Origin of the sequence: Bartonella kosoyi (assembly GCF_003606325.2) — a bacterium.
GTDB lineage: Bacteria > Pseudomonadota > Alphaproteobacteria > Rhizobiales > Rhizobiaceae > Bartonella > Bartonella kosoyi.
Genome location: NZ_CP031843.2, coordinates 173,014 through 230,684, shown reverse-complemented (window position 1 = coordinate 230,684; position 57,671 = coordinate 173,014). Strand labels below are relative to the sequence as shown.

Below are 57,671 nucleotides of genomic sequence, written 5' to 3'. Positions count from 1 at the left end.
GATCCTTTGGCTTTGAGAGCTTTGTGTGTTCTCCTTTTTGTGTGTGCCTTTAGTTTTTCTTTTGGTTCACGTGGGGGACGTTTGGCTGATGCTTTTGATTTTCGTCCTGTTGTTGATGAAAAATTCATGCGGATTGATGCTTGGGTAACACCACCTGCCTATACCGGTGTGGCACCGATTTATTTGACAAAAGATGAAAAGACACAACTGGAAATTCCTGAAGGGAGTGATGTGGTTGTACGTGTTGTTAATGGGGCTGGTGTTACAGTCAAAGCAAAAACTGTAGAAGATGGGCAGAAAGTTTCGTTTTCAGAGAAAACGGAACAAACAGCTTTAAATGAGCCAATTGTTCATTTTGAAACCCATTTAGAGCATTCAATGGATTTGTTTATCTCATCACGCCGTCAAAAACAGCAGTGGCATTTACAGGTGATTAAAGACGCTTTTCCAACAATTGATTGGCTGGAAAAACCAGGGCGGATTTTAACAGGGTCGTTAGAGCTACGGTATGAATTGGATGATGATTATGGTGTGACAAAGGCTTTTGTTAAAATAGAGTCTCTCTTTCAGAATAAAAATGCTTCTTCTCTTTACAAAGCACCGGAAATAAAGCTTCTTCTTCCACGGGGTGGAAAGGGTAAAATGCGGACAGTACACGATGTCTCAGCGCATCCATGGGCGGGTTCACAAGTCAAAATTACTTTAGTGGCAGAAGATGGTGCAGGGCAGAAAGGGCATAGCAAAACTTTTGTTATGACATTACCGCAGCGTGTTTTCTCAAATCCTGTTGCGCGTGCGGTCAGTGAATTGCGTCGTTTAATTGCTCTTGATACTTCTGCGAGAGAGCATGTATTGGATATGCTTTCTGCTTTGCTGGTGCGTCCAGAAAAGGGGCTTCAAAATACAGCGCATTTTCTCGTTTTACAAAGTGCGTGGACAAGGCTTTCTTTGGCACAAACAGAAGAAGATTTGCGCGATGTTGTGGATTATTTATGGCAGATTGCTTTAGGGATTGAAGGCAATCAGCTTGAATCTGCGCAAAAAAATTTAAAACAAGCACAAGCTGCTTTACGCGATGCACTGCGATATGGTGCTCCAGCGGCAGAAATTGAACGGCTTATGGCAGATTTACGTCAAGCTATGGATGCGTATATTCAAGCTTTGGCCGAAAAAGCACCAGATGGTCAAGTTTCTAAAAATTCTAAAAGCTCAAAAAGTCCTAACCTTTCTGAAAATACATTACAAGAAAAGCTGAATCTCATTGAGGAAATGGCTAAAACAGGCTCTTCTTTAGCCGCTGAACAGCTCTTGGCAGAAATTGAACAGACGCTTGACCACTTGCATGTGCAAAAAGGTAATCATAATGAGGGAGAAAACAATCAATCTGCACAAATGAAAGAAAAGATGGACAAACTTGGTGATTTAATGCGTCGTCAGCAAGAAATTCTCAATGAAACACATCAGTTAGAGATGAGACAAAAACGTGGGGAAAATGTACCGGAAAAACAAAAAAAATCTTTAAAAAAACGTCAGACTGAATTGCAGTCTGAATTATCAACGTTAGAAAAAGAATTATCAGAACAGGGATTTGAAACAGGTGATGCATTGAAAAAAGCAGAAGAAGAAATGAATTCTGCAGGAGATGCTCTTGATCATGGAAATCATCGAGCATCGATACAAAATCAGTCTGATGCTTTGGAATCTTTACGGCAAGGTGCCCAAAGTGTTTTGAAAAAAATGCGTGAAATACTCAAAGAAACGGGAAATGATCAAAATGCTGATTCTGGTCCCAAAGATCCGTTAGGACGTCCACTTTCTTCAAAAACAGACGAAGGACAAAAAGGTGAGGCACTCCCACAAGAAAGTGATCAAATGCGTATGCGGCAAATTTTGGATGAAATTCGCAAACGTTTGGGCAAGGAACATATTCTAGAAGCAGATAAAAACTATCTTGAAAGGTTGCTTCATTTTAATTAACAAATTGTTTGCTTTTTTCTTAATTGATGTCAGAAACAACGTATGAGAAACCTCTATGGAGTTCATCTCAAAAGAAAATGATTAAAGTGCTTATAGTGTGCAATAATCATCTATTGTACGGCTTTTGGGGATCATTTAAGTTTAAAATGTGAAATATTAAAATGTTCTCTATTGCGGAGAAAGCGTGGAAGTCCATATAGGTTGAGTAGATAAAAACTGTAATATTTTGAAATTTATTTCTACATGGTATGTTGAGTTGGATATCGTTACACTGAAAGATTTTTATGCTTCTGCACTTGGACTACGTGTACAAAAGACACTGTGTGACCAATTGAATTTATGGTGGCCAGATCTTGCGGATAAACGCGTTATGGGGTTGGGCTATACCCTTCCTTATCTTTCTGCATTGCGTGAACGTACTCAACAATGTTTTGCTTTTATGCCAGCAAGACAAGGTGCTTCATCTTGGCCTTGTGTTGAGCAAGTTGCTACAGCGCTTGTTTTTGAAGAAGATTTACCGCTTTCTGATGCATCGGTTGATTGTATTTTATTGGTCCATGCCTTAGAATATACAGAGAATTCATTTGAGACGTTTAATGAAATATGGCGTGTTTTAGCTCCCAATGGTCACTTGATTGTCATTGTTCCTAATCGTTCTGGCTTTTGGGCGCGCAATACGTCCACGCCCTTTGGTTACGGTGAACCTTATACTCGGCAACAGATTACGCGTTTGTTTGAAAAAACAAATTTTGTTTCTGGGGCAATACAAGAAATTGTTCATTATATGCCTTCTACAGGTTATGTTTCGCGGTTGTTCTCATTTTTTTATGAACCCTTTGCACGCCATCTTTTTCCCTATTTTGGTGGCCTCCTAATGTGTCAGGCGCAAAAACGTATCTATCAAGGATTACTCGTAAAACCTCGTCAGTCGCGACGTGTTTTTATTCCTGCTTTATCCCCACAGACAAGAAATATTTTAATTTATAAAGATCATTAATCATTTTGCCATTGGCGTAAGAACCACAAATATATGAGGCTTCTTTCAAACTTTCGTATTTACAATCAAAAAATATTTGTTTGCACATTATACGTGGAACTAGCAAGTGAATATAAAATCTTAAGTGTCAATATAGCGAATCATCTTTAATGAATTGTAGCAAATATTCTAGGTGAGAAAAATGCTGGGCTCTTCGTAAGTGTAAAAATGGTTGGTGCCCGATGGGATTTTTGCATTATGGTTTATGAATCAATACCGTGAAATAGATTTTGCAGAAAGATGAAATGCTTCTTTAAAGGAAAGAATATTCTTTCAATGGCTTTCTATCGCCTTATAATAAAAAATCAAAAGGTTTTATAAAAATAGCTGCCTTATCTCTACGGTGTATAGAACTTTAAGGCACTTTGGATAAGATAAAAGTTTTGTTTATAATATTAAATAATTTTTCACTTATGGGAAGGTTATTTGTGAAAATACGCCATGTTTTTTAATGGGGTTTGGTTGTATAAGATATAATATATTGATTTGTAATGATAATTTTTATTGTTCAACTTGAATTAGCTTCCTGAATATCGTAAGATCCTCTTATATTGAATCAAACAAAATCATTTGCTTGTACGTCACAAGCAGGGAGAACTTGTGTGGATAAAAATTAAATAAGAAAGAACATGCTTCTTATGGACTGTTTCAGGGGCTGTAGAGTTATTGCAACATTTTAGAGCAGGCCTAAGTGCGTGATGGTGCTAGCTCACTCTTTTGTTAAGCATATATTAAGCATAAAGGTGGGGGCGTTCAATGGCTTTCTTTTATCGTTAAGGTAAACATATTATATAATTCATTATCCTGTCTCTTAAGAGGAGATAAGTAAAGGAGGGAGGAAAAATATAAAAATACCTCTCAATTTAGGCGAGTAAATGTGAGGTAAAGCAATGCGTGAAGCGGCGTATTTAAAAAAATAATCATCAATATCAATGTGCTAAAGAAGATGGTTATGATAAAGAATATTGCTAAAGGATATTACAATTGTTTGTATGCAAAATATATTTAAAATTTTAAAGAGAGCACAAACATATGCAGCAGAAGTTGCCAAGTATATCGTAAAAAACAGTTCTGTTGCGGGTTTTATGTTAGAATATTTTCATAATGGGGGCTGCTGTATTTTGTCATAAGAGTGCTGATAAGGAAAGTTCTATACGGGACCACCCAAATTGCATGTAAGCGTCTTTTTCGTCTCGTTTTTGTTTTAATGCAAGGAAAGATTGAAAATATTAAAATTATTTTTGAAACGTTTCATATCAAATTAGAGGTTTAAACGATACCCATTTTGATCGGTCATAAGAATTTGTGCATTGGAGGGATCATTTTCGATTTTTTGTCGTAAACGATAGATATGGGTTTCTAAAGTATGGGTGACAACGTTTTCATTATAACCCCAGATTTGTTCTAACAATGTTTCACGGCTGACAATTTTATCATTAGCATAATAGAGGAATTTGAGAATCGCAGCTTCTTTTTCTGTGAGATAGATTTTATTGTTGCATGGATCAAGAAGGAGCTTTTGTCTTGGTTTAAAAGTATAGGGGCCAATATGGATGGTTGTGTCTTCATTTTGTTCATATTGGCGCAACTGTGCTCGAATTCGCGCTAATAACACCGCAAAGCGAAAGGGTTTTGTCACATAATCATTGGCGCCTGTTTCAAGATCTAAAATGGTATCGCAGTCTGTATCATTATTCGTTATCATGATAATGGGAGCACGAAATCCTTGGCTGCGTAATTGTTTAACGGCTTTTCGACCATCAAGATCAGGAAGTTCAAGTCCCAAAATAGCAAGATCAATATTTTCTTCTTGGATTATTTTCATTCCCCCTTCAGCTGTTTTTGCTTGAAAAATTTCAAACTCTTGATGCATTTGCAATTGTTCTACCAAAATGGGACGTAGATCATCATCTTCAATGATTAAAAGAGTATAGTTGTTCATTTTTTTCCTTATAGGCATGTTAAGGCATTGATTGATAAAGAGTAGTTTCATGAAAAATGAGCTTTCATGCAAGAAAAATTAAAAGAGGAAAGTTAAAAAAGAGAGTCTCTAAAAAATAACCTTTTATGATTTCTGTGGTTGCTTGCTAAAAAGAAGATGCATCTTTCGTGTGCAGAATATTTATACATTGATTGGAAGCGTTGTTTTATACTTTAGGGTGTGTTTTTGCTATGGAGAGCCGCCATCTTTACGCTCATAAAACAATAAGCCGGTGCCATTATATATTTGAGCTTACTCCCAATGTTGCCTACCCTTGGTATTTGAGATTCTTCATAAGAGGCATGTTTTTTTATCTACCTTTAGTTTAGTTTTTTCATCACGTTTGTATGCGAAGGGAGCGGTTTAGTGCTCGTGGTGTTGTCCACTATAATTGTTGAGTATTCTGAAAAGATGCATCATGAAGAAAGTGTTTGTGCAATCTGGGGGGCTGTATTGAGAAAGAGTGCAGAATACAAAATAATACGGAAAAATATATTAGCATGAGAATACGCTAAGGGATGCATTGAGCTTGTTCTTCCGCGCTATAAAGCACTTTTTTATATGATTAGATGAATAAAAGACCATTGTTTTAAGATCAAAGCATCTCCTTTTTAAGGTTGCCCATCAAACATACTTCTTTCCATTCATTTTCTGTTACGGGTTGTACTGATAAGCGGCTGGTATTGACCAGCACCATATTGGCTAGTTTGGGATTGGCTTTAATTTGTTTTAGTGAAACAGGTGTTGGCATGTCACAAAGTGCACGGATATCCACACACTCCCAGCGTGGATCAGAGCTTGTAGAATCAGGGTGTGCTTCAGCACATATTTCGACAATGCCTACAATTTCTAAACCCTTATTTGAGTGATAAAAAAAACCTTTATCACCATATTTCATGGCGCGCATATTATTACGGGCTTGATAATTGCGGACACCATCCCATTGTTCGCCACCCGCTCCTTTTTTCTTTTGCATCTCCCATGACCATTTATGAGGTTCAGATTTAAAAAGCCAATAAGCCATGTATTCACCTTTTCATAGACTGTTCATTCATCATATCTATTTTTTTATAAGCATTTTTGTAACACCATCAATGATGATTTTTAAAATGGCGTAAAGAGCGGGAGTTATTTGTTTTTTGTTTCAAAATAATTTGCAGGGGTACGCTCCAATTAAGTTGTATTTTGCTTATCTTTTAGCAGAAAAATGTATCATAAAAAATAGACTTAAAATTGCTCAGCCATGTGGAGGCTTGGGTATCTTTTCAGATATGGTTTGAAATCCACTCATTAGAGGCGTCTTACATCGGAAAAAATTTAGTAAGAAAATTAGTTCTAAAAAGTTACTACAATAGTCATGAAACAAATAGATAATCAACGGTAAAGATATCAAAGGATGGCTATGCTTTGGTGTGGTAGGGGGCGTCTTATGGTGCTGTAAAATGTTGTCATTTGAAGGGGGTGATATAAGGCAAGTTTCTTTAAAAAATGAAGTATTTTTAGAATATGTGGTGAAAATTTAAGTTTGCGTATTGCGCTTTTTGTTAAGTGAATGGTGTGAAATGAGAAGCAAATAAAATCGTTTGCAGGTGGAAAATTAATTCAATAACGATCTAGATTACAGACCGGATTGAGTGAAAATCTTCATTCTTTGAAAGGTGAGGGAAATTAATTGTCTTATGCTTTTGTTCCACGGCGTCCCGTCCCGATTAAGGGCATGGCTTTTTCATCTAAGGGCCAGCGTGAGCGAGGGGCGATATCAAGCGAGCTTGTTTCTCCACGTGCGAGCTTTTGGGCACCAGCAAAAGCAATCATTGCTGCATTATCGGTACACAAGGAAAGAGGAGGCGCTATAAATTCAAAACCATGTTGATGAGCAAGTTCCTGTAATGTAGAGCGGAGTGCTTGGTTTGCAGCAACGCCGCCCGCAACAACTAAAGAAGGAGAGTGCTTTCCATGATCAGGATAGAGAGGATATTGGTGGGTAAAGTGTTGTAGAGCCAAATGAACACGATCACGCACTGTATCGGTCACGGCAGCTTGAAAACTTGCTGCAATGTCAGCAACATCATTTTCTGTAAGAGGAGCTATGGCTGTTGCGGCTTGTCGCACAGCCGTTTTAAGGCCTGAAAAAGAAAAATCTAACCGTTTTTCACCTTTTAAAGGTCGTGGAAGAGGGAAGCGATTTTTATCACCTAATAAAGCTGCTTTTTCAAGTGCTGGTCCACCAGGATAAGGAAGACCTAAAAGTTTGGCAGTTTTATCAAAGGCTTCTCCTAATGCATCATCAATGGTAGTTCCTAAACGTTGATAGTTGCCTATTCCGTGAACAAGGATTGTTTGTGTATGCCCCCCTGAAACTAAAAGTAATAAATAAGGAAATTTGACATTGTTCGTTAATACAGCTGTTAAAGCATGTCCCTCTAAGTGATTGACAGCAATAAATGGTTTTCCAGTGGCAAGAGAGAGTGCTTTTGCGCTCATAACGCCTACCAATAGTCCCCCGATCAAACCAGGTCCGCTGGTGGCTGCAATGCCATCAATATCTTTTAATTTTATGTTTGCTTCTGTGAGGGCTTGAAGAATTAAATGATCAAGAATTTCAACATGGGCACGAGCGGCAATTTCAGGAACAACACCGCCGTAAGGTGCGTGATGATCAATTTGGCTCCAAACAATATTGGAAAGAATTCGGCTGTTTGATTCACTGTTGTATTCAATGACAGCCGCTGCCGTTTCATCACAACTTGTTTCTATGCCCAACAGACGCATTTTAAACAAAACCTTATTTTGAAGTTTCTTTTCCACGTGCGTATCATGAACAGAAAAAGATGCAAAGTATTTCTCTTTAAGAATTGATTTTTCTACGAGAGAATGAATTTTGGTACTTTCTTTAAATTTTATGACATTGTTGATTAAAAACTGAAGCTATATTTTTAGTATAAAATTCAGATGTGTTTTTAAAAACTTGTCTATTAAAGTTTATCATTGTAAATATTCTTGAAAAAAATACGATTTAGAAAATTTCTATAAAGCTATACTCTTTATGAAAAGAGTGTAAAGCAAACAAAGATATTTGAGAAAAGCTGCATTTTTAAAACTTTTTTCATTTTATTATTTTATCATTAAAACTCTTTTATCATTAAAAAGAGTGTGCACAAAAAGTGACAAAAATGGTCGATTCTTCAAAACCAAAAGTTAAATCACATTATGCTGGTACGCGCCGTAAGAAGCCCGCCATTGAACATGAAGCTGTTTCCCATGATTCAGAGGAAAAAATACAAAATTCTGTAGAATCTCATATCCAAGAAAAACAGAATATGCAAAATCAGGATAAAAATACTTCTCGTACAACTTGGCTTTTGTTGCCCCTTTCAGGGATTTTAGGGGGACTCATTGCTTTGGGAATTTTTGTGGGGCTTCAATGGGTGGGTTTGTTTTCTTCTCCTTTTGTAGAAAATTCTGTTGGTGGAGAAAAGGTTTTGCAGGTCGCTGAAGCTGCAAAAGACACAAGTGAAGAAACAAGAGAACAATTGGAGCGAGTGTTTCAAGAAATCGATGCATTAAAAACAGAGTTTTCTTCTTTTTCATCACAACAGTTTAAAACAATGAAAAATGATGAACTATCGCAAGAAGAAAGCAGAAAAGCTTTTGCGATTTTAGAAGAAAAAGTAAAAGCTCTTGAAGAGGCTGTACAAACACTTGTTGGCGAGTCAAAAGAGATAGAAACGGCTTTGTCCGTCGGGCTGAGCAATGCAAATGATCTTGCTTCGTTAAAAAAACAGTTGGAAGCATTCCAGGAAGAAATTATTGTTAAAAATAGTGAAAAAAAAGAAATAAATACGGCACTTTTTACAGCGATCAGTTCGTTAAAAAATGCTGTAGAGCGGGGTGGATCTTATAACAATGAATTAAAGCTGTTACAGCAGTTATCGCCCTCGATTGATGGACTTGATGTGTTGCAAAAGACAGCTACTGTAGGTCTTCCAAGTTCAGCACAACTTTCAGTTGATTTTTCTCATGTTGCCGATGCAATTGTTGGTACGCAAAATATTGCTGCGCCAGATGCTGGTTTTTTTGACCGAATTTTAGCATGGATAAAAGGGCTCGTTGTTTCGCGACCAATTGGAAATGTTGAGGGGATGACGCTAGGGGCTATTACAGCACGCATGGAAGTTGCCATTCAAGCGGGTGATTACGAAAAGGCTTTGAGCGAATGGCAGACATTACCTCAAAATGCAAAAGATGTTTCAAAGGATTTTGTTCAGCAGCTTGAAAGACATATTGCTGTTCACCAATTGCTGCAGCAATTGTTGTTGTCTGTGCAACAAGGATCTTTTAAGCCAACAAAGATGTAAATAGGCTCCAGATGATACGTGTTTTTATTTATATTTTTGTTGTTTGTGTTCTTGGGTTAGCTTTTGGGTGGGTTGCTAATCACAATGGTGTTTTTGTCCTTACATTTTTGAATTTCAGATTTTCTGCTTCATTGCTTACAGTGTTAAGTGTGCTGACTTTGTTCTTTGTAACACTAGTGCTTTTGTGGTGGTTATTCTCTTTCTTTTTTTCCATACCGAGTGCGCTTTCCAATTATTTTTATAAACGCCATCAAAAGCGCGGTTATGAAGCTCTCTCGAAGGGAATTCTTGCAGCTTTTGCTGGTGATGGTATGGTTGCGCAAAAAATGGAAGCACAGGTTGCTAAATATCTTGTAGGAAAACAAGATCCATTGGTAAGGCTTTTACAAGCGCAAACCTTTTCTTTACAAAATAACTCTGTTCGCGCTATCAGTCTTTTTGAGGAAATGAGAAAGGAAGATCCAACAAAAATAGTTGGACTTTACGGTTTGTTTCGTGAAGCGATGAAGAGTAAAGCTTATGAGGCAGCACAACAATATGCAGAAGAGGCATTGGCTTTATCGCCGGCACTTTTGTGGGCGCATCAGACGGTGCTTGATCGGTTGGGTGCTGAGGGTAAATGGGATCGGGCACTTACTGTTTTTGAAAGAGCACAAAAAGCTCTCCCGCGTTCTGCGCGCGTGACTCCAGAGCGACAGCATATACAGGTTTTACTGTTAAGTGGACAGGCTCTTCATCTGTTTGATACACATCCAGTACAAGCACGTGAAGCTATTTTGAAAGCTCATAAATTGGCGCCTGATTTTGTTCCAATAACAATTATAGCGGCTGATATTCTTTATAAATTAAATGAAGCGCGTAAAGCGGATAAAATGATTATAGCGGCTTGGCAGAAAGAGCCTCATCCTGATTTGGGAATCCTTTATCTTGAAAAAGAAGAAGGAGCTGTTGGACGGTTAAAAAGGGCTAAGATACTTGCTTCCTATAATAAAGATGCATTTGAGTCGGCTTTCCTTATTGCCAAAGCTGCTTTGGATGCTGGTGAAACAACATTAGCAAGAGAGCAGGCACAAAAAGCATTGCAGTATCATCCACGGGAAAGTGTTTATTTATTATTGGCAGATATTGAAGAAGCACAGGGAAACAATCAAGGGGCTGTGCGTCAATGGCTTTCCCTAGCCCTTCGTGCTGAACGTGATCCTGTATGGATGTGTGAGGGATCTATTTTTTCTTCTTGGTCAGCTGTTTCTCCAATCAGTGGACGGTTGGGTTGCTTTGAATGGAAAGCGCCTCCTCGTGTACCTTCTCTTACATTAGAGGCAGTCAATATTGTGCCAAAAAAACAAGATAAAGAGAACGTTGTGGAAGAAAGTGAGGGTGTTGAGGATAAGAAACTTGAAAAATTAACGCCTATAGACGATTCTTTTTTGCATAATATGCAGGTGGAGAAACAAGATATAAAAGAACAAGATGCAAAAACATTCAGCCAAATTCATTTAAACGTTGATGATCCAGGGGTTAAAACAGAAGAAGAAGGAACGTCTTTATCAAGGAAAAAATTTCGTTTATTTTAAATTGTGTCAATAGGATAATTTGAGTGTTTTCTCAGAAGAAACAATGAATGTAGAAGAAAAAAACTTATTGTTAATCTTGTCCGATAAAATTATTCTCTTATGCTTGATATAATCAAAAAAACGAAGTTTTGCTTTGTTACAGCGGTGATTGATTAAAAAATGTTTTTAAATCAGAGATGTCTTGATAAAAAGCAAAAAAATAGCAAACCAAGGATTGCTGTGGTTATTCATCGGCGGTCTCCTTATACTGGTCGTTTGGGAAAATTTTTACAACAAAATGGTTTTGTTCTTGATGTTTATCGTCCTATTTTTGGGCAAAAACTCCCTGATACATTAGAGCATTATGCTGGTGTTGTTATTTTAGGGGGACCGATGAGTGTGAATGACAGCGAAGCTTATATTGGTGAGGAAATTGATTGGATTTCTTTATCGCTAAAGGAAAATAAGCCTTTTTTGGGTATTTGTCTGGGAGCACAAATGTTAGCGCGAAATTTAGGAGCACGCGTTGGTACAAGAAGTGATGGGACTGTTGAAGTGGGCTGGTATCCACTCGAAGTGACCCAACAAGGAAAGGAATTGATGAATTGGCCAGAAATGGTCTATCATTTTCATGATGAAGGTATTTATGATTTACCAAAAGAGGCGATGCTTTTGGCAACAGGGAATACATATCCTACACAAGCTTTCCGTTATGGAAAAAATGCATGGGGTTTGCAATTTCATGCTGAATTTACACGCGCTATGATGCGGCGTTTGTTGGTGCGTTCGGCACATAAATTGACCGAAAAAGGTGCTCAACCTGCTTGTGCACATTTAAAAGGGCGTTTAATCTATGATCGAGCTTTAAGCCAATGGTTTGAAGGTGCATTACGGCAGATCTTTTGTACACCGCCCGCACTGGTATGAGTATGTACTGGTTCTTAATGGGCTCACGACCTTCACGTAAAATAGAAGGCTATTTGGTTGTATCATTACGGGCGTGTTTTAAAGAGACATCTCTCAAAGCGCACCCAAGCACATTTCACGGCGCCGACCGTGAATAGTATAATGATAAAGCCTCCATAGAATAATATAAAATACATAGAACATCGTCATTTTTATGCTTGTGAAGGGGGGGCAGTCGGTAGCTATCACAACTTTGTCCCGCCCCCAATATTGCGACATCCTTTGGCTTTTCTCGACGATTCATGAAAAGGCTTTTTGTCCTTTCTTGTACCGTTTTTACCTCTACGTCAGCTTCGCTTTTGACGTGTAAGAAAATGGTTTTGATTAATTCAACCTAGAGAGTAGGTTTGAAATGAGAGAATCTTACGATATTTGGGACTCTCAATTCAATATGCAAAACAGTAAGTTACTACTGTAAATCAATTTGTCATTGTCATTCTTGTTGTACTGTAAAATAATGTTGTTTAAAGTTGAAGATAGACAGCGCATGTAAAACTTTACATATAAGGTATTTTTTGTTAGAAAGTGTGAAGGGTTTTCTTAAGACAGTCTTGCTTCTTGAGCGTGTGGGATGCTGTACTTTAGGACGGTGAATTATGTCCTCCATAACGTGGCCAGTAGATAAAATCCGATAGATTAAGAAGCTGGATTGTTTATAGATTGGTGAATGTTAAGAATCTTTATCCTTTTTAGGGTGGGGTGAAAATCAAAAGATAAAGAAAGTTTTAAAGTTGTCTACGTCCTCTCAAATACCATCATCACAAAAAAGTTTTTCTTTGCGCTATTTATTATGTGGGCTGTTTTGTCTTGCTCTGGTCCTCATTTATAGCGCTTTCTGGTTTTTTTTTCACGTAAAATAGAAAACTATGTTTCTGATATATCCGCAAAAGCGTCTTCTGGTAATAGGGTGGCGGTGTGTGAGAATGTGCGCAAGAACGGTTATCCTTTACGGATTGGTGTTGTGTGTGACAAGTTTCAATTTTCTTGGCCTTTATATGGAGTTTCTTTATCGACGGGGCGTTTGACAGCTGGTGCACCAATTTATGCGCCGCATGTAGTCGAGTTTAATATTGATTCTCCTGCATCAATCATGTTTTCTGATAAAACTTCCATAGTATCTCGTTGGCGCAATTTGGTGATTGAAACAGAGCCTTATTGGAAAACAGGTCAGACATTGAAGTTTATCGCTGAAGGGCTTGAATTTTCTCCTCTCTCCTCTTCGTTTGAGGATCAAAAGCTTCAAGAAGCAGTGGGATCACAAACGGCAGATAAAAAGACAACACAACAAAGTGTTGAAGATCAGACATCTTTGCAAGATACTCCTGATGTTGCTGTTCAGAAGTTAGAGCCAAAAGATGTCTCTCAAAAAATAACGGCAGAATTTTTGCGTCTTGATCTTAAACATGAAAAGAAGCATTTCTCAGGAAATATTATTTTTGATGGTTTTGATGTTTCTCCAATTTTTATATCTTCTTTTGTTGATGTTCCAAAAATTGATGGCAATTTGAAATGGATTTTAAATGATGTTTCTCTTCTATCTGAAAAAAGAGGAGGAAATTGGAGACAGCATCTCTATGGAAAAAGTGGCATTTTAAAACATGCTAAATTGGCTTTTCATACAGGTGGTGGGGTGCATATTAGTGGACCTTTTTCTTTTGATGATGAAGGATATTTGTCAGCAACATTCGAAATTGTTTGTATACAGCACGTGAAATTTCTTGAGGCTTTGCAACATTTGTTTCCTGAAGAAACGGATAATTTTCAAGCGTTACTTTTTATTTTGAGTACACTGCCTAAAAATACAGATGGCTCTCCCATTCTTCCCTTAACTATTAGCCATGGCTGGGTCAAATTGGGATTTTTAGATCTTGGTCGTCTTGCTCCACTTTAGATTTGAGAAGAAATGAGTAAGAGCGTCTGTATGGCTAGGTATTGTTTTATAAAAAGTGTTCACTGTTTTATATGTTGAATGAGAGTCTTGAAGATTGTAAGGCTTTCTTATTTTAATCTTGTTCATATTGAATCAAACAAAATCCTTCTTCCTTGTATGTTGTGAATGGCAAAGCCATGCGGATCACTTGCTTAAGGAAGGGCTAAAAATGCCTCTTATGAACTGTCTCAATGGTTTAAAGGTATCGCATATTAGGGGTTGGAAAAATATGTGATGGTGCCGGCTTACTTTTTCATGAGTATAAAAGATGATAGTGTTCAGTGGATTTACCATTATATCATTCACGAGCACTGACACAAAATGGACTGGAGTGCTTTGAGAGATGACCCTTTAAAACACGCCGATGAATATGCGATGCAGTGTATTTTGTTTGGGGCGCTTTGTTTTATGTGAAAGTTGTGACTCTCTTAAAAAAAACCTGATAAACAAAAGCGTGAGGCGATCAAAAATCTCCATTATTTTAAAAAATATTGCTCTAAATTCTTTTGAAATCCGTAAAGCTAAATTAAAAAATGATGGATGGGAACAGATTTATAGCTTTAAAACTTCATGTTTTCCCTAAATGAGATTGTCTATCGTTTTAGAGATTACACAAACCGAGATACGTAATTTCTCCGTTCCAATTTAGTATATAAAAGCTGAGACAGATTATAAAGTACTGTATCTTCTTAATATTTTTCTCAAACATGCTGCTTTTAAATCTGAAAGTTAGATGTTTTTACGTTGAGAAATCAATTGTTAAAATCCATTCCTGTTGTCGTTTTGAAATGGTTACAAGCAATTCTGTTGTGATAAGGAGCGGGGCTTTTATTTTGTATGCTGCATTTCCAAAATAAAAGCACCGCTTCATCTTTGCCGGTTTGATCTGGTGGGATAGAATGGGAGTTTTTAACTGGGTTGTTTTATATTCATGTTAAGTCTGAAAGCCAGTATTTTGCAGTTGAGAAATTAACCCTGCTGCAAAAGTAAAACGAGAAATATTGAGATCATTTTCAATAAGGGCACTAATACGGTTTGTGACATTGTGAATATGATCTTCTTCTGTTTTTTTCCAAGTGGTAAAAGGATCCTCTTTTTTTCCATAATTTTTGAGAATTTTAATGACGATTTGCCGTAAGCTCTCGGAAATACTTTCTTTAGCTTGGCTTAAAGCCATACTGTCATAATAATCTACTACAGGAATAATACGACTTGCTTCGTTAATGCGGTTGATACGAATGATTTGTGCAAGTGAGAAATAGATCTCTGCAGTTTTAATAAGATCGCTGTTGCTTTGTTTTGCAATTAAAGAAATATCACAAACGGTTGGAGCGGCTTCCAAGAGAGCTAGTTGTTTTGCTAATGCTTTTGGAGCCCCTTCTTCACTGTAGTGTCGTGCTTTTTCTTCAATCTTTTGCTTAATATCGTTATCTTGAGAATGGATAAGTTCTTTTTCGATAACACTACGGGCTTGTTTTATTGTTTTTACAATTTCTGCTAATGGACGTGAGAGATCCATGTTGTGTAACCCCCAATTTGTTGTTTCAAAGAGCATTGGGGTCATTGCTGCGTAGAGTTTGTTTTGGACAAGACCGGGTATTTTATTATCAAGCTTATCAATTTGATCAGACAGTTGAGGAATTTCAAAACCATCACGGATGGCAATGAAAACACGAATAATATTTTCAGTCTTTTGTTCTGTTGCATCGCGTAGTTGATTAACAAAAGTAGGACCGCCACGATTGACAATATCGTTAGCAATCAGCGTTGCAATAATATTACGACGCAATTGATGGTTAATGACTTCCTTCTCAAAATTTTCTTGAATTTGGGTTGGAAAATAATTCAGCAAGGCTGCATTGAAATAGGGATCATCAACAATGGGGCTATGAGCAACTTCTTCTTTGAGCGTTAATTTAGCATAGGCAAAAATAACGGCGAGTTCTGGACGGATAAGACCTTTTCCTTGGGTTATTCTTTGCCGTAAAACTTGCTCATCAGGGAGTACTTCAACTCTGCGATCTAAAAGCTTTTTTTGTTCCAAATCGTGCATAAAGCGTATTTGATAGGGTAAATCAGCAGTGCTTTGGCTTTCTGCTAAAGAAAGAGCAAGGGGTTGTAGATAATTGTTGCGTAAGACGAGTTGTTCGACTTGAGGAGTCATTTTTTTCAAGAGTTTATTGCGTTCTTCGCGGGTGAGTATTTTAGCACGAAGTGCTGATGCAAGAACAATTTTGAGATTGACTTCAATGTCAGAACAATTCACACCGGCTGAATTATCAATGGCATCCGTATTGCAACGACCACCATTTGAGATATATTCAATCCGTCCACGTTGCGTAACGCCAAGATTAGCTCCTTCGCCAATAATTTTTGCACGCACTTGTTCTCCGGTAATGCGTATTGCATCATTTGCACGATCACCTACTTGTGCATCACTTTCTGTTGTGGCGCGGATGTAAGTCCCAATGCCACCAAACCATAAAAGATCAACAGGGGCTTTGAGAAGAGCAGAGATAATTTCAAAGGGGGTTCCTGTTTGTTTTTCGAAACCAATGGCCCCTGCTGCTTCAGGGGAGAGCGTAATGGTTTTTTCTTTGCGTGAGAAGATACCACCGCCCTTTGATAATTTGCTTTGGTTGTAATCTTGCCAGCTTGAGCGAGGTAGTTTGAAGAGACGCGCACGCTCTGCATAGCTTTCCTCGATGTTTGGGTCTGGATCAATAAAGATATCGCGGTGATCAAAAGCGGCGATCAATTTTGTTTGTTTGGAAAGGAGCATTCCATTGCCAAAGACATCACCAGACATATCGCCAACACCGACACAGGTGAAGGGCGTTGTTTGAATATCCTGATTAAAGGATTCTCGGAAATGTCTTTTAACGGCTTCCCATGCACCTTTCGCTGTAATCCCAATTTCTTTGTGGTCATAACCTGCTGAGCCGCCAGAGGCAAAAGCATCATCGAGCCAAAAATGGTTTGCTTGGCTGATGGCGTTGGCTGTATCAGAAAAGGTTGCTGTTCCTTTGTCGGCTGCAACAACAAAATAGGGATCAGGGTCATCATGACAGATGACATTGTGGGGCGCAGTTATTTTGCCGTGAATGAGATTGTCTGTGATGGAGAGCAAAGCTGTTATAAAGTCCGTATAAGCTTGTCGCGCTGCTTCTATGATGACAGCACGATCACTTGTTTGAGGAAGGCGATGGGGATAGAATCCACCTTTTGCCCCTGCAGGAACGATAACGGCATTTTTAACTTGTTGGGCTTTGACTAAGCTAAGCACTTCAGTGCGATAATCGAGTGCGCGATCAGACCAACGAATGCCACCACGAGCGATAGGTCCAAAACGCAAATGGACTCCTTCAACTTCTGGTCCATAAACAAAAATTTCTCGATAAGGGCGTGGTTCAGGCAAACCTTCAATTTGGCGTGGATTTAATTTTGTAGCTAAAATACGCCGTGGACTGCCATCGCTAAGAGGTGTAAAGGCATTCGTTCGTAAACTCGCATCGATAAGATTACTATACCGGCGTAAGATAAGATCATCATCTAAACCAGATACTTTCTGTAATTTTTCTTCAATGCGCTTTTGAATAACCTGGTTGTTTTTTGCTCGTTCTTTTTCTGTATGGCTTTGATGAAATTTTAAATGAAATAAAGCATAAAGCTCTTTGGTAATGTCAGGATAAGCATTTAAAGTTTGGGCGACGCGATTTTGCGAGTAAGGAATTCCAGCTTGTTGGAGATAGCGCCCGTAATGGCGCAAAATAACAATTTCATGCCAATCAAGCTCAGCTGTTTGGGTGAGGGCATTAAAGGCATCATTATCAGCATTTTGTGCCCAAATGGCTTCAAAAGTTTCGGCAAGCTTTTGACCGTCTTTTTCAAAATCGAGACTGAGCTGGAAAGTACTCTCTAATTGCATATCATGAAGATATACAGATTGCCCGTTGCCATCTGGTAATTCAAGGGTTTGTTCAGCAATAACACGAAATCCCATATTTTCAAGCAATGGAACTCGTTTGGAAAGAGCAAGGGCTTCATGGCGGTGAAAGAGACGAAGAGAAATGTTCTGTTTTTCTTTGTTTTGCGCGTGATAAAAGGTCACGAAAAGGGGGGTATCATCATGAAGACTGAGAATATGTCCGGCATCTTTAATGGCATCTTCCGTTGAGAATAAATCACGATAACTGTTAGGAAATTCACTGGCTAGGCGGGTTTGTGGTTCTGTTGTTTTGTGGGTAAGAGCGATGGCTTGGACACTATCTTCCCAACTTCGTGCAATTGAACGAACATGTTGTTCAAGTGTGGTGCGATCGTGAAGTGGAACAGTTGCGCTACCTTTGCGATGGATAATATAATAGACACGGATAAGAGTGCTTTCCAGAAATAGCGGATAGGATTCAAAAAAGTCGCCTTTGTAAATTTCAACAAAATGTTCGCCAACTTTTTCACGGAGGCTGCTGCTGTAATGGTCACGTGGTACATAGACAAGGATAGAAACAAAACGTCCAAAAGAATCAGTGTGGACGAGCACCCGCAAACGTGGACGTTCGTCTAATTGCAGGATAAGTTTGGCATTTTCTGTTAGTGTATCAACATCAACACGAAACATTTCATCTCTTGGATAGGTTTCTAAAACACTGATAAGGGCTTTTCCTGAATAATCAGCATGATTATGTCCAAGGCGTTGAATGATGGTTTGGGCTTTTTCTTTTAAGAAGGGAATTTGCAAAATAGAGCGCGTATAAGCTGAAGAGGTAAAAAGTCCTACAATACGTAATTCTCCACAGAGCTGGTTTTCTTTATCAAAGATTTTAAGACTAATATAATCGAGCCAAACAGAACGGTGAATCTTGGAGCGGCTGTTCGCTTTTGTCACAATAAACAGGTTATCACTTTCCATAAAGGATAAGACTTCCTGGGGTGGTTCTTTCATACTTTCATCGTCAACAATATGAATGGAAGCATCCGCGAGTATACCAAGTTCAACGTTACTCACTGTGAAAGATTTTATAGGTTTCTGATCTTTGATAAAGTTGTAAGTGCGCATGCCAAGGAAGATGAAATTATCGTCTGTGAGCCAGTGAAGAAATTCAATAGCCTTTTCGCCTTCTTGTTTATAATGTGAGGGAAGACTTGTTTGGTAGGCATGAATATGCTTTTCAACTTCTTCAAGCATAGGTTTCCAGTCTCGTACAGCAGCATTAACCTGCTCAAGAACTAAGGTGAGTTCATGTTCAAGTTTTTGGATCTGCTGTTTGTTTAAAGACTCGATGTGAATTTGCATCAGACTGATGCGTTTTCCAGAAGCACAACCAAGAATAGGGTGTGCAATCAAATAAATATGGTTTTTGTGTTGATTGACGAGATTTAAAATAGAATCAAGAAGAAAGGGTTTGTTATCATTGACAAGGGTAATAACAGTTATAGGTCTGTTATTGCGGGTTAAATTTTGTTCAAAGCAGATAGTATTTTTTCCTGCCTGATGGAGATTAAAAGCCTTTACTGCAATGGCTGCAGCTTTTTGAAGTTCTTTATTTTCGTAATAAGCGATATCTTCTTTATCGGTTTGAGCAAAAAGGATTTTTTCTATTTTGTCTGGTGTGTTTTTTGTTTCTATTGTTTTTTGTTGTAACACATTTACTCTCCCTTTTTTGCTCTTAGAGGTCTTTTCTTGTCTTCATATTAAAAGAAGGCCATTATATTTTTTACACTGTAACATTTTCTTCTTAAAGAAAATAGCTCTTTATTGGGAAATAATGACAGTGTTTTTATTATTTTTTAGTAATAATTTGCACTTTAAAGAAATATTGTGCATCAACAAAAGGGACTTTTTAGTATTTTTGTATGGTAATAGTTTTTTTCTAAATATACGAAATGAAAGTAAAGAGAGAATTAGAAGTAAAGAGAGAATGACCCGTTTACCAGAAAGACTTTTAAGTGGTTACCGAAACTTTATAAATAATCATTTTTTATATAAAACAGCAGATTATCAGCAATTGGCAATTGAAGGGCAGAAACCTGAAGTTTTGGTTATTGCTTGTTGTGATTCGCGTGCTGTCCCAGAAATGATTTTTGATGCTAAACCAGGGGAAATTTTCACCCTGCGCAACGTGGCAAATGTGGTTCCTCCTTTTTCTCCTGATAATCAATATCATGCAACATCAGCGGCTCTTGAATATGCCGTACAATTACTTGAGGTGAAACATATTGTTGTTTTTGGGCATGCCCATTGTGGAGGCGTTCTTACGGCTCTTAAGGAGACGTGTAAGTCTTTATCGTCAAATGATTTTATTGGCCAATGGATTAGTCTTTTAGCGCCAGCCGCAGAAATTGTTCTGAATAATAAGTCACTGTCGTGGCCAGAAAAACAGACGGCTTTAGAGCAGCTTTCTATTCGCCATTCGTTGAGAAATTTAGAGACGTTTCCCTGGATAAAGTTTCGCAAAGATCAAGGTATTTTGACATTACATGGGGTTTGGTTTGATATCTCTAGCGGAAAATTATGGAATATGGAACAGGAAACAGGATGTTTTATGTGTGTTGAAGTTGAAAGTTTTGAAGGGTAGTATTGTAGTATTTGCTGTTTTTATTTCTTCGTATAAAAAGACATTTTATGATAAAACTTGACAAAGCTGGGGTTTTATTGTTTGAAGGAGCAAGCTTTCAGTGACAAAATTAACTTGGAGCCACCGACTGAGACCCCAATGCAAGGGTATAAAGAGATCTCAGAGGTCAACATTCGACGGCGCGATGCGTTCTCGGGTGCTATTTTGGTTTGTTCGTTATGTAACTTTGTTATGCAACAATGAGGTAAATAATGTTTGAATCCTTGCAAGAGCGACTTGGTTCTATCCTGTCTCATTTGACGGGGCGTGGTGCTTTGTCGGACCAGGATGTTGCAGAGGCGCTGCGTGAAATTCGGCGCGCTTTGTTGGAAGCTGATGTTGCTCTTGATGTTGTTCGTTCTTTTACTGATAGAGTTCGCGAAAAAGCGGTTGGGGCTGAAATTGTTAAATCAATTAAACCAGGCCAGATGGTGGTTAAAATTGTTCATGATGAATTGGTTCATATTCTTGGAAATGAAAGCACTCTGAGTGATTTGAATGCACCAGCGCCCGTTGTTATTATGATGATTGGTTTGCAAGGTTCGGGAAAAACAACCACAACAGCAAAGCTTGCAAAACGTTTCACTGATAAGCACAATAAAAAAGTTCTCATGGCGTCTTTAGATACACGTCGTCCTGCTGCACAGGAGCAATTGCGCCAATTGGGAGAACAAGCGAAACTTGCAAGTTTGCCTATTATTGCGGGACAGCTACCCGTTGATATTGCATCACGTGCCGTGCAGGCTGCTAAATTGGGCGGTTATGATGTGCTTCTTCTTGATACTGCAGGACGTAATCATATTGATGAAGCTTTGATGCTTGAATTAGCTGAAATTAAAGCGTGTTCTCTTCCTCATGAGATTATGTTGGTTGCTGATAGTTTGACGGGGCAAGATGCCGTTCATCTCGCGCGTTCTTTTGATGAGCGTGTAGGGATTACAGGGATTATTTTAACACGCATGGATAGTGATGGGCGTGGGGGTGCTGCTCTTTCTATGCGTGCTGTGACAGGCAAGCCGATTAAAGCCATTGGAACCGGTGAAAAAATAGAGGCTTTGGAAGAGTTTCATCCCAGTCGTATTGCTGATCGGATTCTCGGAATGGGCGATATTGTTTCTTTGGTTGAAAAAGCTGCGGAAACAATGGATCATGAAAAAGCTGCTGCTTTTGCAAAAAAAATGCAGGCCGGAAAATTTGATTTGAATGATCTTGCAGAACAGTTGCAGAAAATGAAAAAACTGGGTGGAATGGGCGGTATTATGGGCATGTTGCCAGGATTAGGAAAGGTCAAAGAGCAGATTGCGGCAGCTGGTCTTGATGACCGTTTGTTTAATCGTCAATTGGCTATTATTTCGTCCATGACACCGCAAGAGCGTATGAATCCAGAGCTTTTAAAACATAGCCGCAAACAACGAATTGCTAAGGGGTCTGGAACAACGGCAGCTGATATTAATAAACTTTTGAAGATGTATCGCCAAATGGCTGATATGATGAAAGCCATGGGTGGTAAAGGCAAAAGCGGCTTTATGGGAAAAGTGTTAGGAGGACTTGGCTCCAAAATGGGTTTTGGAGGGATAGGAGGTACAGATTCTCCGGCTATGCCTGATTTATCGGGATTGGATCTGAAGCAACTCTCAACGCTTCAAAAACAGATTGAAAATGGCCATGGAGGGAAAGCCTTGCCTGGACTTCCCAAGCGTGATCCTATATTTCCTGGCCTTTCCAATGGCATTGCTGATAGGGGAAAATTTCCTCAGCATTTTAAGAAAAAATAAGATGCAAAGAGGGAAAGGAATGTGATGCAGGAAACAGTATTAAACGAATTGGCTCATTTACGAGCATCTATTGATAATTTTGATGCAACTTTGATTCATATTTTAGCAGAGCGTTTTCGTTGTACCAAAGCTGTTGGGCACTTAAAAGCCCGTTATGATTTGCCTAAAGTAGATCCTCTGCGTGAGCAGCATCAGATCGCACGTTTGCGGCAATTGGCTATGGAAAGTCACCTTGATCCTGATTTTGCTGAAAGAATTTTAAAGTTTATTATTAAAGAAGTTGTGCGTCATCATGAAATTATTGCTGAAGAGCAAAAAACAAAAAAAGTCAATTTAAACGAAAGCCAGAGCTGACAATAGGAGAAAAATATGGCATTAAAAATTCGTTTGTCCCGTGGAGGTTCAAAGAAGCGTCCTTATTATCATATCGTTGTTGCGGATGTTCGTAGTCCGCGTGATGGGCGATTTCTTGAACGTGTTGGTGCATGGGATCCAATGTTGCCTAAAGATGGACCGAGGGTGAAAATTAGTGAAGAACGTATCCAATATTGGCTTGGTCAAGGGGCTCAGCCAACAGATCGCGTTTTACGGTTTTTAGATGCGGCTGGTTTAAAAAAGCGTCCAACCCGTAATAACCCACATAAAGGTGAACCGGGCAAAAAAGCACAAGAACGTATAGCAGCAGCAAAGCAGGCAGCAGAGGAAGCAGCTGCTGCGGCTGATGCAGAATCTGCTTCAGAATAAGAAGCATGATTGCTTAATCAACGCTTTTTAAAAAAATGCTAGGAGAATAAATATTATCCGTTTTTGCCAATCAAAAATGGATCTTCTTTAAAAGAGTGTTTATTTAGAACGGCGTTGGTTGTTTTAAAAGTTCAATTTTGAAGATGTATGGCTTTAAAAGTCGATGGCGCGGCCCTTAATTTCCCAGTCTCCATAGCGGGAAGGGTCTTTGCCGCCACGTCCACCGTTTTCCAACGGGTGTTCTTTTTTTGCTTCGTCTTTTCGCCTTGCTTCAGCTTCTTTAAGGGCGCGTTGTGCTGCGGGAGGAAGAGATTGCTGTCTAACAATAGTTGAATTTTTTGGGCTTGTTTTTTCATCTTTTTTATTCATTTTACACCTATTCCATTGAAGAAGCAGAAAGAAAACCCCATCATATAGTATTAGTAGACTTTTATCATGGAGTTTTTTGAGTAATGAACATAATGCGTACAGCCATGCTTTTGGCTTTTTTAACGGCCCTCTTTATGGGGGTTGGTTATCTTGTTGGAGGGGGCAGTGGCATGGTCATTGCTCTTTTAATGGCAAGTGGTTTAAACTTTTTTTCTTATTGGAATTCAGATAAAATCGTTTTACGTATGTACGGGGCGCGTGAGGTTGATCAGCATTCCGCACCCGTTTATTATAAAATCGTAAGCGATTTAGCTAAAAAAGCTTCTCTTCCTCAACCAAAGGTTTATGTGCTTGATAGCGCGCAGCCGAATGCTTTTGCAACAGGACGTAATCCTCAAAATGCCGCTGTAGCTGCAAGTCGCGGCTTGTTAGAGCGGTTAAGTGCAGAAGAAATTGCTGGCGTTATGGCGCATGAGCTTGCACATATTGAGCATCGTGATACCTTAACCATGACTCTAACAGCAACGATTGCAGGGGCAATTTCAATGCTTGGTAATTTTGCTTTTTTTATGGGGGGACAGCGCAGCTCTTCGGAAGATTCTCATGGTGGGGGGGCAATTGGAGGATTTATTGCACTGCTCGTGGCACCTTTTGCCGCAATGCTTGTGCAAATGGCCATTAGCCGTACGCGTGAATATGCTGCGGATCGGAGAGGCGCTGAAATATGTGGTAATCCTTTATGGTTGGCTTCAGCATTGCGTAAAATTGCGGATGGAGGGCATGGGGTTTACAATGAAGAGGCAGAGCATAATCCAGCAACCGCGCATCTATTTATTATCAATCCTTTGCGCGGTGAGGGAGCCGATAGTCTTTTTTCAACACATCCAGCAACGGCAAATCGTATTGCTGCTCTTTATCGGCAAGCAGAAGAGATGAGAGGGTCTCTTGCTGAAAGTGGCGGATGGAATAGAGAAGACGCTATAAATAAAAAAAGCAACGAGAAAAATTATGAAGATTTTCGCAGTCAGGCTCATGCATCAGGTGAGAAAGAAGATAGCACTTTTCAGCGGGTCACAAAACGTCCTTCTTGGCTTCGTTATGAAAATTCAAAAAGTTCTCGTTCATGAAATTTTTGAGGAGATTTCTGGGAGATCTCTTGAGGAAGCAGTGATATAAAGGTGTTATTTTGCAACACAAAAAAGCGGGGCATGTTTCGGAAAAAGATGTTCCAGGATTGGCTGTTCGGCAGGTGTGTGTACGTCTGTTAGGGGCGGTCGTTGATAAGGATACGCCTCTTTCTGGTTTGACGGATAATGAACACGGACACCCACAATATTTAAAACTTTCACAACGAGATCGTTTATTGTGTCGGGCTATTTTGACAACGTCATTGCGTCATCGAGGGTCGATTGCGGCGGCCCTCTCATGCTTTTTAGAGCGCCCTTTACCTTCACAAGCACTGTCACTTCAGCATCTTCTACATATCAGTGTGGCGCAAATTCTTTATCTTGATATTCCTGATCACGCGGCTATTGATTTAGCTGTGCGTGTGGCAAAATTTGATCCTCGTATGCGCCGTTTTTCAGGGGTGGTGAATGCTCTTTTGCGCAATGTCGCACGGGAGGCGGCGCCTTTACGCCAACAAGTTCCGACCATTGAAGGTGTTCCAGCATGGTTTGGAGAGCTTTTAGTATCCGCTTATGGAATAGAAAAGGCAAATCAGATTATAGAAATTCAAAGTGTGGAGCCCCCGCTCGATTTAACAGTGAAAGCTGATAGTGTTGGATGGGCTGAGAAGCTTGGCGGTGTGGTGTTACCCAATGGTTCTGTTCGATTGAACCGTTTGGAGTGTTCTGTCTCTGATTTACCAGGCTATGGGGAAGGGGCTTGGTGGGTTCAAGATTTTGCCGCAGCGTTGCCTGCTTGTTTATTGGGAGAACTTCGGGGGAAACGCGTTGCTGATCTTTGTGCGAGCCCTGGGGGGAAAACAGCACAATTGGCTTTGCAAGGGGCAGAGGTGACAGCCATTGAGCTTTCTGCTAACCGCGTCAAGCGTTTGAAAGAAAATATAGAACGGCTCCATTTTTCCGTTCACATTTGGCAGGGGGACGTGAGAAATTTCCAACCCACACAGCTTTTTGATGCGGTTCTTCTTGATGCTCCTTGTTCTTCTACAGGAACGATCCGTCGTCATCCAGATATTTTATGGACGAAATCGAGGGATGATGTCATCAAGTTAGCGGCGTTGCAATATGATTTGCTTGTCACAGCAATTGCTTTGGTCAAAAAGGGAGGGCGGATTGTTTTTTCCAATTGTTCGTTGGCAAGAGAAGAAGGTGAAGATCTTATTGAGAAAATTTTATCAACACGCAATGATATTGTTTTAGACCCTATTGATCCAGAAGAAATGGGAGCACTGGCGCATTTGCTTGGTGAGGGGATGTTGCGTACGACGCCGGCGGATTTTTGTCATAAAAATTTTGATGCTGAGAAAACTGCGCCTTTAGGAATGGATGGTTTTTTTGCCGCGCGCTTACGAAAAATTGCTTAATTAACGCTTCATTTACAAAAATGGTCGAAATTGTATCTGATTCAGCATAAATGGAGATGGAATTTTGGCGGTTGCGGTAAAAGCTCCTCAGGTAAAAATAGCAGCCTGTATCGATACGCTACAGCATGTTATGCGGCGTTTATGGGTTGGGCCATTGTTTCGTTGGCGGTTTTCAGGGTTTCGTCCTCATAAAATTTTAGCGCATCCCATTGATTTTCATGTGGCTGATCCGATGATGGCGCATGAATTTTATCACGGTCGTTTTGCTTTTGCTGGTCATATTGTTCATTCTGGTGCTGTTTCACCCTTTTCATTGGTTTCGCCAACGCCCGAATGGGAAGCGGCTCTACATGATTTTCATTGGTTGCGCCATATGGAAGCAGCAAAAAGTGATTTAGCTGCAGCGCATGCACGTTCTCTTTTAGAAGATTGGCTGGACCATGCTGGTAAAAAAGTAAAAGGGCTTGCTTGGAGTGAACCTGTTGTCGCACGGCGTTTGATCTCGTGGATTTGTCACTCAAAAATGTTGTTAGAAGGGGCAAGCGAGCGGTTTGAAAAACGCTTTTTACGTGCACTTGGTTTGCAATTCCGTTATTTGCGCGTAACAATTTGCAGTATGGATCATGATGATAAACGTTTACAAGCAGCAACGGCTTTGACGTTTGCCTCTCTTGCGTTACCTGTTTCTGCAGCCGTGAAAAAAAAGGTCCAAACCACGCTTATAGAAGAGCTTTCGCTTCAGATTTTGGTTGATGGTGGGCATATTTCCCGTAGTCCTATCATTTTGCTTAATTTATTATCAGATTTATTATCTTTACGTTACCTTTTTATGCGGAGCAATGAAACAGCACCCCGTATTTTGATTGATTCTGTTGAGCGCATGTTGCCAGCTTTGCGATTCTTTATCCATGAGGATCAAACATTAGCGCATTTTAATGGGGTTGGTCCCCTCGCGTCGGAACGGTTATCAACACTTTTGGAGCTTGATGAAACAGGAGGTCATCCTTTTAGTTATGCGCGTTATTCAGGATTTCAGCGCTTAAAAGCCAATCAAACAACAATTCTTGCCGATACGGGAAAATTTCCACCACGCTTTGTAGCACAGCAAGCTTGTTCAGGATGCTTGTCTTTTGAAATGTCTTCACAAGGACACCGTTTTATTATCAATACCGGTGTTAACCCTGATGGGCGGGAGGACTATCGACATTTAGGGCGTATTACTGCGGCCCATTCAACAGCGACGCTTAATGATTGTTCGGTGGGTACTTTTTATAAAAAAAAGAAAAATAGCGCTTCTCTTTTGTTTGATGGACCCAGGGAAGTTCAAGTGCACCGTATAGAGGATTCTGAGAAAACAGGTTTTATTGCGAGCCATAATGGTTATGTGCGACCCTTTAATCTTATTCATGAGCGTGGTCTTATTTTGGCGACGAGTGGGGATATGATCGAAGGCTTTGATCGCTTTTTTATGCCCAATAAAGAGGGGAAAAAACATAAAAGGGCGCAAAGTGAACAAGATCATGTTGCTGTTCGGTTTCATCTTCATCCACAAGTTGAGGTTAACTATGATGGTGAGCGTGTGTGTTTAGCGGTAAAGGACGGACACGTAGAGGACGAGAAAGTATGGTATTTTATATCGCCTGATGCGGATATTTGTCTTGAAGATTCAATTGATTTTGCGGAATTAACAGGTCCGCAAAGGACACAGCAGATCGTTTTATATTTTCGCCCTGCATTTCAGGAAAAAGTTCGCTGGCGTTTTATCCGTAAAGCCGTTTGATAAAAAATCAGAACATTGCTCCAACCTATAGTCTATAACGTTTTATTTTCATGTTCTAAAATATCATCGTTTATGGGGGATATATCCCCTCTTGAAGGACTGTGTAAATTTTTACACGGAAGTATTTTTTGTAAGCGTATGGGATGAATATTTTGAAGCAAAATTTGCCTATAGAATCTCATGTGGTAGTGCTAAGAGGGGTTTTATCTATCGGGCAAGATATTGATTATAATGATAATTTAGCGTTGTTCATATCGAATTAGAACCCCTAATACCGTAAGATTCTCTCATTTTAAATCTGTTTATCTTGAATCAATCAAAACCATTCGTTTGTACGTCACAAGCGGGGCTGGCGTGTGGGTAAAAACTGTAAAAAAAGGATTAAAAAATGGCTCTTATGAATCGGCTTAATGCAAGAGCTGTCGCAACATTTTAGGGCTGGCAAATATAATGATGGAGCTGGCTTGTTACTCCATAAGCGTAAAGATGGAGATGCTCAATGGCTTTACCGTTATACCATTCACGGGCGCCGTCGTGAAATGAGATTGGGTGCTTTAAGACATGTCTCTTTAAAACAAGCTCGTGAATTAGTGAAACGGCGCTGTTGATAGATTCTTATTTACAGATCGGTATTGGTTAAGAATCTTCATTCTTAAGGGAGTGGAGAGAAAATTAAATGGTTTCTTATCTCTAAAAAGTTCTGGAGTGCTACTATGATCAATATTCCGCTCTTAGGGATCTGTGTGTTCAAGATAATAAAATATTTTCTTGTAAATTTATGCCCTTGTTAAAATTTCTTTTATTATACTCATTTCACAATGGTGCTCGTATAGATTATAACGTAAAACTATAGAGCATAATGCAAAATTCTTGGCAAATGGTGTAGGGTTATTACACCTGCCATTTTTCTCTTTATTTGGTTTTATGACTTTCAAAAGCCTCTAGAAGAGTATTGTTTAAAACAATATGGATCATGCTTTATTTTTTATACTTTTAAGAAGTTAACATATTGATTTATATCATTTATTGTCTGAAATTTAAATGAAAACTTAGAAAATGGTAAGATTTTCTCGCTGCGAATTTGTTTATGGTAAAGCAACGCATATATTTGTACCCTATTGGGAGAGGTGGTGTGTAAACTTGCTGTAAGAAAGGGATAAAAATAGTTTTTCTGAACACTTTCAAGCGCCAAGGGTTGTTACAACATTGAAGGATAATGGTACGATATTTTGATTTACGCCTTTATTTAAGCTTAAAGGAGAGAATGTCCAGAGGATTTTCTTCATAAGTGTTGCTATGAGAGGGGATAATGAGTATTGAGATGTATTTTTTTAAAACAAAAGCGTATGAAATATGATGACGTTTTAATTTTGGATTTTCTGTTTTGCGTGAGGGGTATGATTTTATTGAAGAGAGAAAAAAGGTGAGGGAGTGCACTTCATTCTTTAAAAGATATAGATGTTTTTGAAAGTTGTAAAACTGAATGAAAAAATGACGGTAAAGATGTGAATAGTTTTTTATCTTTGAGATTTCATATTTTTGCTAAAATAAGTTGTTTTCCATTTTAGAGGTATTCCTTCTCCTATCTCGCATATAAAAACGGATAGAGGAAAGCATTAAGCGCGCTTGATCTTTGTTTTGATCACATTATGGCTGGCTTATAGCGTAACAAGCCGGAATCATCACATTCCAATGTTGTGGCATCCCTTGGCGCGTGAGACGGTTTATTATAGGCATTTTTAGTCCTTTTTTGTACAGTTTCATTCCAAGCACATCCTCTTCGCTTGTAATGTGCAAGAGACATGGTTTTTGCTGATTCAATATAAACTAGATTCGCAATAAGAGAATCCATACAGTAGAGTCTCTCATTCACTGCGCCAAATAATGGACACGCTTGATAAATCAAAAATTGTTCATCGCAGAAACATTGAGAACTCAAGAGAAAACATTGCAACAAAGTTTCAGGGAAAAACCCCTTCTACTTTGTCTTACCATACTAACAATGAAGCGATAACAACCAACCTCAAACTGTTTTTTTCTTATAGCGAAGCGCTTCTTCCAACCCTCAAAGATTCTTTAAATAACTTTTAGAAAGATTTACGTGAATAGCGCCGTGCAACTGAATCAATATCCCCTCGACAGATGCCAAGATCATTGAGTTCATAGGTTGAAAGACGGCTTAACGCATTAACGGTTCGACGATAACGACGCCAATTACTATAAGAACGTAGAATATTCATATCCTGTACTCAAACTTTGTTACACTCTTTAGTTTAAGATAGAGCATATCACTAAAAAAAGTTGTGCTATAATGTCATAACAGGTATGCATCTACATACAGAAAAAGACCTTTTAACAGATATCTCAATGTAAAAAGGCAACTTTTAAAGCTATTCACAACGATAACATCTTATTCCTAAAACAATGGTTAAATTATGTGTATTTTCTGCAATGATAACTTCTCCCATTTCAATGATTATCAATCGACATACGATTTATGAAAAATCTCTTGAAACGGTTGTCTTATATGAAGAGGAAATCACCCAAATTATATTAATGACGGAAATGCCGTATTCCTGTAAAAACCATCGCTAAACCTTGCTTATCCGCAGCAGAGATAACTTCTTCATCACGCATGGAACCTCCTGGTTGAATAACTGCTGTTGCACCTGCTTCAGCAGCAGCTAATAAACCATCTGCAAAAGGAAAAAATGCATCGGATGCAACCACTGATCCTTTTGTAAGCGTTTCTGTTAAGCCTGCTCTCCTTGCACTTTCTGCGGCTTTACTTGCAGCAATTTTTGCTGAATCAATGCGGCTCATTTGTCCAGCGCCAATACCAACCGTTGCGCTATTTTTTGCGTATACAATAGCATTTGATTTAACGTGTTTTGCGACACGAAAAGCAAATTGAAGATCACGCATTTCATCTTGAGTTGGTGTCCGCTTTGTCACTACTTGCAATTTAAGATCATCAATCACTACGTTATCCCGTGATTGCACTAAAATGCCTCCTGCAAGTGTTTTCGCAAGAAGTCCTCCACAACGTGGATTAGGGATACCACCTGTAATGAGCAAACGAAGATTTTTTTTCTTAGCAATAATTTCACGTGCCGCCATTGTTGCATCAGGAGCAATAATTACTTCCGTAAAAATTTTAACAATCTCTTCCGCACATTCTTCATCAAGGGTTTGATTTAACGCAACAATTCCACCAAATGCCGATACATTATCACACATAAGAGCTTTCAAATAAGCGTCTTTCAAATTTTCTCCTTCTGCAACACCACAAGGATTGGCATGTTTAATAAGAGCAACAGCAGCGGTTTTTTGCGGATCAAATTCTGCCACAAGCTCAAAGGCTGCATCCGTATCATTAAGATTGTTATAAGAAAGCGCTTTGCCTTGTAAAAGTTTTGCTGTTGCAACGCCAAAACGTTTTTCATTATTGCGATAAAATGCGGCCTGTTGATGGGGATTTTCCCCGTAGCGCATAACATTTTCAAGATGACCAGAAAAACTCTGCCATGAGGGGGGGGCAATTTTTAAATCCCGTGCAAACCATGCGGCTATTGCCGTGTCATAAGCAGCGGTATGCGCATACGCACGCATTGCTAATTGATGACGCATGGATAAGCTCAAACATCCATTATGCTGTTTTAATTCAACGAGAATCGAATCATAGTCATTTATCGCTGTTACAACACCGGTATAAGCATAATTTTTTGCCGCAGCGCGAATCATCGCTGGTCCACCGATATCAATATTTTCAAGAATTGTTTGCTCATCGGCTCCCGATTGGATCGTCTCTTCAAAAGGATAAAGATTTACCACCAAAAGATCAATTCCATGAATGCTGTTCTTTTCCATAGCTTCCCTATGGCTAGGATCTTCTCTTACCCCTAACAAAGCACCATGAATCAAAGGATGGAGTGTTTTGACACGTCCATCCATTATTTCAGGAAATCCAGTAACTTCAGCAACATCTTTTACGGGCAAACCAGCAGCTATGAGGGTTTTGGCTGTTCCTCCTGTTGAAATCAATTCAACACTGTAAGTCGCATGAAGGGCTTGTGCAAATGCAACCACACCCGTTTTATCAGACACAGAAAGAAGAACACGACGAACCCGATGAAGATCAGGTATGGGAAAATTTTTGGCAACAACACCCATAACAAAAGCCTTAAAAATGAAAGAGTTAAAATTCCAATAAAATAAGCTTATACACTTATAGCAAAAGCTTTTAGCAAAATACATTCAAAGGATAAACTGTCTTTTTTAAAATATACGATAACTCACCTTTTTTATTATCCTGTAAAAACACGCTCATGTGAGGTGTGTGATAGGTATAAAGGACTCATTGATACGTTAAAATGTTTTTTTTTGTTGCTTATAATTCAATATCTCATCTTTACAGCAGATTTGAAACATAAAACGCATCCATATGTTCTCTTCTATATTAGCTTTTGTATGTAAAATGAATACGAGAATATTGCTACCCGTTTGAGTTATCTTTGAGAGACGGGAAATAATCAGCAAGAATATGAAATTATAATGGTAGAAATGCATGCTCATTTTTCCTGCCATTTTTAATTTTTATGTTTTTCAAAAGTATTTATGACCAATGCTTTTAATAATGTGTTTTTAAGAGTGGAAATGACACATTGCCCCACATTTTTGGCTATTGCCTTTTTAATGAGATTACGCTTTTCATGCAAAATAAAATACTATTACAGGGTGCATTCACGCGCGTTTATTTTAAAGTAAGCATTTTTCAATGAATCAACTTATGGTTGTCTTGTGAAGAATGTCGTGTAAATCTTTCGTAAATGGTATAGCAGATCCATTGTATGTCCATGATCTATACTTAAAGATGCAAGACAGAATAGTCATTCTCTTTATCCGGTTTCAATATTTTAATAACTCTTGCTTTAACAGTACTTGGCATTCGAGATGGAAAAGATATTGATTTTTTTTATTTTTAATCATTTTATTGTGTGCGGGGGGGGAGCACGAGAATGATTTTGCTGGTTTTTAGTCAGAAGATTTGCATTGCAAGAGTCTTATAGATATCTCAGGTTTTAAGTTTAAGGTATAAAATAATGGGATTATTATTATAAATCAAATAATTGCTTTTTAAAAACAAATTTTATTATGTATAAACTCTCAACATAATAGTGTTAAGCTCTTCTTCATTGTGAAGCAGATTAGTGATTATATTATGGGGGTAGGTATTTCTGTTTGTTATTTTTTGAGTTCTTTTTGCTTTAGCAGAAAAAGAAAAGCGCCCAGTACACCAGCAGCTAAAGTAAACCACGTGATTGCGTAAACAAGATGATTATTTCGAAAGTGGATAATCGTAAGACCAGCGACGGGAAGTTTTGCTTGTGGAGATGTTTTTCTGGCATCAATAAAATAAGGGGCAATAGTAGAAAGACCAAGTTTTTTTGCCATAGCGGGAAGATCACGCGTGTACCACACATTCTTGTCAGGATTATTTTTGCGTGGGAAAAATCCATTTTTTTCACTCATACGTAATAAACCGATAATTGTTGTTTGTTCTGTGTTTGTGGTAGAATCTTGCTGAGATAAGGTATTTGTATGGGATTTCTCTGAGTGTTGAAAATTGTTCCGTTCGTCCATGGGAATAAAGCCACGGTTGATAAAAGTCAGTGTGTTGTCAGCGGTTTGTAAAGGAGTCAAAACCCAGTAACCCGTGGTGTTTTGAGCAGCAGCCGTGACCAAAATATTTTTATTTTTTAAAAAATTTCCTGTGATCACAACCGGTCGATATTCATCTTTTTCAAAAGTAACCTCAGCCCATTGATCTTTTTGGGGGGCTTTTATGGGGGATAAGTGAACGCGCTGATTGGCGCTGGTGATAAGATTTGTTTTCCAGTTTAACCGTTGTATTTGCCATATGCCTAATGCACTAAAGAGAAAGAAAAAACAAACGCATAAAGTTCCAAACAAGAAAGAAGAAAAACGGCAAGAATTTTCCTGAAGCTTTGTCATGGGGGGGGATTTTTTGCTCATGATGTATGCTTCCTTTCAGGACAATAGATTTTTATTCTAACATGGTATGCCTTTAAAAAAAGCATTTTGTACGCTTTTTAGCAGAATTTGCACGCCTTGATTTTGGAAAAAGATGAAGGATGAGTCAGCCAAGAGATGAAAAAGGTTTTATAAAAGACTTGACCTTTTGTTGTCGAGCCCCTATTAGAAAGAAACTTCCCAATGATGCCCATTCAAGGTCGCATTGTGCGTGCTTTGCGTTCATTGTGTTCTTTGGGTATAGGGATTTGAAAGTTTCTTAAGAGTTTAAGGGTGAAGTTTATGTCTCGTGCATGTGAATTGACAGGGAAAACGGTTCTGTATGGTAATAATGTTAGCCATGCGAATAATAAGACTCGGCGTCGTTTTTTACCAAATCTTTGCAATGTGACATTAATTTCAGAAGTGTTGCAGCAAAGTTATCGCTTGCGTATTTCAGCAAATGCATTGCGTTCTGTTGAGCATCGTGGTGGTCTTGATGGCTTTTTGGTCAAGGCAGACGATAAAGAGTTATCGCAACGTGCGCGTTTGTTAAAACGCCAAATCATTAAGAAAAAAGCTGAGCAAGAAAGCGAGCAAAAAGCTGAGAAAGCAGCGTGATTGTTGTAGCGTGATTGTTCGTGTCATTATTTTGGATGAATTGACGCTTTAATCACGAATCTTGGTCTTAAAGAAGTGCGCTTTTAGGGCTTTTTTCTCTTTAATCGCTCTATTATTTTATTGGTTCCATACCCCAGGTTAAAAAAATGTTTTCAAGCGGTCTTTTATTAGAACAGCAAAAGAGAAAGTATGTTATTTTTTCTATTTTAGCAATGTGTCTGGCGGTTACTGCTTCTAATATTTTGGTTCAGTATCCCGTCTATTGGTTTGGTTTGAATGAGCTGTTGACTTATGGAGCTTTTACTTATCCATTTGCCTTTCTCATTAATGATTTGACCAATCGTTTTTATGGTCCATCTGCTGCGCGGCGTGTGGTTTATGCTGGTTTTTTTGCCGGTGTTTTTGTTTCTTGGATATTGGCAACACCGCGGCTTGCACTTGCTTCTAGTTTGGCATTTTTATTTGGACAACTTCTTGATATTCTTGTTTTTACGCCTTTGCGACGGAAAACATGGTGGAAAGCCCCTTTGGCAGCAGCGTTGGTTGGTTCGGCGTTGGACACGGTGTTGTTTTTTTCTCTTGCTTTTTCGAGTTCTTTTGCCGTTCTTGATAGGATAACAGGGTATGCTGATAGTTCACTGGTGGAGAGTACTGTTTTGGGAGGGATCGGCATGCCAGTTTGGCTCTCGCTTGCTTTTGGCGATTTTTCCATAAAAATTATTATGAGCCTGTTGATGTTGATACCTTATGGGACAATTCTTAACATTGTAAAGCTTCCTCTTTATCAAAGTCATCCAAAGGATGATTCCTCTTTTGCTTGTAACAAGTAATAATCTTTGTTTTTTGTTTTCTTTAAATTTTGAGAAAATTTCAGTTATGTTACGCATGCGATAGCATCGTTGATTGAGAAATTTTATCGCTTCACGGTTTAAGGGAGAGGCTCGCATTTCAAGTCCCTTTTTGTGAGGAAGCAATAAAAATTATTTATTTAGGCTTTCATAAAAAATGGATGGATAACCACTCTTTGAACGAGGTTAAAAATACTTTCTTATAGACTTATGTTGATGTAAAAGAAACTTCAGTTATGTGTTGTTAATTTATTGAAGTTATAAGGATAATTCATCATTTTGCAACATGACGAGAAGCCGCATATAACTTTTGCGTATTGTAAATCTTCTTATATTGTTTCAATAAAGATCTCTCTCTTGCATATGATAAGCGGGGGGAGTCCCTTCATGAATCATCTTAAATGCCAAGGTTTGTTGCAATATTAAGGGCGGAACGCATAATGATAGTATCGGTTTTCTCTTTTATGGAGCGTAAAGATGGTGATACTGAATGGATTGTACACTTAATATCATTCATAGGTGCTTTTGTGAAATAAACTTGGAAGTAACGTGAAATGTTTTTTTAAATAGACTTATGCTTTCTAGCATCGCTTGTTATGGGCAGGAAAATGATTTAATGGGGACAGATTTGAAATGAAAGAATTTTACGGCGTTTAGGATTCTTATTTAAGTTGAATAACGCTCGATGCATGATGATAAATTAATAGATTGCTGTATAGCTGATTTAAGGCGGGTTTATTTCTCATAAAGTTTGTGGTGTTTTATCACTAAAAAGTGCTTCTAGTTGTTTTGTTATGGCGTCGGCGAGTTCTTCGGCATTCATAATGGTTACAGCACGTTGATAATAACGTGTGACGTCATGACCAATTCCAATGGCAATGAGTTCGATGGGGGAATGGGTTTGAATTTCTTGAATCACTGCGCGTAAATGTTTTTCTAGATAATTGCTAGCGTTGACTGATAGTGTTGAGTCGTCAACAGGGGCTCCATCAGAAATAACCATGAGAATGCGACGCTGTTCACGCCGTGATAAAAGGCGTTGATGCGCCCAAATTAAAGCTTCTCCGTCAATATTTTCTTTGAGTAATCCTTCTTGCATCATCAAACCTAGATTGCGGCGTGCGCGACGCCATGGGGTGTCAGCGCTTTTATAGATGATATGACACAAATCATTCAGGCGTCCAGGATGATGAGGCTTATGTTTCTCAAGCCATTTTTCGCGTGATTTTCCCCCTTTCCAAGTTTTGGTGGTAAACCCTAAAATTTCAACTTTGACACCACAACGTTCAAGCGTTTGTGCCAAAATATCAGCACAACTTGCGGCAACGCTAATGGGGCGTCCGCGCATTGAACCAGAATTATCGATGAGGAGTGAAACAACCGTATCTCGAAATTGTGTGTTACTTTCCATTTTAAAAGAAAGGGGCAGCATGGGATCAATAATCAGGCGTGGAAGCCGTGCCGTATCGAGATATCCTTCTTCAAGGTCAAAGTTCCAGTTGCGATTTTGTTGTGCCATAAGGCGGCGCTGGAGACGGTTGGCTAAACGTCCAACAATGTTTTGAAGATGACTAATTTGCTTATCAAGATAACGGCGTAAGTGATCTAATTCGTTTTCAGAACAAAGATCAGTTGCTTCCAAGACTTCATCAAATTGACGGGTGAAGATTTTATAATTGCCAAGTCTTTCCATTTGTTCTGAATCGGAAAAAAGACGTTTTGGTTTGCGCGGCTTTTCTTGCCAAGGGCCATTTTTTTGCTCGCCGTCAGCTTGATCATTGTCGTTTGTTTGTGTTGCTTGTGTTTTTCCTTCTTCTTGACCATCACTTTCTTGTTCAGTGCTGGTTTGTTCTTCACTGTGAGCGTGTTTTTTATTTTTACTTTCTTCTTCTGTTTGATCTTGAGGTTCACATTCGTTTTTTAATTTTTTATTGTTTTCACTGTCAGGAGTTTTATCTTGTTGCACTGTCATTTTGAGTGTTGCAAGCATTTGGCAAACGATTTGTGCAAAAGCCTGTTGGTTGTAAATATGATGTGTGAGTTCATTAAGCTCTGGTGCGGCTTTTTGTTCGAGTTCTTGGCGCCAAAATTCTAAAACAAGACCTGCTTCTCTTGGGGCAGCGCGCTTAGTTATTTTTTCGCGTAATAAAAGTGCTATCGCTTCTTGGATAGGGGCTTCACTTTGATTGCTAATTTTTTCATAATCGGCTCTTTTGTATTTATCAGCGAGCATGACATCAAGGTTTTTCGCAATCCCTTCCATGGCTAAAGTCCCGATTGCTTCAACACGTGTTTGTTCAAGGGCATCAAAGATTGCCCGTGCTTCTGATTCTGGCGGAGAAAATTGCATGTGAATGCCGTTATCATGCCATGCTTTGCGCAGAGCCATGGAATCACCTAATCCGCGGGTAATCATGATATCTTGATCTGTTGCGCGTTGTGGTAATTCTGGTAAACGTGCACAATTTTTGCTCAAAGAGGGTCTGTTGGGACTAAAGGAAACTTCTAGCTGGTATGTTCCAGCAATGGCACGCATACAGGTGGAAAGAGCTTTTTTAAAAGCTTCATGATTAAGCGTATTGAGGGGAGGATTGTTTATTTGATTTTTGCTATTGTCGTCAGGGTTGATCGCCATAATTGACATATTCCTTTAAGACAAGACACCCTGCATGAGTGATTCGGAAAGCTCTTGTCCAAAGGCGCGTTGATAAAATTCTGCGACAGCGGCACGTTCGAGTTCATCACATTTATTGAGAAAGGTTAACCGGAAGGCAAAGCCGACATCTTGAAAAATTGTGGTATTTTCTGCCCAAGTAATGACAGTCCGCGGGCTCATGACTGTTGAAAGATCCCCATTGATAAAAGCTTGGCGGACCATATCAGCAACGTGAACCATTTGTGAAATTGTCTTTTTCCCCTCAGCCGTTTGAAAAGATTTGACCTTTGAACAAACAATATCAACCTCTTTATCATGGGGTAAATAATTGAGTATCGTTACAATAGACCAGCGGTCCATTTGAGCTTGATTGATTTGTTGGGTACCATGATAAAGCCCTGTTGTATCGCCAAGACCAATGGTATTGGCTGTTGCAAAAAGACGAAAGGCTGGATGAGGAGAAATAACACGGCTTTGATCAAGTAAGCTTAGTTTTCCAGAGGTTTCAAGAACCCGTTGGATGACAAACATAACATCAGGACGCCCTGCATCATATTCGTCGAAAACAAGAGCAATATTATTTTGATAAGCCCATGGCAAAATGCCCTCTTTAAATTCAGTGATTTGTAAGCCATCTTTTAAAACAATCGCGTCTTTTCCTACAAGATCGATACGACTTACATGACTGTCGAGATTAATGCGAAGACAAGGCCAATTGAGACGGGCTGCAACTTGTTCAATATGCGTTGATTTCCCTGTTCCGTGATAGCCGGAAACCATAACACGACGGTTAAAAGTAAAACCTGCGAGAATCGCTAAAGTTGTTTGCGGATCAAAAAGATAATCGGGATCGATATCAGGAACATGCGGGCTTTTTGTGCTAAAAGCAGGAATTTTCATATCTGTTTCAATATGAAACAAGTCACGAGCGCAAACTGTAATATCGGGTGTATTTTCAACGGTAAAATTTGTCATGATGTTTCTGGCAGGGAAAGGACGCTATTTATTTCATGAGAAAACGATACAAGAGTTAGAGTATTTATGCAATGCTCTATGACGAGAGCCTTAGAGATGAAGGAAGATCGTTTTCACATATTCTATAATGTTTTGTGAAGGTAAGAATGTTTTATGTAAAGAGTGATGGTCTCAATGAGAAGGGTTCATATAAAAACGTGTTTTTTAGCACAAACCAGATTTTTTGAGCAAATTATAAGCATGCAAAACATCGCGAAAGCGCTCTTCTGAAGCACGATTACCCCCATTGGAATCAGGATGGTGCTTTTTTACCAACTCTTTATATTTCATTTTTATATCTTCTGCTGAAGCGTTTGCTTGTAGTCCTAGTGTATCAAAAGCTTTTGCTTCTAAGGGCTTTAATTTTCGTGAGAAATTATTGCTTGAATGCCGTCCGGTAAAAAGCGTGAAGGGATCACGCATACGATTTTGATAGGCCGCTGTTCCAGAGCGAATCTTTGCATAATTGGCAGCAGTTTTTTTCGCTGTACCATTGCTAAGATCTGTCGGCCATGTTGGGCGATGCCCTGTGAGCGCATCCTTTTGGAACTTTGCAATATCTTGATTGCTAAGACCAGAAAAGTAATTAAAATTTTTATTATAAGCACGCACGTGGTCAATACAAAAATGTAAATATTGACCTTCGTGATTTCGACCTGCCGGTGCCTTATGGGTTCCTGTTTTTTCACACCCTTCCCACTGACACTGTTGCGCTTCCGGCTCAGATTTTTGTTTTTTATTTGAGCTTATGCGAATTGAATCGAATAATTTAGATGTTATTGCCATATTATTGCTTTATGCAAAATTGATTAATTTTACAAGAATTGACTTTTGAAAAATTTGTTTTCACACTTATTTTAATTAGAAAAAGGTTTATTCTTGTCCTTTCATTTTGTTAAGGAATGAAAAATGTCTACAGAAACAATAATCAAGAGAAAGCTTCAGGATGCTTTTCATCCGCAGAAACTTGAGGTGATTAATGAGAGTCATCTTCATGAGGGACATCCCCATAATGAACATGCTTTTGATGGGAAAGGAGAAACACATTTTCGCGTGAAGATTTTATCTTCTTCTTTTTCCAATATGACGCGCGTAGAAATTCATCGAGCGATTTATCAAGTTTTAAAAGAAGAGCTCGCGACTTGTGTCCATGCTTTGGCGCTTGAGATTGAGAAGTTTTAATTTTTCTCTTAAAAAATTTTTTAGAGCCGTTTTTTTTTGTTAAAAAAACATTTCTTGACGCTTGTTACATCTATTTCGCGACGGTGTGTGTGAATGGTATAAGGATAAGCCCCCCATAAAGTGTATAAAATCTATTGAGCACTTCCTCTTTACGCTTCATAAAAGAGCAAGAGAGCATGGTCACACACTTTTCCAGCTCGTGGGTGTTGCCCGGTTCTTAGCGCTTAAAATGATTTAAGAGGCATGCCTTTCTTGTCCAGTTTCCCCTACAGCCAACCTACTTATGATGTGTGCAAGCAAGAGGTTTTGATTGATTCGTCTTTGGTTAATTCGACAGGAACAGATTTAAAATGAGAGAATTTTATGATATTTAAAATTCGCACTTAAATTGAAAAACGCACTATCATCATTATAAACCAAAGCATTATCGTTTTTCCAATATGATGCGCATAGAAATCTTATGATGCACATAGAAATCTATTGAGCGACTTTATTCTCCTTTTACAAGAAGAGTTCGCGATTTGTGTCCGCGCTTTAGAACTTGATGTTGCAACACTTTAATTTTTTTGATGAGGTGTTTTTAAGAACGAGGATGGGCTTTTTTATAAATTTCTAACAAATGGTCTGTATCGACATGGGTATAGGTTTGTGTGGTGGAAAGACTAGCGTGCCCAAGAAGTTCTTGAATTGTTCGCAAATCTCCCCCCCGTGATAAAAGATGGGTGGCAAAAGAATGACGTAGTGTATGGGGGGTGGCTGTTTCTGGTAACCCGAGACTTGCACGTAAATTGCGGACAGTTTTCTGAATAATAGCGGGCTGTAGGGGCCCCCCTCGCGCACCGCGAAATAGGGGTTGGTTATCTCTTAAAGGATATGGGCAACATTTGAGATAATTTTGGACAGCTTCGTAAACAATTTTGATGAGAGGAACGAGGCGTGTTTTTCCTCCTTTCCCTGTTATGAATAAACTTGTTTTTCCAGAATCAGAAAATTGTTCTGGTGTGAGGCTTAAGGCTTCTGATATTCGCATTCCACAGCCATAGAGAAGCATAAGGACAGCAGCATTACGCGCGTTAATCCAAGGTTCGTTTTCCAGCTGATTTTCTTGTTTAACGATGTGGAGGGCTGATTTTATCGCTAAAGGCTTTGGGAGTGATTTTGGATGTTTGGGGCTTTTGATCAATTGAGCAGCGGGAACATTGACAATTCCTTCGCGGGATAGGTATTTGAAAAAAGAACGAATGCCTGCTACTCCACGGCTTAAAGAGCGAGCACTGATATTGTTTGTACGCCGATAAGCAAGATAAGCACGCAGGTCACTGACACGTAAATGAGCAAGATCTGTGAAAGTTGGTGCTTGGCTTAAGTGTTGACAGAGAAAAGATAAAAATTGCCGCGTATCACGTTCATAGGCTTGCGCTGTTTGTGCGGACATACGACGTGTTTTTACAAGACTCTCTAACCAGCTTTTCCTTGCAGTTAAAACCGCAGGGTCTGCTGGAATGAGAGGACTATTTTCATCTTTTCTCTTGTCGTTTTTTATAGGCATTATCTAGTTGAGGGTTTCTTTCTTTTTAGGTTGTTCAACGTCAGAATGATCATTCTTATTTTCGAGCTTTTTCTCATGATTGATAAGTTGCTTTTCACCTTTAAGAGAGAGTATTTTTAAAAGATTATGCGTCGACATTAAATGGGCAAAAATTAGCCCTAAAAAGCCATTTTTATGCAGTTTGGCAAGTTGGCTTGCTGAGAGTTTATTCAGTTTTTCTTCATCAACAACCCAAAAATTTTCTAATTGTGCTGAGAGACCCTGATCGTTTTTCACATTGATTGATTTTTGACTGAGAAGATCCATTTCCACAAGGGCATCAATAAATTCAGAGGTTTTCTCCATAGCGATTTTAAAACTTTCAAGAAAACGAATACGTTCTTCCATAAAAGGAGAAATAGAGCCATCGGAATTAAAAAGTTCTGTTCCTGCAACTTCATTAAACATCCCTGACTGTTGATCAAAGCAAACAGAAAGTTCTTTTTCATTGCTAATTTGTGCTAAAACAAAAGGATAGCGACGGACAAAAGCTGGAACATAAGTATTGGTTTTCCAACTTTTATCAGAGGCGATATAGTCATTTTCGTCGTTAGAAAGACCAACAAGAGCGGCGGATGTATAGTGCCGTTTTTTTTGTTCATCTTCAGCGCACATAAACAAAATAGGATAGTCTAGGGCTGCTTGAAAATATTCAGTACTTGCTAAAGGAACCCAGTGCGTATTTTTGGCAAAAGACATATCACTTGGTGGCGCAAATTTTAGATTTTTATGGGAAACTTTATTGATTGGCGTGATATCTTTGTAAAATAGCATAATATTTGCCATAAGACTTTCTCCTTTGTAATTTGTTTTTGTTACCAAGAAAGGTCTTTTGGAAAGATTGTCTCATATGGCAACAAGATTGAATAGAAATGATTAAGATTGAGGGTTCACTTTTGAGAGATAATGTTTTTGTATGAAGTATAATAAAGAAAAGCTTAAAAATAAAGTCTATCTTGCCATTATTGGTATGCCTCATGGTATAAAAGGAGATGTTTTTGTTAAAATTTTAAGTGCTGAGCCACAGCGTTTCAAATCTTACGGGACTCTTTATGATGATATGGGGCGTTCTTATGAAATTGTAACTCTTCGCACACAAAAAAATAACGCGATTGTCCGTTTTAAAGGGGTAGAAAATCGTGATGCTGCTGAGTCTTTAAAAGGGATTCATCTTTATGTGATGCGTGATCAATTGATTGATGATTTAGAGGATGATGAGTTTTATCAAGTTGATTTAATAGGGTTGTGTGTTCAAGAATATGGGGGGAAAATCTTAGGCGAAGTGTGTGGTTTTTATAATTTTGGAGCTGGTGATTTGCTTGAAATACGTTTGAATATAGGTAAAAGAGTACTTATTCCTTTTAGTAAGGTGGCGGTACCAGAAATTTGTATGGATTCTGGTTTTCTTATTGTTGATCCCATGGCGGCTGGCCTGAGCAGTGAGAGAGAAAATGATCAGTAACGAAATGGCTTGAATCTAAGAAAATAAAGATGAGAGTAAAAAATAATTGGCGAATTTTGTCAATAAAAAGTGAAAAGTATGCAAAGATTAAGAGAATACTTTTGAGCAGATATTGTAAGCATTTTATCTTGAAATATTTCTGAATTTTTAGAGTCTTTTTTGAAAGTTTAAGTATGAAAAGGACCCTATTGAATAGGTCGCAGGTTAAGAAGATTCCAATTAACGCTATAGCGTTATATGGAATTGGTTTGTGCTATTTTTGCTAAAAGTCTGTTTAAGAAAATGAGGATGAAAAAATAAAAATGAAGTTTCAGGCGCGCGTTTTAACTCTTTATCCTGAAATGTTTCCTGGTTTTTTAGGGTATTCTTTAGCAGGGCAAGCTTTAGAACGCGGAATTTGGTCTCTGGAGACAGTGCAGATTAGAGATTTTGCTTTGGATAAACACCATAGCGTTGATGATACACCCGCTGGTGGGGGGGCTGGTATGGTGATGCGGGCGGATGTATTAGCAGCTGCGCTTGATCATTGTCCACAGGATTCGCCAAGATTATTGATGAGTCCACGTGGGCGCCCTTTTGATCAAGCTTATGCGCGTCGTTTGGCTGGTGATTCGGGCGTAACATTGGTTTGTGGACGGTTTGAAGGCGTTGATGAGCGAGTTATAGAAGCACGGGAATTAGAAGAAGTTTCTATTGGTGATTATATTCTTTCAGGCGGTGAAACTGCCGCACTGGTTATCTTAGATGCTATTATCCGTCTTCTCCCTGGCGTGATGGGAAATAAAGCTTCTGCAAAGTGTGAAAGTTTTGAAAATGGTTTGCTGGAACATCCCCAATACACGCGCCCTTCTCTTTTCGAAGGACGAGAGATTCCGCCCGTGTTAACCTCAGGTCATCATAAGGCGATTGCAGATTGGCGTCAAAGCCAAGCCGAATTGTTAACACGTCAACGCCGCCCTGATCTTTATGCGCGTTATGATAAAAATCGTCAGAAAACTTGATTCATAGGATAAGGTGGTGTATTGCATGGCTCTCTTTTTGAGAGAATTTTGAATAAAAGGTTTTCTATAGTTCCAAAAGTAAAATGAAGGAATGGTGTATTCGCTCCTGTAATAAGGCATAGCCTAAAGAGCATCTTTTCGTAGAACAAGGCTTTTTGGGTAAGAGTTGAGCGCTCTGACTGTTCGATAAAGAACATGAAGGATAAAAAAATGAATATTATCGCACAGCTTGAAGCTGAACAATGTGCAAAAATTGAAGAAAAACGTCAATTTCCAGCCTTTAAACCAGGAGATACAGTCCGTGTTATGGTGCGTGTGACGGAAGGTACGCGGACACGTGTTCAGGCTTATGAAGGGGTTTGTATTGCGCGTTCAGGCGGCGGGTTGAATGAGACTTTTACAGTCCGCAAGATTTCTTATGGCGAAGGAGTGGAACGGGTATTTCCTGTTTATTCTCCTTTGATTGAAGCTGTTGAGCTGGTGCGTCGTGGTAAAGTGCGTCGGGCAAAACTCTATTATCTTCGTGGTTTGAGAGGTAAAGCTGCCCGTATTGCTGAAAAGAGAGATTATCGAAAAAAAGATGAAAAGGGTGTTGAGAAAGTAGTAACACCCCCCGTAAGTACAGATGTTGAAACGCACGTTGCTGAGTAAAAATTATATCGGTTAAACTTTATGCAAAAGCGGCTTTTATGCCGCTTCTTTGTGTCTTTTATGATTCGCTTTGTCATTTAAAAGGCTTGTAAAAGGCTGGGAGGGGACATAAAAATGTTTAACCTATCCAAATTTTGTCTCTTTTTTATTCTTACATAAATGGGTGAAGTGCAGGGTATCATTGCACATGTCGTGGATACTCAAACGGAGTAAGTATAGTTTGAAAAATGTCTGTTTATATTTGATAAAAGATGTTAGGCCTTTGACGTTAAGATAAAAGTGTATTAGATTAAGGCAAGTTTTGCGGATCATATCCGTGGAGTAATCGGTTCTTTTTATGCGTGACCTTTAATCCGTTATTTGAGACAACCGACCTGTAATCGGTATCTTGAGATGCCAAACAAGTAAAAACGAGAGAGTATATTTGGTCATTTTGTGTGAACCTTCTCGTTCATTGCGGTTGCAAAAACCAGGTCAGGATATTTTATGACAGAGACAACTAGGATAAAAGAGCGCCCTCGTTCCCCTCATATCAGTATTTATCGTTGGACAATTACTATGGCCATGTCTATTGCACACCGCATTACGGGTATGGCCCTTTATGTTGGAACGGTTTTTTTTGCTGTTTGGTTAATTGCTATTGCCTGTGGCGAGGAGGCATTTAGAACAGTTCACGACATTTATAGTTCTTGGTTTGGATTGTGTATTTTGTTTCTTTATACTTTGGCAGGAGTTCATCATATGGTTGGGGGACTTCGCCACATTGTGTGGGATCTGAAGCCTTGCCTTTTAGAAAAAGAAAAGGCAACAGTTACTGCTTGGGCAACAGTGTTTATTTCTCTTATTGTTACTTTTGCAATTTGGATTATTGGATATACCGTTGTGTAGCTGGGGGTGAAAAGAGCCATGAAAAAAGATTTTCGAACGGAACTTGGAAAAGTACGGGGGCGGGGGAGTGCGCATGAAGGAACAGAGCATTTTTGGCGAGAACGTTTGACAGGGTTTATCAATCTACCGCTTTTAATCTTTTTGATTGTTCTTATTCTTTCGCTTGTGGGCAAGGACTATAGTGTTGTGCGTGCAAGGCTTGCACATCCTATTGTTGCTATTTTGATGGGATTGATGACTCTTTCAGTTCTTTATCACATGAAACTTACTATGCAGGTGGTGATTGAAGATTATATTCCACGCGAAGGTTTCCGGTTATTCTTTTTAACATTAAATATTTTATTTTGTTTTTTCATGGGCGGTGTCATTATTTTTTCTCTTTTAAAAATTGCATTAGGGGGTTAAACAAATATGGCGGGTACAAGATCATCTTTGGGCGCTAAAGCAGGTAACGCCCCTTATCACACTGTAGATCATAAATTTGATGTTGTTGTTGTTGGGGCAGGTGGTGCAGGATTACGTGCAACACTGGGTATGGCAGAACAAGGATTAAAAACAGCTTGTATCACGAAGGTTTTTCCAACGCGCTCACACACGGTTGCAGCACAAGGGGGAATTGCCGCATCGCTTTCAAATATGGGACCTGACAATTGGCAGTGGCATTTATATGATACCGTGAAAGGCTCTGATTGGTTGGGTGATACCGATGCAATGGAATATTTGGTGCGTAATGCCCCTGCTGCTGTATATGAATTAGAACATTATGGCGTTCCTTTTTCCCGAACGCAAGAAGGCAAAATTTATCAACGTCCCTTTGGTGGACATACGACACAATTTGGTGAGGGGCCACCTGTTCAACGGACTTGTGCTGCAGCAGATCGTACAGGCCATGCCATTTTGCATACGCTTTATGGACAAAGCTTAAAACATAATGCGCAATTTTTTATTGAATATTTTGCACTCGATCTTATCATGACCGATGGGGTTTGTACCGGGGTTGTGGCGTGGAATCTCGATGATGGTACAATACACCGTTTTTCTGCTAAGATGGTTGTTCTTGCAACTGGTGGTTATGGACGTGCTTATTTTTCTGCAACATCGGCGCATACCTGTACGGGTGATGGGGGTGGAATGATCACACGGGCTGGATTACCCCTTCAGGATATGGAATTTGTGCAATTCCATCCTACAGGCATTTATGGTTCTGGTTGTCTCATTACAGAGGGTGCTCGTGGGGAAGGGGGCTATTTAATCAATTCTGAAGGTGAACGCTTTATGGAGCGCTATGCGCCTTCCTTTAAGGATTTAGCTTCACGCGATTTGGTTTCACGTTGTATCACGCTGGAAATTCGTGAAGGGCGTGGCGTTGGACCTAAGAAGGATCATATTCATTTGGTTCTCAATCATATTGATCCTGCAATCTTACACGAGCGTTTACCAGGGATTTCTGAATCCGCCCGAATCTTTGCAGGGGTGGATGTCACAAAAGAACCGATCCCCATCTTGCCAACGGTTCATTATAATATGGGCGGGATTCCTACCAACTACTACGGAGAAGTTCTCAATCCAACAGCTGATTCGCCTGATCGTATTCAACCAGGGCTAATGGCAGTGGGTGAAGCGGGATGCGCTTCTGTTCATGGTGCTAACCGCTTGGGATCAAATTCATTGATTGATCTTGTGGTGTTTGGGCGTGCTGCTGCTATTCGTGCGGGTGAAGTGATTGATCGAAACGCTGAAGTTCCACCTTTGAATGAAGAAGCGGTTGACGAAATTATGGCGCGTTTTGATCGTTTGCGTTTTGCACAAGGAGCCATACCAACAGCTCTATTGCGTGAAAAAATGCAACGCACCATGCAAGAAGATGCAGCAGTCTTCCGTACAGAAGATTCTTTGCAACAGGGATGCCAACGGATGAATAAAATCTGGGAGGAATTGTCTGACCTTAAAGTCACAGATCGTTCCATGATATGGAATTCTGATTTGGTTGAAACATTAGAGCTTCAAAATCTCATGGCAAATGCTATCATGACGGTTCATTCTGCGGCAGCACGTTTAGAAAGCCGTGGCGCTCACGCCCGTGAAGATTATCCAGAGCGTGATGATAAAAATTGGCGAAAACATACGCTTTCACATTTGTCAAAAGAAGGTAAGGTGACGTTATCATATCGACCTGTCCATGTGGACCCATTAACATCTGAAGCTGATGGAGGAATCGATTTAAAGCGCATTGCACCTAAAAAACGAGTCTATTAAGGGGAGAATGAAATATGGTACAAATTAAGCTTCCCAAAAATTCTCAAGTAAAACCAGGAAAGGTTTGGCCTAAACCTGAAGGTGCGACAAAACTGACAGAATTTCACGTGTATCGTTGGTCGCCTGATGATGAGGAAAATCCCCATCTGGATACCTATTATGTGGATCGTTCTGCTTGTGGTCCTATGATTCTTGATGGGCTTTTGTTCATTAAAAACCATATTGACCCGACTTTGACACTGCGTCGATCTTGCCGTGAAGGCATCTGTGGTTCCTGTGCGATGAATATTGATGGAACCAATACATTAGCTTGTACAAAAGGTATGGATGATGTAAAGCATCCCATTAAGGTCTATCCTTTGCCTTCCATGCCAGTCGTGAAAGATTTGGTTCCTGATTTAAAGCGCTTTTATGCTCAACACAGAGTCATTGAACCTTGGTTGCAAACAGTTTCTCCTGAACCTGCAAAAGAGTGGTTACAAAGTCACTCCGATCGCCAAAAAATTGATGGTCTTTATGAATGTATTTTGTGCGCCTGTTGCCAAACATCATGTCCAAGTTATTGGTGGAATGGTGATCGTTATTTGGGGCCCGCTGTTTTGCTCCAAGCTTATCGTTGGATTGCCGATTCACGTGATGAGATGTGTGGTGAACGTCTAGATAATTTAGAAGATCCTTTCCGCCTTTATCGCTGTCATACGATTATGAATTGTGCACAAACTTGTCCAAAGGGATTAAATCCAGCAAAAGCGATTGCTGAAATTAAAAAACTCATGGTTGAACGCCGCCTTTAAAAAATAACGCCTTCATGAAAGAAAAGGTTAAGGTTAGAAATAGTATGTACCTTTAGAGATTTGATCTCTAAGAGCCCATTGGCTTCCATAAGATGATCAACATAATTATTATTGCTTAAAAAAACATTAGTCTTGTGGGTAAAATAAACACTTAAAACAGCATGTTATGTAAAAATAATATCCTGTGTGTTTTTATTTTCATTAAATCTGTATCAAAATTCTCATTTTAATGTATGATTCACTTAATCGTTTTTTATAAAAAAGCTTATCTTACAATAGGGCAAAAAGACACAGAATAATACAAACATTATAACGCATGTAAATCATTCAAATGAAATAAAAAGGAATGACGATAGTTCGTAATTTTACGATACGTTTGTTATATATCGAAAATACTGCTGATATGCAGTGATTGAGGGCTTTTGATATCATCATCCCATATATTTAAAGGTCATATTTTGTTTTAGGCATTCGATTGTTAAGTACATTAAAAAACAAAATTTATAGTTTTCAAAATCGGAGAGCATGAAATCACTCTCTATTATTCTGATAGATTATATAATTAAGTGGGAGTTGTTTAAAACTGTTATAAAGTCAAACGATTTGAATTTATTAGAGAGCCCAAAAGGCTTTTGAGGAAAGATCAAATTTATATAAGTTTAATCCTTATTTTTCAGTATAAAATACATTTCTTAATATAAAAGAGAGCTCTACAATTATTAATGATATGATCCGTTATTCTTTGTGTATTTATTTGATTGTGCTGTAAAATACCGTCATTTGCAATGTAGTGCTTAAAGTGGTTAAAAGTTTACCCCGCTAGGCAAAGAGACAGAGAGTTAAAGATCAGTTTGGGTTGAGAAGTTTAATCTTTTGGGCTGGGGATATGAGTCTCACGTGATATGGTTAGCAAAGCTTTCTTTAGAGAAATTTGATTGTTTACAAGCTGGTATAGGATAAGAAACTTTCTTCTTCCAAGCAGGATCGATATGTCACTATACTTTTTATTCCTGAATGACATGTGATTTATAGATGCTCAATCAGAATGAGACTATAACTTATATTGGATTCTCTGTATATGGAGATTGTTTGATTAAAAAACGTATTTATTGATCGCTTAAAATAAGCTTTTGTCTTGATCATGATAATTATTGATGATTATCGGTATCTCTTTCATGAAGTTCTTATTGATAGGCGAATCAAAATTTATTTTTTTTCTTTTGCATCAAATATATCTTTTCAAAAGATAAATAGAGAGAATGATCAAAGATAAAAGAATAAAACCTCATATGCGATTTTGTTTTCTATTCACTTGTTTCTTCTGTTCATGAAGAGTGTAGAAAATACATTGGAGAAGCAAAGAGAAGAGCGATATTCAATAAAAAGCCGTAAATTGGTTACGGCTTTTTTTTTATTTGTGTGCTCTTATCGAGAATGCAAGACTCTTTTAAGTGATTTTTGATTTAGCAAAAATCGGGTCATAAAAAACTTCAGAAAGTTTTCTATCTTTAAAGAACAACACGACATCAACTGTTGTGTAAAGAACGAGCTTGATCATTTCTATCTCGAGTTGGCGACCAACTTCTGATCTTTTAATCAAGGTGGCACATCGCTCAAATGTTTGTAAAGCACTGTTGGCATGTGTCGTTGTAATCGATCCAGGATGACCTGTGTTGAGTGAATTGAGATATTCCCATGCCTCATTGCCTCGTAATTCAGCAAGAAAAATTCTGTCAGGCGATTGACGCATACATGCATCTAGACATTCTTCCGCTGAAACACGACCCACATTGTTACCATAAATCATATTTACGTGATTAGGGTGATTGGGTAGAAAAAGCTCATGAACATCTTCAATCGTGATAATACGCTCTTCTACAGGAACTTTTTCAATGAGTGAGCGGGCAAATGTTGTTTTACCCGATCCTGTCTTGCCTGCAATGATAATGTTGCGTTTGTGGAGGACACATTCTTCTAAAAATTCAAGAATTTTTCCTTCACGTTTATGTTGTAAGAGCTGAACTTCAAATGGTTCCAACCGTGTGAAGTCCTGCTTCGATAACAAGTTATTGGCTTCTTTTGCTGAAGGCTTATTAAAACTTACATCGGAAAAATCATCAAATGTCCCTTCTTCTTTAAGTTCTTCTAACGTTTTAACTATGAGAGAATGTTTACGAATCACAAAGGAAAGAGCACCATCAACGACAGCGGGCGCTTGGATAATTGTACCACGTTGTCCACCAGGCAAGAGCACGTAATTAATACTTCTGGGAGCCATTCCGTTATAAACGATAATCGCTGTAATAAGCGTTTGCAAAAAAGCTGTTGTTAACTCAGGTACGCTATGGACCTGCCACCCGTTGAAACTTTTTGTCCATAATTCACAGGGGCGGCAGATCGATAATTCAGTGATCTTCGGATCTTCTAAGAAACGATCAAGCGGTTGCAAAAGCTGAGAAACTGCTTGATCTTTTTGTATCGGGTTAACGTGTGACGAGACTGTAGACATCGCTGAAATCCAGATCACGAGCAACAAAAATATTCACTCGTTCGCCTTGGTGTTTGTAAAGAGTTGGTGTTATATTGATCGAATTTTGAATAACATCGTTTACTATAAGTTCAGCATTATGAGCTCCTTGTGGCTGTGTTTTTTCTTTATCCTCTTTGCTACTTTTATTGATTTTACCTCTCACCCACTCTCCTAAGTCACCGATGATACTCACCATAATTGCGCCACCAAATCGCTCCCAAAAGTGTCTATCAACCCAGCCACCCATACCTGCTTCACCAAGAGGACCTGTACCAGGTGAGTCAAGATTGACAATAACTCCAGAAGGCGTTTCAATGCGTAACCATTGCACAAACACACGTGTTTGCCCTTGCTGTAAGCCACTTTGGTAAAAACCAACGACTTTAGAACCACGATCGAGCAAAACAACACGACCGCTTGTAGAATAAATATCCCGTGTTAAATGACATGTCGTCATTCCTGGTTGTGACGTGATGATTTTTGTTTCCAATGTACAGTCTATTTGCGTTCCTTGTGTAATTAAGAGATCACGGTTACGGAGTTGCGCTGCATGTGATTGCCCTAAACGTACAGGTTGGAGATTTAATGCACTACTGTCATCATTCGATGTTTTATTTGTCTCCGTAGATCCTTCGCTCCCACCATTGTTAAGACTAGAACTAAGCATACGTCTGCGCGCTAATTCTTCGGAATCCTGAAGCATATGTGGAGGAACAGTTGTTTGAAGAAGTTTAGCTAAGGCTGGTGAAATATCTAGGCTTGAATCTTCTGGTTTTGTTAAGTTTTCTGATTCTTCTACAAGCTTTGGCTCTTCTATAACCCGCGGGGTATAGCTTGGTATAATTTGCTGTACCGTTTGTTGCGGTTTTTCTTCCTCAATTTCTACGGTATTACGCATTTTAAAAGCTTTCCAAGTCAAAGCAATTGGTACCGCTACGATGACAATAAGTCCTACGATTAATAATACACGGGTACCTGGAATTGTCGGACGATGATCTGAACCTAGTTCGGAGCTCCCATAGTCATCTTCAATATGTTTTTGCTCTATATTGTCCAGTTTTCTACCTTTTTCATCTCCTTCCTTATTGTCAAACATTATTTTCCTCCTTTATTGATACGATAAACCACCGAAGATACTGTTCCAGTTGTGTTTGGTATACCATGGGGGTCATAGGCTTCGTTAAAAACAGCTAGAGCACGTTTACCAAGTCGTATGAGCCATTTAGGATTTACTTTATGAACGGCGATAATATCATTAGAACTGCCGATGACGGTGCGTGGAATTAAGCTTTCATTCCCTTCAGCATCTACGACATAAATTGATGGCATATCCATGTTAGCGGGAAACTTGAAGTAAGTAATACGCCCATTGTCCCAAGCATTGATGGGAGCAATATCTTGATGACCGCTCATGGTGTAACTGAGATTATAACCCTTCACGCTTTGGTGAAAACCACGTTCAATGGCAAGGCGTCGGTTGTTTTCTTCTGACTTTTCATCGGTTGAATCGGGATAATGGAAAGCTAATTCATAGGTTGACCCCGCACGGTCATTTCGAAATTGCAGTCGGAATTTGTAACTCCGTTTGTCCGTTACGACGATGAGATTGGTATTGGCAAGTTCTGCTTTTGGTTTAATAAAAATATGCCGCCCTTTATGCGCAAAAGCATAGGCTTCTGAATCGCCAAAGGCATGAGTAATATACTGTTCACCTTCTTCAAGAATAATATGTGTTGCTACTCCCAGAACTGTTTCAATTTGAACCACATCGGCTTCGTTATATGTTATATAGCGAATGCGGTGATCATATTGTGAATTTGATGGACTTTTGAGTGCCTGAACAGATCCTGTATAAAGAGAAGAAAACGAAGACAATAGAACAACAAATGCGAGTTTTTTCATAACAATCAATTCCTTAATCATTCAACAGTATTTCCGGGTCAGAACGGTAACTTGTTACTTGAAAACCAAGAGGGTTAAGCAATCGATCAGATGATTTCATGGGGGCACCGACATAGGTGTAACCAATTGTTGCAATCTGGTGTTGTTTTGGTCCATTAGCAGCACCGCTGCTGTCAAGCTGTTGAGTCGTAAAACGTACAGTTGCTTGACCGAGTCCATTGGGCTGGATTGATCGCACTTTAACTGTGATACGTGCTTTGTTGGAAAGCACTTTATCCCGTGCATTTTCTCCATCATAGATTTTATAATATTCTTGCTGAACAGAAGCTGCACTTAAAAGAGCTGTTGTGTCATAGTTCAGTTGAATGGTATCGTAGTCATAAGTTTCACGGTTAAGTACATATTGGTTGAGCCAATATCTGTCTACAACTTCACCATAGCTTTCTTCGTGCTCACGCATAATTGAGATAACATCAACAGCACCTGTTGTGTTATCAACACGTAACACTAAAGGTGTAGGGGCTGGTTGGGAAAATCCAATGACGCCACATATCATACCGAATAAGCCAAAAAGACCAACAGCACTCGCTACACGCCACGCCGTTCTGCGTGACCTTATAAATTCGTTTATGAGATCTCGTTCTAGGCCACGACTTTCTTCGTAATAACTGCTAAGTTGTTCGGCTTTCACTGGTTTTGCTTGTTTTGTTTTCATCTGTCTCCTCGCTTAATTTCGGCAGGGATTGTTTTATTAATAGGCACACGGTTCCTATCATTGGGTTGTTTGAGCTTTGGTGCTAAAGCACAAGCCGATAAAATGTTTGCAATCAAAATTACAAGAATGATATTTTTCATTTTAATATGACTCTTTTTACTGTCAGATGCATCCTAACATTTATTATCATTATTTCCATTTTGAATGTAAAGTAAAGCATATAATTTGCGATAATTTATCTTTTCTTAATTTCGTATTTTAATTGACGAAAATAATTCAGTTTTAGTGCAAATATTTTTCATTGTAGGCTTGGCTATTTTAGTTATTTTGTCCTATGGATTTAAAGTTTCTGTTACGAGAATCATTTCTTTCTACATTCTCTAGTTTCTATGTCTCCATAGATGTCCAAATGCTATGCCTTTTGCGAGAGAATGGGCCATGCTTGATAGTTTGAGTAACAGCATGATGGATATAATGGACAAGATGAGCGCTCCCCCAAACATGGCTGCTACATTCTGGTTGTAATCGAGTCCCATATCACTCAAATAGTTTGCAAAGATATTCATCATCAGATTAAAGACAGTTGCTAAGAGTAGAAAGAGGATTATATAATTTACGACTTGGATTAACCATTGCTGAAAAAAGCGATAGGTTGGTTGCCAGAGCAAAGCAATGATGAAGATAGGGCCCAATCCTACGAGAAGTATAATGGCGATTTTTGTCAGTATAACGAGACCACCGCCGATTGCCACGACGGAACTTGTTGCCAGCAAGATAAGGATACCTAAGAGGCTGTAAAGCAATCCATTGGCCTCGAAGAAGACGGTTTCCTGGAAAAGACGACCTGCATATTGGAATCCTTTGGTTGCTGCTTTGTCAAGTAAATTCATTAATTGTGTATCAGTGAGTGGATTTGTCATGAGCGCTTTTGAGAACTCATAGGGCATTTGCGTTATCAAATTTGCAATTTCACTTTGATAAAGTCCTGAGGTGAGAGCTATTGAAGTAATAATGCTTATTCGCAGGAAACGGTTTACGAATCCGGAGAGTGGCATATCGATAGCGCCCCGAATGATAAGCCATCCATAGATGATGAAAGCGATGGTGATTCCAATTGAAACGAAAGGTGTAATTGTAGCAATCGCTTTTGAGGAAATACCCGTGACATATGTTTGTGTTATCTGATTAATTTTATTGAAAAGTTGCGTGAACATAGTGAAGTTCATGGCATTCCTCTTTAATGAATTTTCAATTTTTCATCACATGAGAACATAGACACATGCTAAATGCTTCATTTGCATTTATACATTCCCTAAGCATTTTCACCACGATATCTTGACTTTGATAAAATCTCTGTGTTTCTTTGAATTGTGGAGTTAATACTAAACCTTATACATTGGCTTTTGTGTTCATGAAAAAAGCAAATGTTGTAAAGAGCTTTATTTGCTAAAGTCTTACCCTAGGCATATTTGTGAGCTGATAGTTTATTATTTTTCCATACAATTTACGTTTTTGTATGTCGATAAGGAGCTCTTCATTATCGCGTAAATTTCTGACCATTTGTAACTTTGCATATTCATTTTGGAGCATGGATGACATGTTCCTGATGCGTGTTTGCAGCTCAAAAACTTCCGCCAGATTCATTGTTCTATCTATCTCATTTAAGAAATTGATAATTTGCGTAAAGCGGTTCTCTGCGTCTTTGAAAGTTTGCAAGCTTACGGCTTTACTCACAATGCCACTATATTGAAGGCGCTTATTAATTATCCCCCGCATCTTATTAGGCGAAAACGACCAGAAGTTTGCCCTTTGCTCTTCAAGATAAACAGAATATGCAATATCTTTGATATTGGGATAATGATCCACATTTTTGTTATGGTAGTCTTTTAGTTCTGCGTAGACAGGCATATCGTGTAAGAAAAAATCCTCATCCCCTTTTATTCTTAGTTCCGTTACTCTACTTCCTTTTATAGATTGATAGACTTTTTTCGCGTTATCGATCTGCTCTTCGGTTACTTTAATTTTTTCTTTTAACAACTCAATAATTTTTAGATATTCTGTTGAGGAAGCGATTTGGACAGTTGAACCCTGAGCGCCAGAACTCCAACTAAGGTTAGACGTTAGAGTTAAATTTATCATTCCTAAAAGGGTAATCATTCCTATTATAATAAATCGTTTTTTCATTTTAATATTACTCTTTTTGACAATTAAAAAGCCCAGCATTTCTTATCATTATTATAATTTTAATAATAAAGTAAAGCATATAATTTGTGATAATTTATCTTTTCTTGATTTCGTATTTTAATTGACGAAAATAATTCAGTTTTAGTGCAAATATTTTTCATTGTAGGCTTGGCTATTTTAGTTATTTTGTCCTATGGATTTAAAGTTTCTGTTACGAGAATCATTTCTTTCTACATTCTCTAGTTTCTATGTCTCCATAGATGTCCAAATGCTATGCCTTTTGCGAGAGAATGGGCCATGCTTGATAGTTTGAGTAACAGCATGATGGATATAATGGACAAGATGAGCGCTCCCCCAAACATGGCTGCTACATTCTGGTTGTAATCGAGTTTCATATCACTCAAATAGTTTGCAAAGATATTCATCATCAGATTAAAGACAGTCGCTAAGAGTAGAAAGAGGATTATATAATTTACGACTTGGATTAACCATTGCTGAAAAAAGCGATAGGTTGGTTGCCAGAGCAAAGCAATGATGAAGATAGGGCCCAATCCTACGAGAAGTGTAATGGCGATTTTTGTCAGTATGACGAGACCACCGCCGATTGCCACTACGGAGCTTGTTGCCAGCAAGATGAGGATACCTAAGAGGCTGTAAAGCAATCCATTGGCCTCGAAGAAGACGGTTTCCTGGAAAAGACGACCTGCATATTGGAATCCTTTGGTTGCTGCTTTGTCAAGTAAATTCATTAATTGTGTATCAGTGAGTGGATTTGTCATGAGCGCTTTTGAGAACTCATAGGGCATTTGCGTTATCAAATTTGCAATTTCACTTTGATAAAGTCCTGAGGTGAGAGCTATTGAAGTAATAATGCTTATTCGCAGGAAACGGTTTACGAATCCGGAGAGTGGCATATCGATAGCGCCCCGAATGATAAGCCATCCATAGATAATGAAAGCGATGGTGATTCCAATTGAAACGAAAGGTGTAATTGTAGCAATCGCTTTTGAGGAAATATCCGTGACATATGTTTGTGTTATCTGATTAATTTTATTGAAAAGTTGCGTGAACATAGTGAAGTTCATGGCATTCCTCTTTAATGAATTTTCAATTTTTCATCACATGAGAACATAAACACATGCTAAATGCTTCATTTGATTTATACATTCCCTAAGTATTTTCACCACGATATTTGGGCTTTGATAAAATCTCTGCGTTTCTTTGAATTGTGGAGTTAATACTAAACCTTATACATCGGCTTTTGTGTTCACCGTATGATCGGCATCTGGTTTTTTTCATGGTTAAAAAATTTCATATCAAGTTCGCGTCTTTTCCTTTTGATAAGTGATTGCTCAGCTTTACGTAAATACGCTACCATTTGCATCTTTATAGATTCATTTTGGATCATAGCTAATGTACCATCGATATGTGCTTGAAGGTCTGCAATGTCTTTTAGTTTTTCTTTTGTTTGAAGTTCATCGAATAATTTTTTGAGGTATTGAAAACGATTTTCTACGTTTTGAAAAGTTTTTAAAGTTATAGCTTTATCCATAACCGATATAAATTGTAAACGCGCAAAAAGCATTTTACCGAGTGGATCAAAAAGCTGAGAATTTCTGTTTTCACTATTCAAGACGTCTTGATATGACTTTCCTGAAAGCTTACTATCTTTGTAGAGCAATCCTGGCTCTTTAAGAAAAAAATTAGAAAAG

At 38.8% G+C, this 57,671-nt stretch carries 46 protein-coding genes and 1 pseudogene (2 of these 47 only partly in view); 24 read left to right on the top strand and 23 right to left on the bottom strand.

What is annotated here, in order from left to right; all coding sequences use genetic code 11:
• Both D1093_RS01075 and D1093_RS01070 read left to right on the top strand, forming a co-directional pair.
• Window positions 1-1,977, top strand: the 3' portion of a protein-coding gene (locus tag D1093_RS01075; protein ID WP_120100067.1) for a TIGR02302 family protein. It extends 450 nt beyond the left edge of the window; the window shows 1,977 of its 2,427 coding nt (coding positions 451-2,427); its start codon lies off the left edge, out of view; it ends in the stop codon at window positions 1,975-1,977.
• A 226-nt stretch (window positions 1,978-2,203) separates the two neighbouring features.
• Window positions 2,204-2,974, top strand: coding sequence for a class I SAM-dependent methyltransferase (locus tag D1093_RS01070; protein WP_120100066.1), 771 nt, complete (start codon window positions 2,204-2,206; stop codon window positions 2,972-2,974).
• 1,300 nt (window positions 2,975-4,274) lie between these two features.
• Here the strand turns inward: D1093_RS01070 and D1093_RS01065 are convergent.
• The 3 genes from D1093_RS01065 to tsaD all read right to left on the bottom strand — a co-directional run bounded on the left by D1093_RS01065 (window position 4,275) and on the right by tsaD (window position 7,766).
• Window positions 4,275-4,955, bottom strand: a complete 681-nt coding sequence (locus D1093_RS01065; protein WP_120100065.1) for a response regulator transcription factor — start codon at window positions 4,953-4,955, stop codon at window positions 4,275-4,277.
• Between the two features lie 634 nt (window positions 4,956-5,589).
• Window positions 5,590-6,018: an EVE domain-containing protein gene (locus D1093_RS01060; RefSeq protein ID WP_120100063.1), complete on the bottom strand. Its 429-nt coding sequence runs from the start codon at window positions 6,016-6,018 to the stop codon at window positions 5,590-5,592.
• 653 nt (window positions 6,019-6,671) lie between these two features.
• On the bottom strand, window positions 6,672-7,766 hold the full coding sequence (tsaD, locus tag D1093_RS01055; protein WP_120100061.1) for a tRNA (adenosine(37)-N6)-threonylcarbamoyltransferase complex transferase subunit TsaD: 1,095 nt from the start codon (window positions 7,764-7,766) through the stop codon (window positions 6,672-6,674).
• A gap of 401 nt (window positions 7,767-8,167) precedes the next feature.
• Here tsaD and D1093_RS01050 point away from each other — a divergent pair, with 401 nt between their 5' ends.
• From D1093_RS01050 to D1093_RS01030, 4 genes are all read left to right on the top strand, one after another.
• Window positions 8,168-9,352: a COG4223 family protein gene (locus D1093_RS01050; RefSeq protein ID WP_120100060.1), complete on the top strand. Its 1,185-nt coding sequence runs from the start codon at window positions 8,168-8,170 to the stop codon at window positions 9,350-9,352.
• A gap of 11 nt (window positions 9,353-9,363) precedes the next feature.
• The gene (locus tag D1093_RS01045; RefSeq protein ID WP_120100058.1) at window positions 9,364-10,926 is read left to right on the top strand and encodes a heme biosynthesis protein HemY; all 1,563 of its coding nucleotides are present in this window, start codon (window positions 9,364-9,366) and stop codon (window positions 10,924-10,926) included.
• 159 nt (window positions 10,927-11,085) lie between these two features.
• Complete coding sequence (locus tag D1093_RS01040; protein WP_120100056.1) at window positions 11,086-11,832, top strand: glutamine amidotransferase; 747 nt, start codon at window positions 11,086-11,088, stop codon at window positions 11,830-11,832.
• Between the two features lie 952 nt (window positions 11,833-12,784).
• Window positions 12,785-13,762, top strand: coding sequence for a DUF2125 domain-containing protein (locus tag D1093_RS01030; RefSeq protein WP_244614010.1), 978 nt, complete (start codon window positions 12,785-12,787; stop codon window positions 13,760-13,762).
• 973 nt (window positions 13,763-14,735) lie between these two features.
• On the opposite strand, the gene D1093_RS01025 is transcribed toward D1093_RS01030, so the two are convergent.
• Window positions 14,736-19,445 carry an NAD-glutamate dehydrogenase gene (locus D1093_RS01025; protein ID WP_120100052.1) on the bottom strand — a complete coding sequence of 1,570 codons (4,710 nt, stop codon included), beginning with the start codon at window positions 19,443-19,445 and terminating at the stop codon, window positions 14,736-14,738.
• Window positions 19,446-19,719: 274 nt separating this feature from the next.
• On the opposite strand from D1093_RS01025, the gene D1093_RS01020 reads away from it, so the two are divergent.
• From D1093_RS01020 to rpsP, 4 genes are all read left to right on the top strand, one after another.
• Window positions 19,720-20,376 carry a carbonic anhydrase gene (locus D1093_RS01020; protein WP_120100050.1) on the top strand — a complete coding sequence of 219 codons (657 nt, stop codon included), beginning with the start codon at window positions 19,720-19,722 and terminating at the stop codon, window positions 20,374-20,376.
• A gap of 251 nt (window positions 20,377-20,627) precedes the next feature.
• Complete coding sequence (gene ffh / locus D1093_RS01015; protein WP_120100049.1) at window positions 20,628-22,190, top strand: signal recognition particle protein; 1,563 nt, start codon at window positions 20,628-20,630, stop codon at window positions 22,188-22,190.
• A gap of 24 nt (window positions 22,191-22,214) precedes the next feature.
• Window positions 22,215-22,544 (top strand): chorismate mutase, encoded by a 330-nt coding sequence (locus D1093_RS01010; RefSeq protein WP_120100047.1) that lies wholly within the window; start codon window positions 22,215-22,217, stop codon window positions 22,542-22,544.
• A 15-nt stretch (window positions 22,545-22,559) separates the two neighbouring features.
• Window positions 22,560-22,934: a 30S ribosomal protein S16 gene (rpsP, locus tag D1093_RS01005; protein WP_120100045.1), complete on the top strand. Its 375-nt coding sequence runs from the start codon at window positions 22,560-22,562 to the stop codon at window positions 22,932-22,934.
• A gap of 153 nt (window positions 22,935-23,087) precedes the next feature.
• On the opposite strand, the gene D1093_RS01000 is transcribed toward rpsP, so the two are convergent.
• The gene (locus D1093_RS01000) at window positions 23,088-23,303 is read right to left on the bottom strand and encodes a DUF1674 domain-containing protein (RefSeq protein WP_120100043.1); all 216 of its coding nucleotides are present in this window, start codon (window positions 23,301-23,303) and stop codon (window positions 23,088-23,090) included.
• An 83-nt stretch (window positions 23,304-23,386) separates the two neighbouring features.
• Between D1093_RS01000 and htpX the strand changes: the two genes are divergently transcribed.
• From htpX to D1093_RS00980, 4 genes and pseudogenes are all read left to right on the top strand, one after another.
• The gene (htpX, locus tag D1093_RS00995) at window positions 23,387-24,430 is read left to right on the top strand and encodes a zinc metalloprotease HtpX (RefSeq protein ID WP_078674188.1); all 1,044 of its coding nucleotides are present in this window, start codon (window positions 23,387-23,389) and stop codon (window positions 24,428-24,430) included.
• A 59-nt stretch (window positions 24,431-24,489) separates the two neighbouring features.
• Window positions 24,490-25,854: an RsmB/NOP family class I SAM-dependent RNA methyltransferase gene (locus tag D1093_RS00990; RefSeq protein WP_120100042.1), complete on the top strand. Its 1,365-nt coding sequence runs from the start codon at window positions 24,490-24,492 to the stop codon at window positions 25,852-25,854.
• A gap of 64 nt (window positions 25,855-25,918) precedes the next feature.
• Window positions 25,919-27,634: a heparinase II/III family protein gene (locus D1093_RS00985; protein ID WP_078674190.1), complete on the top strand. Its 1,716-nt coding sequence runs from the start codon at window positions 25,919-25,921 to the stop codon at window positions 27,632-27,634.
• 388 nt (window positions 27,635-28,022) lie between these two features.
• Window positions 28,023-28,224 (top strand): annotated as a pseudogene (locus D1093_RS00980) (Arm DNA-binding domain-containing protein); the annotation flags it as partial.
• 1,052 nt (window positions 28,225-29,276) lie between these two features.
• Here the strand turns inward: D1093_RS00980 and D1093_RS00975 are convergent.
• The 4 genes from D1093_RS00975 to D1093_RS00960 all read right to left on the bottom strand — a co-directional run bounded on the left by D1093_RS00975 (window position 29,277) and on the right by D1093_RS00960 (window position 33,670).
• A complete protein-coding gene (locus D1093_RS00975; RefSeq protein WP_120100038.1) occupies window positions 29,277-29,486 on the bottom strand; it encodes a hypothetical protein in 210 nt (69 codons plus the stop codon).
• A gap of 235 nt (window positions 29,487-29,721) precedes the next feature.
• Window positions 29,722-29,874 carry a DUF1127 domain-containing protein gene (locus tag D1093_RS00970; RefSeq protein WP_120100035.1) on the bottom strand — a complete coding sequence of 51 codons (153 nt, stop codon included), beginning with the start codon at window positions 29,872-29,874 and terminating at the stop codon, window positions 29,722-29,724.
• Between the two features lie 313 nt (window positions 29,875-30,187).
• Entirely contained in the window at window positions 30,188-31,807 is a 1,620-nt protein-coding gene (purH, locus tag D1093_RS00965; RefSeq protein ID WP_120102265.1) for a bifunctional phosphoribosylaminoimidazolecarboxamide formyltransferase/IMP cyclohydrolase, read from the bottom strand.
• A gap of 1,071 nt (window positions 31,808-32,878) precedes the next feature.
• Entirely contained in the window at window positions 32,879-33,670 is a 792-nt protein-coding gene (locus tag D1093_RS00960) for an SURF1 family protein (RefSeq protein WP_120100032.1), read from the bottom strand.
• Between the two features lie 300 nt (window positions 33,671-33,970).
• Here D1093_RS00960 and rpmB point away from each other — a divergent pair, with 300 nt between their 5' ends.
• Both rpmB and D1093_RS00950 read left to right on the top strand, forming a co-directional pair.
• On the top strand, window positions 33,971-34,288 hold the full coding sequence (gene rpmB / locus D1093_RS00955; protein ID WP_120100030.1) for a 50S ribosomal protein L28: 318 nt from the start codon (window positions 33,971-33,973) through the stop codon (window positions 34,286-34,288).
• Between the two features lie 146 nt (window positions 34,289-34,434).
• The gene (locus D1093_RS00950; RefSeq protein ID WP_120100029.1) at window positions 34,435-35,118 is read left to right on the top strand and encodes a VUT family protein; all 684 of its coding nucleotides are present in this window, start codon (window positions 34,435-34,437) and stop codon (window positions 35,116-35,118) included.
• Window positions 35,119-35,878: 760 nt separating this feature from the next.
• Here the strand turns inward: D1093_RS00950 and cobT are convergent.
• From cobT to D1093_RS00935, 3 genes are all read right to left on the bottom strand, one after another.
• The gene (cobT, locus tag D1093_RS00945) at window positions 35,879-37,771 is read right to left on the bottom strand and encodes a cobaltochelatase subunit CobT (protein WP_120100027.1); all 1,893 of its coding nucleotides are present in this window, start codon (window positions 37,769-37,771) and stop codon (window positions 35,879-35,881) included.
• Between the two features lie 15 nt (window positions 37,772-37,786).
• Entirely contained in the window at window positions 37,787-38,767 is a 981-nt protein-coding gene (gene cobS / locus D1093_RS00940) for a cobaltochelatase subunit CobS (protein WP_120100025.1), read from the bottom strand.
• Between the two features lie 204 nt (window positions 38,768-38,971).
• On the bottom strand, window positions 38,972-39,592 hold the full coding sequence (locus tag D1093_RS00935; protein WP_120100024.1) for a J domain-containing protein: 621 nt from the start codon (window positions 39,590-39,592) through the stop codon (window positions 38,972-38,974).
• A 123-nt stretch (window positions 39,593-39,715) separates the two neighbouring features.
• On the opposite strand from D1093_RS00935, the gene D1093_RS00930 reads away from it, so the two are divergent.
• Window positions 39,716-39,988: a BolA family protein gene (locus D1093_RS00930; RefSeq protein ID WP_120100022.1), complete on the top strand. Its 273-nt coding sequence runs from the start codon at window positions 39,716-39,718 to the stop codon at window positions 39,986-39,988.
• A 580-nt stretch (window positions 39,989-40,568) separates the two neighbouring features.
• Here D1093_RS00930 and D1093_RS00925 read toward each other — a convergent pair.
• Both D1093_RS00925 and D1093_RS00920 read right to left on the bottom strand, forming a co-directional pair.
• Window positions 40,569-41,537, bottom strand: a complete 969-nt coding sequence (locus tag D1093_RS00925) for a tyrosine recombinase XerC (protein ID WP_120100021.1) — start codon at window positions 41,535-41,537, stop codon at window positions 40,569-40,571.
• 3 nt (window positions 41,538-41,540) lie between these two features.
• A complete protein-coding gene (locus D1093_RS00920) occupies window positions 41,541-42,362 on the bottom strand; it encodes a SapC family protein (RefSeq protein WP_120100019.1) in 822 nt (273 codons plus the stop codon).
• Window positions 42,363-42,492: 130 nt separating this feature from the next.
• Between D1093_RS00920 and rimM the strand changes: the two genes are divergently transcribed.
• From rimM to D1093_RS00885, 7 genes are all read left to right on the top strand, one after another.
• Window positions 42,493-43,038, top strand: a complete 546-nt coding sequence (rimM, locus tag D1093_RS00915) for a ribosome maturation factor RimM (RefSeq protein ID WP_120100018.1) — start codon at window positions 42,493-42,495, stop codon at window positions 43,036-43,038.
• A 302-nt stretch (window positions 43,039-43,340) separates the two neighbouring features.
• Window positions 43,341-44,039 (top strand): tRNA (guanosine(37)-N1)-methyltransferase TrmD, encoded by a 699-nt coding sequence (gene trmD / locus D1093_RS00910; protein ID WP_120100016.1) that lies wholly within the window; start codon window positions 43,341-43,343, stop codon window positions 44,037-44,039.
• Window positions 44,040-44,249: 210 nt separating this feature from the next.
• Window positions 44,250-44,690, top strand: coding sequence for a 50S ribosomal protein L19 (rplS, locus tag D1093_RS00905; protein WP_120100014.1), 441 nt, complete (start codon window positions 44,250-44,252; stop codon window positions 44,688-44,690).
• 486 nt (window positions 44,691-45,176) lie between these two features.
• Window positions 45,177-45,578, top strand: coding sequence for a succinate dehydrogenase, cytochrome b556 subunit (sdhC, locus tag D1093_RS00900; RefSeq protein WP_120100012.1), 402 nt, complete (start codon window positions 45,177-45,179; stop codon window positions 45,576-45,578).
• Between the two features lie 18 nt (window positions 45,579-45,596).
• Complete coding sequence (gene sdhD, locus D1093_RS00895) at window positions 45,597-45,983, top strand: succinate dehydrogenase, hydrophobic membrane anchor protein (protein ID WP_120100010.1); 387 nt, start codon at window positions 45,597-45,599, stop codon at window positions 45,981-45,983.
• Between the two features lie 6 nt (window positions 45,984-45,989).
• Window positions 45,990-47,834, top strand: a complete 1,845-nt coding sequence (gene sdhA, locus D1093_RS00890) for a succinate dehydrogenase flavoprotein subunit (RefSeq protein WP_120100008.1) — start codon at window positions 45,990-45,992, stop codon at window positions 47,832-47,834.
• A 14-nt stretch (window positions 47,835-47,848) separates the two neighbouring features.
• Complete coding sequence (locus D1093_RS00885; RefSeq protein WP_005774220.1) at window positions 47,849-48,628, top strand: succinate dehydrogenase iron-sulfur subunit; 780 nt, start codon at window positions 47,849-47,851, stop codon at window positions 48,626-48,628.
• Window positions 48,629-50,075: 1,447 nt separating this feature from the next.
• Here the strand turns inward: D1093_RS00885 and virB11 are convergent.
• The 9 genes from virB11 to D1093_RS00840 all read right to left on the bottom strand — a co-directional run.
• Window positions 50,076-51,137: a P-type DNA transfer ATPase VirB11 gene (gene virB11 / locus D1093_RS00880; RefSeq protein WP_120100006.1), complete on the bottom strand. Its 1,062-nt coding sequence runs from the start codon at window positions 51,135-51,137 to the stop codon at window positions 50,076-50,078.
• Window positions 51,112-52,254, bottom strand: coding sequence for a type IV secretion system protein VirB10 (gene virB10, locus D1093_RS00875; protein ID WP_120100005.1), 1,143 nt, complete (start codon window positions 52,252-52,254; stop codon window positions 51,112-51,114). The genes virB11 and virB10 overlap by 26 nt, the downstream gene beginning before the upstream one ends.
• Window positions 52,254-53,060 (bottom strand): P-type conjugative transfer protein VirB9, encoded by an 807-nt coding sequence (gene virB9 / locus D1093_RS00870; RefSeq protein WP_120100003.1) that lies wholly within the window; start codon window positions 53,058-53,060, stop codon window positions 52,254-52,256. The genes virB10 and virB9 overlap by 1 nt, the downstream gene beginning before the upstream one ends.
• 13 nt (window positions 53,061-53,073) lie before the next feature.
• Window positions 53,074-53,775 carry a VirB8 family type IV secretion system protein gene (locus D1093_RS00865; RefSeq protein ID WP_120100002.1) on the bottom strand — a complete coding sequence of 234 codons (702 nt, stop codon included), beginning with the start codon at window positions 53,773-53,775 and terminating at the stop codon, window positions 53,074-53,076.
• Window positions 53,772-53,915, bottom strand: coding sequence for a TrwH protein (locus D1093_RS10060; RefSeq protein WP_120100000.1), 144 nt, complete (start codon window positions 53,913-53,915; stop codon window positions 53,772-53,774). Before D1093_RS10060 ends, D1093_RS00865 begins: the two co-directional genes overlap by 4 nt.
• A gap of 240 nt (window positions 53,916-54,155) precedes the next feature.
• Complete coding sequence (locus D1093_RS00855) at window positions 54,156-55,001, bottom strand: TrbL/VirB6 family protein (protein ID WP_120099998.1); 846 nt, start codon at window positions 54,999-55,001, stop codon at window positions 54,156-54,158.
• 220 nt (window positions 55,002-55,221) lie between these two features.
• Window positions 55,222-55,998: a TrbJ/VirB5 family protein gene (locus tag D1093_RS00850; protein WP_120099996.1), complete on the bottom strand. Its 777-nt coding sequence runs from the start codon at window positions 55,996-55,998 to the stop codon at window positions 55,222-55,224.
• 200 nt (window positions 55,999-56,198) lie between these two features.
• Complete coding sequence (locus tag D1093_RS00845) at window positions 56,199-57,044, bottom strand: TrbL/VirB6 family protein (protein WP_120099995.1); 846 nt, start codon at window positions 57,042-57,044, stop codon at window positions 56,199-56,201.
• 182 nt (window positions 57,045-57,226) lie between these two features.
• Window positions 57,227-57,671: the 3' portion of a TrbJ/VirB5 family protein gene (locus tag D1093_RS00840; RefSeq protein ID WP_120099989.1), read on the bottom strand. The gene runs 323 nt beyond the window's last position; 445 of the gene's 768 nt are visible here — the last part of the coding sequence; the start codon falls outside the window, past its right edge — the gene reads right to left on this strand; its stop codon occupies window positions 57,227-57,229.

Coding starts and splice junctions, on each gene's coding strand:
- D1093_RS10060 (WP_120100000.1), bottom strand. CDS start 53,915: ATGAAAAATATCATTCTTGTAATTTTGATTGCAAACATTTTATCGGCT.
- D1093_RS00930 (WP_120100022.1), top strand. CDS start 39,716: ATGTCTACAGAAACAATAATCAAGAGAAAGCTTCAGGATGCTTTTCAT.
- D1093_RS01040 (WP_120100056.1), top strand. CDS start 11,086: ATGTTTTTAAATCAGAGATGTCTTGATAAAAAGCAAAAAAATAGCAAA.
- D1093_RS00885 (WP_005774220.1), top strand. CDS start 47,849: ATGGTACAAATTAAGCTTCCCAAAAATTCTCAAGTAAAACCAGGAAAG.
- virB9 (WP_120100003.1), bottom strand. CDS start 53,060: ATGAAAAAACTCGCATTTGTTGTTCTATTGTCTTCGTTTTCTTCTCTT.
- D1093_RS01045 (WP_120100058.1), top strand. CDS start 9,364: ATGATACGTGTTTTTATTTATATTTTTGTTGTTTGTGTTCTTGGGTTA.
- D1093_RS01000 (WP_120100043.1), bottom strand. CDS start 23,303: ATGAATAAAAAAGATGAAAAAACAAGCCCAAAAAATTCAACTATTGTT.
- D1093_RS00960 (WP_120100032.1), bottom strand. CDS start 33,670: ATGAGCAAAAAATCCCCCCCCATGACAAAGCTTCAGGAAAATTCTTGC.
- tsaD (WP_120100061.1), bottom strand. CDS start 7,766: ATGCGTCTGTTGGGCATAGAAACAAGTTGTGATGAAACGGCAGCGGCT.
- rpsP (WP_120100045.1), top strand. CDS start 22,560: ATGGCATTAAAAATTCGTTTGTCCCGTGGAGGTTCAAAGAAGCGTCCT.
- trmD (WP_120100016.1), top strand. CDS start 43,341: ATGAAGTTTCAGGCGCGCGTTTTAACTCTTTATCCTGAAATGTTTCCT.
- rimM (WP_120100018.1), top strand. CDS start 42,493: ATGAAGTATAATAAAGAAAAGCTTAAAAATAAAGTCTATCTTGCCATT.
- D1093_RS00865 (WP_120100002.1), bottom strand. CDS start 53,775: ATGAAAACAAAACAAGCAAAACCAGTGAAAGCCGAACAACTTAGCAGT.
- D1093_RS00845 (WP_120099995.1), bottom strand. CDS start 57,044: ATGAACTTCACTATGTTCACGCAACTTTTCAATAAAATTAATCAGATA.
- purH (WP_120102265.1), bottom strand. CDS start 31,807: ATGGGTGTTGTTGCCAAAAATTTTCCCATACCTGATCTTCATCGGGTT.
- rplS (WP_120100014.1), top strand. CDS start 44,250: ATGAATATTATCGCACAGCTTGAAGCTGAACAATGTGCAAAAATTGAA.
- D1093_RS00950 (WP_120100029.1), top strand. CDS start 34,435: ATGTTTTCAAGCGGTCTTTTATTAGAACAGCAAAAGAGAAAGTATGTT.
- sdhD (WP_120100010.1), top strand. CDS start 45,597: ATGAAAAAAGATTTTCGAACGGAACTTGGAAAAGTACGGGGGCGGGGG.
- D1093_RS00925 (WP_120100021.1), bottom strand. CDS start 41,537: ATGCCTATAAAAAACGACAAGAGAAAAGATGAAAATAGTCCTCTCATT.
- ffh (WP_120100049.1), top strand. CDS start 20,628: ATGTTTGAATCCTTGCAAGAGCGACTTGGTTCTATCCTGTCTCATTTG.
- D1093_RS00975 (WP_120100038.1), bottom strand. CDS start 29,486: ATGGATTCTCTTATTGCGAATCTAGTTTATATTGAATCAGCAAAAACC.
- virB11 (WP_120100006.1), bottom strand. CDS start 51,137: ATGTCTACAGTCTCGTCACACGTTAACCCGATACAAAAAGATCAAGCA.
- cobT (WP_120100027.1), bottom strand. CDS start 37,771: ATGGCGATCAACCCTGACGACAATAGCAAAAATCAAATAAACAATCCT.
- D1093_RS00850 (WP_120099996.1), bottom strand. CDS start 55,998: ATGCTGGGCTTTTTAATTGTCAAAAAGAGTAATATTAAAATGAAAAAA.
- D1093_RS00970 (WP_120100035.1), bottom strand. CDS start 29,874: ATGAATATTCTACGTTCTTATAGTAATTGGCGTCGTTATCGTCGAACC.
- D1093_RS00920 (WP_120100019.1), bottom strand. CDS start 42,362: ATGGCAAATATTATGCTATTTTACAAAGATATCACGCCAATCAATAAA.
- cobS (WP_120100025.1), bottom strand. CDS start 38,767: ATGACAAATTTTACCGTTGAAAATACACCCGATATTACAGTTTGCGCT.
- D1093_RS01010 (WP_120100047.1), top strand. CDS start 22,215: ATGCAGGAAACAGTATTAAACGAATTGGCTCATTTACGAGCATCTATT.
- rpmB (WP_120100030.1), top strand. CDS start 33,971: ATGTCTCGTGCATGTGAATTGACAGGGAAAACGGTTCTGTATGGTAAT.
- D1093_RS01020 (WP_120100050.1), top strand. CDS start 19,720: ATGACCCGTTTACCAGAAAGACTTTTAAGTGGTTACCGAAACTTTATA.
- sdhC (WP_120100012.1), top strand. CDS start 45,177: ATGACAGAGACAACTAGGATAAAAGAGCGCCCTCGTTCCCCTCATATC.
- D1093_RS00935 (WP_120100024.1), bottom strand. CDS start 39,592: ATGGCAATAACATCTAAATTATTCGATTCAATTCGCATAAGCTCAAAT.
- htpX (WP_078674188.1), top strand. CDS start 23,387: ATGAACATAATGCGTACAGCCATGCTTTTGGCTTTTTTAACGGCCCTC.
- D1093_RS01060 (WP_120100063.1), bottom strand. CDS start 6,018: ATGGCTTATTGGCTTTTTAAATCTGAACCTCATAAATGGTCATGGGAG.
- D1093_RS01065 (WP_120100065.1), bottom strand. CDS start 4,955: ATGAACAACTATACTCTTTTAATCATTGAAGATGATGATCTACGTCCC.
- virB10 (WP_120100005.1), bottom strand. CDS start 52,254: ATGTTTGACAATAAGGAAGGAGATGAAAAAGGTAGAAAACTGGACAAT.
- D1093_RS00855 (WP_120099998.1), bottom strand. CDS start 55,001: ATGAACTTCACTATGTTCACGCAACTTTTCAATAAAATTAATCAGATA.
- sdhA (WP_120100008.1), top strand. CDS start 45,990: ATGGCGGGTACAAGATCATCTTTGGGCGCTAAAGCAGGTAACGCCCCT.
- D1093_RS01050 (WP_120100060.1), top strand. CDS start 8,168: ATGGTCGATTCTTCAAAACCAAAAGTTAAATCACATTATGCTGGTACG.